Genomic DNA, 55,747 nt, shown 5'->3' on the forward strand with positions numbered 1-55,747 from the left:
TGCGCACAGCCACACCCGCTCTCCTGCGCCGCCTCCTGTTCCAGATCCCCGCACGCCTCGTCCGGCGTGCCCGCAAACGCCTGATCCGGCTATGCGCCGACCATCCCCATACCGCCGACCTGATCACGGCCTGGAACAAGATTCGAGCCTTGTCCGCCCCCTCCTGACCGTGGCCCATCCGTCCCGACGAGGAGAAAGGCCCCGCCTACCGGCCCGCCAGGGGAGACCGAGGGCCTAACCCGGCGACCACCGGGCCTTCTGCATGCCCGAACCCGGAACTCTGCACCCAGCACCCTGATCAACACGACCCCAGGAAGGCTTGATCATGATCGTGAAAGATCTGGGCCGGTGACCGAGTTATGCGCCGAGATGCCGGAGAGTGCCGCGATCACCGCCCTGGCCGAGCGACTCACTCGTCAAAAGCTGCTGTTGCCTGCTGCCTATAGGCCGCCGGCATGGAGTCGGCGCCTCTTGGGACTCGCCATATCGCTCGCCGGTGCTGCTGCGGTGATCTCCATCCTCACCGGACATCTGTTGGGTGCAGTACTCGCAGTCGTCGCAGTGGGTATTGGCGTGGCCGCATGGCGTCGGGGTGTCAGGCTAAATAAGGCCCCCCTGACCGATGCCGGGCATTATGTCCTGGCCAACACGCTGACACGCAATCGGCAAGGGGAGATTCCGGGAATGGCCGATGTATCTGTGGCCATGATAGGAAGCTCGGGCTTGATCAACCCTGAAGTTCGACGAGGACTTCAAATAGCGGAAGCATTTCCTGTGGGTAACGCAGAGGATTCATGGACCTGGAAGCCTACTCAAACACCGCCGAAGGATTACGCGGGTGGAAGTGGTGATCAATTTGGCGGGCTCCCGCCAGGGGCGGGACTGATCTGAACTCGATTGAGACCGTCGATGCTGTACCGTAGCGAAACACGGAAACGGGACGGCACAACTTCTCATCCCCCGCCGTCACAGCCCGATCAGGGCGAGGAACTTTCACTTCGTAACCGGCTCCGTTCGCGAGCAGGTGTTCGCGGTTGCTCGGCTTGGCCCGCCCGGCATGGCTACGTCTGCCCGACGAGGAGAATGCGCCACGAAGCGCTTCGTCATATATCCAACTCAGTTGGAAGAAGCGCGAAGGGGCGTCCTCACCCGAGGGCATCCCGCGCCGGACTGCTTCCTACGGCCCGAAGTGCTCGACGGCCTGGCCCAGCTACGCGCGTCCGGGTGGCGAGTCCAAGCTGGCCCCTTGGTCCTGAAGGTCTCCGAACGCATGCGCGCCTCGACTGGCGTAGAAGGCGGACAGGCCGCAGAGCAAGATCTGTGACTGGGAACCGTTCGCGCGGCCTGGGGAACACGTCCCCCTGCTCCAGGTCAGCCACGGTGACGAGCGGGCCATCACAGATCCGCTCTAGTAGGTCGGCCTGCTCAGGTTCCAGCTCCACGCAGAGGGTGAGCACATGGAGGAGCCGAAGGAGCTCGGTAGTGAAAGCGGTATCGGGTGGTGCTGACCGGCGCCGGGTTGAACAGTTTCGCCTCGTCGCCGCCGAGTAGCTCGTCCGGAAGCTGACCAGGCCCGTCCGCGCATCGTCCTCTCCGCGCGCGGGCGGGCCTGTCTCATGTTCAGGTCGGGTGGATGCTCTGCCTGTGGATCACTGCGCCTGACGCACCCTGACGTTGGACTCCGTCATCAGCAGATCCGTGGCCAACTCGACGGCTACCTCCACCCCAGTCCCTTTGGGAGCACCCGGCCTGGTCAGGAAAGGTTCAGCCACAGTGCACGTTGTTGAGCGAGGTGGTCTTCGCGGCCACTACTGATCCGCTCACGTTAATACACGTGCCAGGCGCCGAGACGTACACCGGGCCAGCGTAGTACTGGTAATAGTCGGCATCGACGTCGTACCCCGTGCCGTTGGCTCTCGATATCGAGACGCCCTTCCAGGTCGTGGTGCCGTAGTTGGAACCGTAACCGTAGGCCAAGGCGCAGTTCTTTCCGGTGCTGGAGCTGTAGTACACCTCCAGCGTGCCTGTGCGGGTCCCGGTCTTGGGGATGGCGTAGACGCCGACCCGGGAGTAGCTGCTGCCGCAGGGTCCGGCCGCGCTGGCCGGGGCGGCGCCCACCACCACCAGCGTGGTGGAGGCCAGGGCCGCGCCGGCCAGGAGGGTCGCCAGCTTACGTGTACGCACGAATATCCTTTCGATTATCATAGATATGATCATGAGTACCACCGGCCGACGGTCACCACCCACGAGTTGTACTCGATGTGACGGTTCCCACATATTGCGCCGTTGGTGATGACGACGATCCAGATCTGCAGGTAGGCGGTGGCGTATTCGACGCGGACGGCACGGTCGTCGTGCTCCGGCTGCGAGACGACGTCTGGCCAGGCGTTCCAAGCGAAGGTCGCCCAGCACATCCACGCGTGACCCGCACACGCCAGCGCCCCGGCCTGCACGAAGCGAACCGGAGCGCCGCGGGGCGGAGCTACTGGGTCGTCATCACTGAGTCGAACCAACGGCTGCTTGTCGAGGACGCCACCCCAAGCGACCTCGAGATCAGCCCGAACGGCCGGAGGCTGGCCTACCACAGCCGGAGCAAGCGCAAGGTCGTCGTGTATGACCTTCCGTCGGGGAAGATCAGCACGATATCGAAAGCCGATGCGTCGGACTACCGACTGTATTTTTCTCCGGACGGTCGCCGCCTCGCGTTCACTTCCGAGGACAAACTGTATGTCTGGGACGGCAAGCGGCGGCGTGTCCCGGGCTTTGGGCCGGAGTCGATACTGAACGGCTGGTTAGCGAGCGGGCAGGCCTTGCTGGTTGATGACTGGGAGGGTGCTCGGGCGGTCGATCTCAGTGGCAGCGTCTTGTTCAGCACAGAGGACTTGGGCTACTTGGGCCCGTTGCTCGACGGGAAGACGTGGATCGACGTCGACTATGACGAGAATCGCTTCACGCGGTACGGCCGGCGCACAGGTCGCCGGAGCATGCGGCTGCCCACGACCGCGAGGCTCCAAAGGGTCGAGTGTTGGACCAGTGCGGACACCTTCGTGATCAGTACCTACGGCTACGGGCCCAGCAACTACTACCGGATTGACATCGAGACCGGGGAAGCCGAGCCTCTGCCTGCTCTGGTCCCGGAAGACCTGAAAGAGGTGCGGTTCCCCGGGTGTGCGTGGTGATCGACAAACCCGGGGCCGACAGTGGCGTGCGGGCGCTGGCCCGGTCCTATACAGCAACATCCCCTTACGCAATCGTCCCAGGATGAGCAAGGGCCCTAAGCGATTCCGTGTTGGCCTGCAAGCCGTACGCCGCCACTGGCCCTGACCGAGGACGGCTTCGCCGCCCCTGCGCGCCTGATCGGCTGACTCCGCCCACGTGGTCAGCCGAACGCTCGCGCTCCTTACTCACCGCAGATCGGCGACAGCCGGCGCGTCCGGTTCAGCGGTATATAGCGAGGAATCCCGGGCGTTCACGCCCGGGAGGAATCGCTTCCCTCGCCTCGCCCGGACGCTAGTCCGGGCGTTTCTGGTTCTCGATGTACTCCTTGATGATCGACAGTGGACCGTCGCCGCAGGACGCCGCGAAGTGCGACGGTGACCAGAAATGGCCGCCTCCGGTACTTGGTGGGGAAGACCGAATGCGCGTGGAGGCTGTAGACCGGTAGACCACACTGCGACGTCTGCGGATATCCGGATTCGGTTTCCATCAACCAACCGATAATGTGTTCGATGTGAAGCTGGTGATGCAGGTGAGGCTCCGGCCGACGCCCGAGCAGGCGGAGGCGCTGGAGGCGACCCTGCACGCCTGCAACGACGCCGCGAACTTCGCCTCGATGACCGCGTTCACGACCGGAGACCGGCGCGAGTACGCGCTGCGCAAGCACACCTATCGCGAGATGAAAGCGCGCGGGTTGGGGGCGCAGGCCGCCCAGCATGTGATCAAGAAGGTCGCCGACGCCTACACCACACTGAAAGCCAACATCCGGGCCGGGAACCTGGGGCCGGGAGGCTCTGCGCGCCGTGCGCGGGCCGAGAGTAAACCGATCGTCTTCCGCGCCGGTGCCGCGCAGTCGTTCGATGACCGCTGCCTGTCCTGGCAGATCGACGCGCGCATGGTGTCGATCTGGACCACGACCGGCCGGTTGAAGAACGTCGCGTTCACCGGGTCGGCCGACCAGCTCAAGACGCTCGCCTTGTACCGGAAGGGCGAATCCGACCTGGTCTGCCGGGATGGCATGTGGTTCCTGTACGCGACCTGTGAGATCCCCGATGTTCCGGTCGCCGAACCGGACGGGTTTGTGGGGGTGGATCTGGGCATTGCCAACATTGCCACCACCAGTGACGGTGCCCGCCACTGCGGTAAGGGCCTGAACGCGGTCCGCCACCGCAACCGGGAGCTACGCCGCCGGTTGCAGGTTAAGGCCAGCAGGTCCGCCAAACGGCTGCTGAAGAAGCGCCGCCGCAAGGAGGCGCGGTTCGCCGCCGACACTAATCACCGCATCGCCAAACGCATCGTGACCGAGGCAGAACGCACCGGACGCGGCATCGCCCTGGAAGATCTGGGCGGGATCCGTGACCGGGTACGGCTCCGCAAGCCCCAGCGGGTCACGTTGCACTCGTGGAGTTTCCACCAGTTGGGGAGCTTCATCGCCTACAAGGCGGCCCAGCGCGGGGTCGCCGTGATCCATGTGGATCCGGCCTACACCTCCCAGACCTGCTCGGCCTGCGGGCATGTGGACAAGAGGAACCGGCCCGACCAGAAAACCTTCTCCTGTACGTCGTGCGGCTTCGCTGAGCACGCCGACGTCAACGCAGCCCGCAACATCGCCTCGCGCGGTGTCACGGGCTGGGCAGTGAGTCACGCTGCCGACGACGCGGCCTGACCCGTACCTGCCAGGTACGGCGAGGAGCCGCAAGCTCGGCCCTTCAGGGCCGAGAAGCTGACTCAGCTAATCCAGCGCACCGGCTGTCCGGTTAGGCGGGAGATGGCGTCAAAATCGGCGTCTGCATGCAACACGGTGAGCTTGTGATGCCGAGCCGTCACCGCCATGAGCAGATCGACCGGAGAGGCACATTGGTGCCATCCCCTGTCAGCGAGCTCGCGCTGCAGCCGGCTTGTCTCGTCCCAAGCCGATTCGGGGATGAAGTGGTACGGAAAGGTCTCCTGGAGCAGGCTGTCGGCTTCGTAGAAGGCCGGTCGGCCGCCGACTGCTCTGAGGTACTCCTGCCTGATCGGCTCGCAGATGCCGACAAGCCCGGCGGAAACCGTGTGATCCCATTCCGCACCCACCTGACCGCGGTAGAAGCGGACCAAGGCACTGGTATCGATGAGATAGAGCTCTGTCACGCCACAGCCTGTTGTGTGCCATCACCCTTCTCGATGGCCGAGAAATCGATCTCTCCCTCAGCAACCATCTCGCGCATACGAGCTATGGCGGCTGCACGTCTGCGTCGGTCGACGATCTCTCGTAGAGCGGCGTTGACCGTGTCTTTCTTGGAAGAAGTGCCGAGCAGTTTCGCGGCCTCGGCCAGGGCCTCGTCATCGAGGTCGATCAGGGTCTTGGTCATGGACACCACCTCGCTCGTATATATAAATTCAGATTAGTATATCAGCAGATGCTGGCCGGCGAGAGTTCCAGCGGCAGGATCTCTGCGACCTGACGGGTTCCAGCCCGTCTTGGCCGGTTGCCGGTTGCCTGGGCGTACGGGCTAGCCTGATCATCTCTCCGAACAGCTCATAGAGGAGCTTTGAAGATGAGCGATGACGGCAACACTGACGGCAGCGTCGGCTACCAGTAGCGCACTCTGGGCACCACCGACCACCTTCCACGCACAAGTGAGCACCGGCGATCTGGGTGACTGCTACAGCTGAAAAGCGGAAGGTCGGCAGTTCGACCCTGCCCCTGACCACATCATCTGAACAGCAAGAACGCCCCGAGCCGATCATGGCCCGGGGCTTTTTGATCTTCAAAGCTCGGAGGGCGGCCCAACGCTCCGGCGACCGGCCTCACCCACGACCTTGATGGCTTGTCCGCACAGGTGATCCGGGAATCCTCGTGGAGCAGGGAACGGCTCGGTGTGGACAAGCTGGACCTGCTGTACGCACACGCGTACCTCGAGGATTCCAAGGTGCCGCTGGAGGAGACCGTCGAGGCTTTCGCGGGTTTGGTCGAGGACGGCACCGTGGGTCACCTCGGGGCGAGTAACCATTGGGCGTGGCGACTCGAGCGGGCCAGGAACCTGGCGGCCGCGGCCGGGCTCCCGATTATGAGGTCCTGCAATATCACCATTCCTACCTGCGACCGCGAACCGATCTGCCGACTCTGCGGTCCACGGACGGCAACCTCGGCGCGTCCAGCTGATGTTGCCCCGCTCGGCCGGTTCGGCACAGAGGCAATTCCCCCTGCCCCGCAGGCGGTCGGACTCGGGCGAGCATGGCGACCGATGAGATCTTCTCTCGGCTCGACCTGGACGGTGACGGCCACCTCGCCCGCGACGAGTTCCGCACCCACTGGACAGAGTTCTGGGCAGGCGATGACCCGAACGCTCCCGGGCTGCGGATTCCCCGGCCCTCTCCGACCGTGACCTTCGTCGCGGCGATCTCCTCCCCGTTGAGTGGTTTCAGAGTCGCTCAGCGCTTTGTCCAATGCATCCCAAATATGAGACTTGTCAGGTTTCTTTCTTGGTTCACCTTCGCTACACGCGAGCGCAGCAGATCGTTTCACCTGCTGTGGTCTTTGTGATGCGGCAGTCGCCACTCCAGAACCACCTGAAACGGCAGAAACATGACGCGCACCAGCGCACCACGAACACACACCTGGCCCGGTGCGATCACGGCGATCGCACTCGCAGCCGGCGCACTGGTCTGTGCACCGGCTTCGCCGGCCTCGGCGGCCGGCGAGGATCGGCCGACGTACCTCAACAGGTCCCTGTACACCGGCGAGTTCCACGCGCACACCTCCGTGAGTGACGGCGCCAAACTGCCGCCGGACGCCTACAAGCACGTCCATGACGAGACCGACGCCGACTTCTTCGCGGTGTCCGAGCACGACGTCATGTGGGACATCCGCAACGGCGACGACTTCATCGAGAACTGGCGGGACGCCGACTCCGCCGAGTGGCGCTACCTCCACGAGAGCGCCGCGAAGTTCAATGCCGAGCAGGACGGCCTGGTCGCGGTCCCCGCGGTCGAGAACACCTGGTACGACGGCACCGGCCACATCAACGTGTTCAACAGCGACTGGCACGTGACGGCGCGGGCGACCGAGAAGGGCAGCGTCGACGGGTACGGCAACGTGTTCGGCACCGGCGACATGAAGTACGACTACTTCACGTTCCTGGCCCGCCTGAAGCAGGACCCGGACGTGATCGGCCAGTTCAACCACCCGTCCACCACGAGCAAGGGCGACTTCTTCGGCTTCAAGGGCCTTGACCCGGCCGCCGACGACCGGATGGCGCTCATCGAGGTCAAGTCCACCGATGCGGTGAACGAGTTCCAGAAGGCGCTGGACGCCGGCTGGCACCTGGCCCCGGTGTGGAACGGCGACGAGCACTCCGCGAACTGGGTGTCCGGGAACCCGTCGATCACCGGCGTGTGGGCCAAGGACCACTCCCTGGACGCCTTATACGCGGCGATGCGGGACCGCAGCCTCTACTCGACGGCCGACGTCAACGCGGTCCTCGCGTTCGGCGGCAACGGCAAGATCATGGGCACGGTCCTGCCGGGCGACACCACCAGCCTGGACGTCGAGCTCCGCCTCGCCGACCCGGACGCCAAGGACTCCTTCACCTCCGCGCGCCTCATCACCAACGGCGGCGCCGTCGCCCACGACTTCGGCAAGATCAGCGGCAACGACCTGACGCTGAAGACCAAGCTGGACGTCCGGGATGGCGACTTCTACTACGTCCGCGCCGACCAGGCCGACGGCAACTTCCTGGTCTCCGCCCCGATCTGGATCGGGAAGACCACCCGCGGCGCGAACTACGCCCCGCGGATCACCGTGTCAGGCGATTTCCCCGCCACCGCGCAGTACGGTGACACGGTCACCCTGCCGAAGGTGACGGCCACCGACGACTCCGGCACCCAGCCCACGATCACGTTCGAGGTGTTCGACTCCGCGGGCAAGGTCCCGGTCTCCGGCGGTGCCTTCCGGATCCGCTCGTACGACGACGCGTTCGTGGTCGTGAAGGCGACCGACAACCTCGGCAACACCAACGCCGAGATGCTCCGGATCCAGGTCTCCCAGGAGGCGCCGAACCCGGCGGGCGTCTTCCGCTTCGGCAGCAACGCGTCCGTGGGCGAGGTGCCCGGCGCCGCCGGCATCGCGGTCACCACCGACCGCGACGTCAAGCAGGTCTACGCACAGGTCCTGCCCGAGGGCTCGGACGACTGGTCCAAGGCCGATGTGCTGACCTCGACGAACGACCGCCCGTACGAGGTCAACACGGTCGGCAACGACGAGCCCGTCTACCAGCACTCCATCACTGGCCAGACGCTGCGCTCCCACGAGTTCCGGCTGACCGGGCTGAAGGTCGGCACGACGTACCGGTTCCGGTTCGGCGTGGCCCGCGACGGCCGTGCCCCCGCCCCTGCCGTCGAGTCGGCCTGGACCGGCGTACGGGGCAAGTTTCTCGCCGGCGGCGCCAAGGGGGAGCCGGTCTACATCCTGGGCGACATTCAGGTGCCCGACGGCAACGCCGACGCCCTCACCCTGCCGGTGCGGGTGCTCGACCGGCTGAAGGGCCAGACGCCGGGCGGCGGTACCGTGATTCAGGTCGGCGACCTCGTCGACCGCGGAGGACGGGGTGAGAAGTGGGCCGAGATCCACGGCTCCTTCCTGTCCGAACTCGACCTGCAATACGCGGGCGTGGTCGGCAACCACGAGACCTACGAGGACCTCGACTACGACGCGGTCGGCAAGCAGCCGAGTGCGATCTTCACCAACATGTTCGCGCTGCCGCGCAACGGCGTGATCGGCGAGAGCAACTACTCCTTCGACCGCGGTGACATCCACTTCTCGGTGCTGAACTCCAACGTGCGCCTCGACGAGCAGCTCAAGTGGCTGGTCGACGACGTGCGCGCCTCGCACGCGACGTGGAACGTCGTCGTCGGGCACTTCTCCTACTACGGCGGCCAGCACGCCGGCGACGGCGGCATGGACATCGACCGGGAGAAGGTCACGCGCGTGCTCGACCGGCTCGGCGTCGACCTGTACGTCGGCGGGCACGACCACGTCTACAAGCGGTCCACGATCTACGACGGGCGCTTGGCGAAGACCCCCGAGGAGGAGGCCGCAGGCACCGCGTTCGTGACCATGGGGTCGTCCGGCCCGAAGTTCTACGACAACCAGCGGTTCTGGTGGGACGACAAGGTCTTCGACGAGAACGTCCAGATGGGCGGTGTCCTGAAGGCGACCGACGCCGGCCTGCAGCTGTCGACGTACACGATGGACGGGCGCCTGGTCGACGAGGTGACCGTCGCCAAACCGCGCGGTTCCTGGAAGGTCTCCTCGGCCGAGATCGAGAACCGTGAGCTGAAAGGTGTGGGTCTCCTGTCCTCCTCGGGCAGCCTGGACAAGGTCACCGTCATGGCCGCGACGTACGACAACTCGCAGCAGCGGATGATCGACGTGCGTACCCTCGACGTCACCCTTGACCACCGCGGTCGCGAGCAGTACGTCCGCTTCGACACGCCGCTGCCGGTGGCGCCGAGCTCGACGGTCAAGCTGTTCACGTGGGACTCGCTGGCGTCCGGAAAGCCACTGCGGCCGGCCGTGACCCTGCGCGAGGGCCTGAGCGGTGAGGGCACCGAGAAGTCCCCGTACTTGATCGACTCGCCCGACGACCTGGCCAAGGTCGACAACGACCCGGCCAGTCACTACCGGCTCATCGCCGACCTGAACCTGACCGGGCTCGACCGTGCTCAGATCGGTCGTACGACCAACTTCACGGGCGTCTTCGACGGCGACGGGCACACCATCTCCGGGCTGGCCGCCCTGGCCGACCAGGGGCCGGGCCTGTTCGCTGACAACCACGGCACGATCGAGGACCTGGTGGTCCAGGGCGACGTCACCACCGACCGTTCCACCGCCGGCCTGGTCGCCGACCAGAACCACGGCACGATCCAGCGGGTCCGCGTCGACGGGTCGCTGACCGCGAACAGCTACGTTGGCGGCATCACCGGCCACCATTTCGGCACCGTCCACGACAGCATCTCCACGGCGAACGTACGCGCGACGACCCAGTACGCCGGCGGTGTCGTCGGCGTCTCCGTCGGTGGGTCGGTCACCGAGAACGTCCTCGCCACCGGTGCGGTCCTCGCGAGCGGCTCATCCGCGGGCGGTGTGGCCGCCTACGGCTACACCGACACCCAGGTGAGCCACGCGGTCGCGTTGAACGCGAACATCTCCGCGTCGAGCTACGCGCACGCCATCGTCGGTCGCGTCTACACCGGGCAGACCGCCACGCTCGAGGACAATCACGTCAGCCGTTCCGTGCCGATCAGCGGGCAGTCGCTGACCGACCCGCCCGCGGCCGACAACCAGAAGGGCAATGTCGTCGCCCCCTCGGAGATCCAGCGGCAGGCCTTCTACGCGGAGCGCGGCTGGGACTTCGAGACCGTCTGGCAGTGGGACGACGTCGCCAAGCGCCCGACCCTGCGGATGGCGACGGAGACGCTCGAGCCGGTCCCGGCACCCGAACTGCCGAAGGACGAGCGCGGCTTCTACGTCGTCGACAGCGTCGAGGACCTGATCCTGATGGGTAAGCACCCGTCCTACGACTACGTGCTCGCCGCCGACCTCGACCTGACCGGCACGCCGTTCACCAGCCCGCCGCAGCCGTTCATCGGCGAACTGGACGGCGCCGGCCACACCATCACGGGCCTGACCTCCACCACCGGTGGTCTGTTCGCCCAGATCTCCGGGCACGTCCACGACCTCGCGGTCCTCGACGCCAAGGTGAACACCACCACGGCTCGCGCTGGCATTCTGGCCAACAGCAGCACCGGCGCCATCGAGCGCGTGTGGGTCTCCGGGTCCGTGACCGCGGGCTCGCGTGCGGGCGGTCTCGTCGGTGACTCGCAGGGCATCGTGCGTGACGCCTACTCCACGGCGAACGTGCACGCGCTCGCCACCGAGGCGGGCGGCGTGATCGGCGTGGCCCTGGCCGGCTCCACCACGGAGCGGGTCTTCTCCACGGGCGCCGTCACAGCCGACGCCCGTAACGACGGTGGTGTGGTCGGCTACGGCTACACCGGCACCACCATCCGCGACTCGATCGCGCTCAACCCGACCGTCACCGCACCGTCCTGGGCGCACCGCTTCCTGGGCCGTGTGCTGGCGAACAACGTCGCCACGCTCAGTAACAACTGGGCGGCCGAGACCGTCGAGGCGAACTCGCAGGCCGAGACCGCGATCGGCCCGGCCACGCTCAACGGCGCCACCGCGACCCGAGACCAAACCGCCGACCAGGCCTTCTGGGCCGGCAAGCTCGGCTTCGACTTCGAGTCGGCCTGGCAGTGGGACGCCGACGGCCGGCGGCCCGTTCTGCGCGCGGTGCCGGAGGACGTCCCGGCCGTCGAGGAGCCGGCCCCCGCGGGCCCGGCCCTGAAACGCGACACCGACGGCTTCTACCTCGTGCAGAAGCCCGGCGACCTCAAGGAACTGGCCGCGTACCCGTCCGAGCGGTTCCGCCTCACCGTGGACCTCGACCTGACCGGCATCGCCCGCATCACCCCGGCCTTCACGGGTGAGCTCGACGGCGCCGGCCACAACTTGACCGGGTACGCCTCCGCCGATGGCGGTCTGTTCGCCTCCGTCACCGGTCACGTCCGAGACCTGACCCTCGCTGACGCCTCCGTGCAGACGACCGCGGGGAACGTGGGCCTGCTCGCCGACCGCCTCGACGGCACCCTCGAGCGCGTCGCCACCACCGGCGCGATCGTCGGCAACACCACCGTCGGCGGCATCGTCGGGTACAGCTGTGGCATCCTGCGCGACGCATGGTCCGCGGCCGGCGTCTCGACGAGCGGCGGCCGGTACGCCGGCGGCCTCATCGGCATCGCCGGCGGTGCCGCCCAGTGCGCCGCGACCACCGGCGGCAGCCTCACCGAGCGCACGTACGCGGCCGGCCCGGTCAACGCCGCCGGCAACCAGAGCGCCGGCGGTGTCAGCGGCTACGCCTACACCGGCACCACCATCCGTGACAACGTCGCCCTCAACCCGACGGTGACCGCGACCGGATGGGCGCACCGAATCGTCGCCCGCACCCTCAGCGGCGGCGCCCCGACCGTTGAGAACAACCTCGCCTCCGAGACCGTGGTCGCCTCGGTGCAGAACATCGGAGACACCGCGCCGGAGAGCTTCAACGGCACCACCATCACCACCGCGCAGGCCGCCGACCCGGCCACGTACACGTCGCTCAGGTGGGACCTGGAGAAGGTCTGGCAGTGGGACACCGGCCTCGGCCGACCGGTTCTGCGCGGCTCGACAACACCGGCCGCCAAGGCGACAGCGGCCGAACCCGCGGCTGCGAGGGAGACCGTCGCCGAGGCCGGAACGGTGCGGACCGTCGCATTCACCACCGCGGTCCCGCCGACGGCCGAGGCCACCGAGACCGGCGGCATCCACCACGAGGTGGTCGTAAACGACAACGGCACCGTCACGGTCACGGTGTCCGCCGGGACCGCCGCGGCGGCCAAGCAGTTGTCGTTCCTCCTGCTGAAGGCCGGCGCATCGACGTCGGCTCCGGCTGAGGACGACGTCGCCTACCTCGGAGAGGTCCGCCTCGACGAGCAGGGCAACGCCACGGTCACCGTGCTCCTGAACCGGTCGGACGGGACGACCCTCGCGCTCAACACCTCCGGTGACACGGGGCGCTACGTCGCTTCGCTCCTCCCGCAGGAGCCCGGGACCCCGCCGATGAGTGTGCTGCACGACACCGTCACCGCCACGGTCAAGGCGAAGGAGAACGCCCCTGCTCAGGCGACGATCACCCTGGTCTGCGCCGGCGCGGAGAAGTGCCAGGAGCAGGTCACCATCCGCCACGACGGCCACCCTCTTGACACCAAGAAGGTCACGCTCCAGCCCGGCAAGACCCGCGACCTGCAGCTCAACCTCCGCGACGAGGCCCGCGCCGCACTCCTCGCCGGCAGGTCTATCACCCTGGACGTCCAGATCGGCACGGCCTCGGCGGTCCAGGTGACCGTCACCCCGTGACGTATCCACCGGAGAGGCCCCGGCCTCTGCGGTGACTCCAGAACCTGTGGCGCCCGCAGCCTCGGCTGCGGGCGCCACAGGTCACCTCCCGCGTTGACTGATGGAGATGCGGTTCGTGCCGCCCCCGCTGCCGCCCCCGCTGCCGGCGTCCGACGGCAAAGCTGACGGCAACGTCGGCCACCCACGCCGTACGTCAGAAACCGCCGAGCACTCTCCAGCCCCAGGTCAGCAAGGGCGAGGTGGGCGACTGCCACAGCTGAAAAGCGGAAGGTCGACAGTTCGACCCTGCCCCTGACCACATCATCTGAACAGCAAGAACGCCCCGAAGCATGGGAGCAGGAGAAGCGCCCCGGAAGAGCCCCATCACGGCGGCGGCCGATTCGCGCTGCGCGGGCTAGCATCGGGCCATGCCCTTGACCGCGAAGGACGTCGACCGGTTCGAGGCCTTCAGGCCGCGCTTGGAGGCCATCGCCTACCGCCTCCTCGGCTCCGCCGGGGAGGCCGAGGACGCCGTGCAGGAGACGTTCCTGCGCTGGCAGGCCGCCGACGTCGACCGCATCGAGGTCCCCGAGGCCTGGCTGACGAAGGTCCTCACCAACCTGTGCCTCAACCAGCTCACCTCCGCGCGGGCGCGCCGCGAGACCTATGTGGGCCAATGGCTTCCCGAGCCGCTGCTCGCCGGGGACCCGATGCTCGGCCCGGCCGACACCGCCGAGCAGCGCGAATCGGTCTCGTACGCGGTCCTCACCCTCATGGAGCGCCTCTCCCCCAACGAGCGGGCGGTGTACGTGCTGCGGGAGGCCTTCGACTACCCGCATCGGGAGATCGCCGAGATCCTCGACATCACCGAGGCCGCCAGCCAGCAGATCTTCCACCGTGCCAAGAAGCACGTCGCGGACGGCAAGGCCCGCACCGAGGTCGACGAGGCCGCCGCCCGGCGGATCGTCGAGGAGTTCCTGGCGGCCGCCACCAGCGGCCGGATCGATCCGCTCGTGCGTCTGCTCACCGAGGACGCCATCGCGATCGGCGACGGTGGCGGGAAGGTCCCGGCCCGCGCCAAGGCGTTCGAGGGTGCCGTCGCGGTGGCGAAGTTCCTGTGGGGCCTGCTCAAACCCGGCGCGGCCAAGCGCGCCTTGGTCGGCGGCTCGGCCGAGGTCTACGCCTGGACCGCCAACGGCGAACCCGCCGTCGTGGCCGCCGTGGACGGCCGGGTCGTCGGCGTCATGTGCCTGGAGGTCACCGCCGAGGGCGTCGCCGCGTCCCGCATCCAGGTCAACCCCGACAAGCTCGAGCGCGCGACCGCGCACTGGGCGGCCGCCGACCACGGGGAGCCGCTGTTCAACGCCTTCTGAGCGCTATGTGAGGTGCTTCACATCGCGTTCCTGTCAGGAAACGGCGGGCCGCCCGGTTCAAGGGGCGAACCCGCGCACGACAGGAGCAAGGAAATGCGGCACCGCATCATCGTCCTCGGAGCCGGATACGCCGGAGCCTTCGCCGCCGGCCGCCTCGCCAGGCGGCTCCGCCGCGAGGATGTCGCGATCACCCTCGTCAACGCCGAGCCCGACTTCGTCGAACGCGTCCGCATGCACCAGCTGGCGGCCGGCCAGGACCTCAAGCCCCGGCCGTTCAGCGGGATGTTCGCGGGAACCGGCGTCGAACTGAGGCTCGCGAAGGTCACCGGCGTCGACGTCGACCGCAAGACCGTCGCCGTCATCGACGCGAACGGCGCCGAAGAACTCGCCTACGACACGCTCGTCTACGCCCTCGGCAGCGGCTGGAACGCCCAAGGCGTCCCCGGGACCACCGAGCACGCCTATGAGATCGCCGGCCGCCCCGGCGCACTCCGGCTGCGCGAGCGCCTGGCCCGCCTCGACGCCGGGCAGACCGTGGTCGTCGTCGGCGGCGGCCTCACCGGCCTGGAGGCCGCGACCGAGATCGCTGAGACCCGCCCGGACCTCGACGTCGCCCTCGCCGCCCGCGGCGGCCTCGGCGACTGGCTCTCGCCCAAGGGTCGCGGGCATCTGCGGAAGGTCGTCGGCAGGCTCGGGATCACCGTGTACGAGCACGCCGCCGTCACCGGCGTCGAAGCCGACCGCGTCGCCACAGCCGACGGCAAGGCCATCCCGGCCGCGGTCACCGTGTGGGCCACCGGCTTCGCGGTCCACCCGATCGCGAAGGCGACCACCCTGGAGGTCACCGGCGCCGGCCAGATCGTGGTCGACGGGACCATGCGCTCGGTCTCGCACCCGGACGTGTACGCCGTCGGCGACGCGGCCATGGTGATGGGCCCCGGGGACAAGCCGCTGCGGATGTCGTGCGCCTCGGGCACCCCGGTCGCGTGGCAGGCCGCCGACGCGATCGCGGCGCGCCTGACCGGCGGGAAGCTCCCGAATGTGCCGATCCGCTACTTCGCCCAGTGCGTCTCGCTGGGCCGCAAGGAGGGGTTGATCCAGTACGTCACCGCCGACGACCGCACCGTGCAGGCGGTCCATACTGGACGACTCGCCGCCGTCTACAAGGAGCTGGTCTGCAAGGGCGCCGCCTGGGGCGTCGCCAACCCGACGTTCGGGCTGCCGACCCGGCGCCGCCGCGTCACGCGGGAGCGGGCCGCGGCGGGCTCGGCCGTCAACGCGCCGGCGTAAAGCACGAAGCGAAGCGGGCGCCCTTGACGCGAGGGCGCCCGCTTCGCTGTCGGTCTACGGCGACGATCGCCGGGTGGGGTGGCCAGCAGTGGGCTACCCGCATTGCGGGGGTCGGACGTTCATCTCGGCAGCGGGCCCCTCCAGTTCTTCTTGGCGACCTCCGTGGCCTGCTTCGTGTACTGCGACTTACCGAGCTCGGCCAAGGCCGAGGGCTTGGTCTGGCTGACGCCCAGGCACTTGGCGAACTGCTCGCCGAGCTGCGCGATCTGCTTGTCCTCGTCGAGCGCGACCACGGACTTGTCCAGCGTCGCTTCGAGCTTGGTGAGGTAGTCGTTGTACGAGGTGACGGTCATGCCGAGGTGCTGCTTGGCGGCCTTGGCGAAGCACCTGTCGTCGGCGGCGCGCCACTTCTTCAGCTCGTCCGCCGACATCGCCATCAGGTTCTCGTTGTTCGGGTTCTCCCCCCACACGGGGTTGACCACCGGGTCCTTCGGGAAGGCGACCATGGACCAGACGCCGAACCCGTACTTGGCCCGGTACGCGCGCAGCGCCTCATAGTCGCCCGCCAGCCGCTCGCGCTCTCCGGGCTCCGCGGAATCGTCACACGGACACTACGGTCACTACGCTTTCGAGCCCCTTGAAGTCGGCGTCGTTGCGCGTGTAGAGCGGCAGGCCTCGAGTGGATGCCACCGCTGCGATCATCAGATCCATCCTGCGAGGACGAGGGTCGCGATCGGCGGCGATCGTGAGGGCCACCAGGGTCCCGTAGCGGGCGGCGGCGTCGCCGTCGAAGGGAAGCGGTTCGAAATCGGTGACGGCTGCCCCTAGTTTCTCCATGCGTGCGGCTCTGGCTCCAGCGTCTTTGGCCATGGCGACGCCTTGGTGGAGTTCGGCAAGAGTGATAGCGGTGATCTCCGGGATGGTCGGCAACCGCGCTGGGTCGATCAGACCCAGATCGATGTAGGTGCAGGTGTCGAGCACCCCCGACTCGTCACGGTCCGGCATGGTGGCGCTCCCAGGGATCGTTGTCGTCGCCGACGCGGTCTTCCGTGCCGAAGAACTCATCGGCCTCTTGCCGCATGCGCTCGTAGTCCACGTGTGGTAGCCGACGATGGCGAGCGACCAATTCCTCCGCGGTCAGGCGTCGTCTGCGGGCCAGGGGCCGCAATTCGGCGACCTCGATGCCGTTGCGGGTGATGTGGTAGACCTCGCCCGCTTCCACCGCATCCATGACGGCAGCCGAGTTGTTGCGGAACTCGCGCTGCGTAATCGTCTTCATGCATCCAATGTAGCTTCTGGTGTCCCCAGGTGCTACGACGTTGTTCTTCGCCGGCGGATCCAACGTCGTCGACGGCAACCCCGACGGCACGGCTGCCCGGCCTGCTCGCAGGCCGCCGGGCAGCTTTCGCCGGCCCCCGGGTCGTGGTGCCGAAGGTCATGGAGTCGCACGGCCCCAAGGCCGGCGGCGGTCCGGATCTCTGCTCAGCTTCGTCGTAGGCCTGCGGGCGGCCTTAATAGGGCTGGAACAGATCACGCTGTCCAGGCCGGATCCCGACCGATGATGCCGAGCAGGCGGTCGAACAGCGGAGCGTCGTCCGACACTGCCACCGGCGGCCCGAAGACACCGCGTTTCCTGGCCACCTCCACCATCTGGTCAGTGAAGTGCAGCGCCCGCGAGACGGCCTCGGGGTCCGGCTCGTACTCCTGACCGGTGGCTCTGGCCAGGTCCCAGCCGTGCACGATCATGTCGACGAGGTACATGTGGGCCAGCGCGGTCATCGGCAGGCCCATGGCGGGGCTGGTCCCCTCCCATGCCTCGGGCCGCGACCAGGCGTCCAGCGTGCCCTCCGCTCGCTCGGGGAAGTCGCCCGTGTAAGGTCCCTGCTCGACGCTCGGTCCCTTGCGAGCCAGTGACTCGAACATCTCCGCCACCCACTCGAGGTGGTTGATCAGGTCCTTGACGTCGAACTTCGCGCATGGCGTCGAGAACCCGAGCTGCTCCTGCCGAACCGCGCGCACCAATCCTGTGGTCCGTTCGGTGGCGCGCGTCATGAGCGGCATCATGTCTTCCATGGCAGCCATCGTGCCCCGCCTGCCCGAGGCGCGGCTTGTAGAAACGCGACAGCGTGGCTGGGTCAATCCATACGCGGGGCTCAACGCCTTCGATTTCGTCCGACAGGCGCCATCATCCGAAATTTCGGCGTATGTGGAGCACTTCTGGGTCGTCACATGGGCTGACCTCGCTGAGCCGTACGAACAGCGCATCGTCTCGCACCCCACCGTGAACATGACGATCGCCCAGGACTTTCACCGGATCGCGGGAGTGATCAAGGGCGGGTTCTCCTACACGATGCGGGGCAGCGGCCGCGTGCTCGGCACGCGCTTCCGCCCTGGCGGCTTCCGGCCGTTCCTCGGCGGTCCGGTGTCCCAGCTGACCGGCCGCTTCGTGGAGATCAGCGAGATGTACAGCGCAGCTGGCGCGACCCTGGTCGAGCAAGTCCTGACCGAGTCCAATCCCCGGGCCGCCATCGCACTCACCGAGACGTTCCTGCTGAGTCTGGGGCCAAATCAGGATCCGCTAGCGGAAGAGGTCGCGGCATTGGTGGCGATGGCGGAGAGCGACGTGTCCGTGACCAGGGTCGACGAGCTGGCCGCCAGATCGGGGCGGTCGGTGCGCTCGCTGCAGCGGCTGTTCCGGGACTATGTCGGCATCGGCCCCAAGTGGGTGATTCGCCGCTTCCGCCTGCACGAGGCCGCGGAGCGGGTTTACCAGGGCCTTGACCTCGCCACGCTGGCCGCCGAGCTTGGCTACACCGATCAGGCCCACCTGACCCGCGACTTCACCGCCGCGGTTGGCATGCCGCCCGCGGCCTACGCCCGGCTCAGAAGCCAGGCCTGATCCAAACGTTCACTGGGAGTCCGTCTCCGGCGGGGTTCGCCGGTGAGTCGCGTGACTCCCAGCCGGTGCGCCGTGCCGGGGCCAGGGTGAGGCGTCCGTACGACCTCGCCGGTCGCGGCATTAGGTCGTGTCTGACGGCTACCGGTCAGAGGTCTCCCGTTCGCGAAGCGGCTGCTCGACAGCCTCCTGGACGCGGAGCTTGGTCTGACGGCGGCGGCGGGAGGCCAGAGCCGCGATGACGAGCCCGCAAAGGACGATGAGGAAAAGCAGCAGTGCCCAGGGGATGGTCCAGGCGTGCGTGGTGCTCTCAACGTTGGCGAGCGGGGCGACCGAGCCCGCCGCGTCGGTGAGCAGCGGCATGAGGGTGACCGTCCCCGTCAGTCTCAGCGCGGGAACCACTCCGTGTATCGGCACGGAGACCTTCCAGGTGTCGCCTGGGAGCAACTCGGGCGAATCGTCGATGTGCCCCGCGTCCCCGCTCAGGCGCCCGAGGGGGCCGGATATGGACACCGTCTGCCGAGCGGTGAGGATGGCGTTGCCCGTGTTGTGGATCGTGTACGTGACGGTGGCATCACCCTTTCCCAAGGGGTTGGGCGTGCCCGAGTAGCGCACGTGCAGGTCCTCTACCGAGAGGCTCGGCTTGAGCTCTCCCCCCACGCGCAGGCGGATCCGGATGCCGAGACGGTGGTCCCCTTCGCTCCCGTCCGCTTCGCCGGCCTGCGCCGGCGAGGTGACGATGCCGCCCATGTATTCGCCGGGCGCGGCGCTGTCCGGAAGGGCGACGGTGAACGGCACCTCGACCGATGTGCCGGGCGGGACCGTCACGTCGGACCGGTCCGTGTGGACCCACGCACCCACCCCGGTCGACTTCGCGTCCTTCGCGGCCAGGTCGAGCCGGCCCTGCTCGGTGGTGAACCCGTCAGCGGCGTACACGGCCAGGTGCAGCGGCGTCGTGCCGTGGTTGACGACCACGAGGCCATCGTCCAACTGCCCGCCCGGGTCGAGGGTGTAGCGGTAGTTCTGGCGGCCGGACCCGAAGTCATTGGAGGCCGTCCTGACCGCCCAGGAGACCTCGCCGTCCGCCGCCGCGGCGGGTGCCGTTCCCACTCCGAGGAAGCCGAGCACGGCGAGCAGCACCACGACGGTGGCCTGGGCGAGGGATCCGGCTGCTGTGGTCGTACGCGGTCTGGGCAGGTGCATCTGATGGTCCTCGGGCAGTTCTGGGAGCGGCGGGATGGAAGGCATGCGGTGGCGTGGAGGACCTGTGGTGGCGTGGAGGACCTGTGGTGGGGTGGGCACCGTCGGTGCCCACCCCACGAGGTTGAGCGGGCCGGATCAGCTCAGCGCGGTGAGCGTGAGGAGCCCGGCACCACTCTCAGTCGTCTACTGAAGCCAGCCGGAGTCAGCCGCGGCCGACGTGTTCTCGTTGGCCTTGCCCTCGTTCGTGTGGATCACGACCTTGTCGACGCTGGAGCCGACCCCCGGAGCAGCGTCGGCACCGTTGTTCGGGCCGCACCACTTCACCTTGCCGAGCTCCACCGCGGCGTTGGGGGCGGCGCAGGTGCCGCTGCGGATGTTCTCGACGACGAGCTTGTTGCCGCGCACCTGGACCCGCACGTAGGTGCGGACGTGCTCCTGGTTCTCGACCGAGTTGGCCCAGTGGCTCTTGGGGTTCAGCGGGTCGGGACCGTAGTTCGGGTCCTTGTTCGGGTCCGGAGCGGTGAGGTCGTAGTACTTCGAACCCGACGCGGAGTTCGCCGTCACGTAGATGACGCCACCCGGACCCTTGGACACCTCGGCGGCGCCGGGCTGCTCGTCCGTGTTCGCCTTCTGACCGTTCTTGATCACGTAGCTGCGCGAGTAGCTGTGGTCGTGACCCTGCAGGACCAGGTCGATGCCGAGGTTCGAGAAGGCGGTCGGGAAGTCCTGACGGCGCTTCTTGTTGTCGGAGTCGTTCGCGTGGCTGGCCGGCGAGTAGATCGCGTGGTGGTAGATGAGCACCGTGTGCTTGGCGTCGGCGCCCTGCTCCTTGACGACCTTGGTGATGTAGTCGATGTGCGCGGCGTCGGCGTCGTTGGCGTAGGCGTTGCTGTTGATGTCGATGAACAGGACGTTCTTGTACTTGAACCAGTAGTTACCGCCCGACCGGGTCGTCGCGCTGCCGTTGTAGTACGGCGCGGAACGGTCGGTGTTCGGCGTCCAGAAGTGCTGTTCGTACGCCTTGCCGCCGACGTCGTGGTTACCGATGGTGGCGGCCCACGGGTACTGGCGCAGCTTGGCGGGCGCGAGGAACGCGTCCCACTGCGACTCGGTGTTGGCGGTCTCGACCTGGTCACCGCCCGAGACCAGCAGCTCGGCCTTCGGGTTGGCGGCGAGCGCGACGTCCAGGGTGTCGAGCCACCCGGCGCCGTCCTTCGCCGTGCTGCCGGACGAGCCGATCTGCGGGTCGCCGAAGAACAGGAAGTCGAGGTTGTTGCCGTTGAAGTCCTGGGTCGTGAAGGAGTACGTCGGGGACCACTGGCCCTCGGCGCCGACACGGTAGGAGTACGAGGTGTTCTGCTTCAGGCTGTCGATCGTGGCGTGGGCGTTGTAGCCGCCGTTGACGCTGTTGGCGGCGACCGTGGCCGGGAAGGTGACGGCGCTTGCGGGGAACTGGCCGTCGACGAGCTTGGACGTCGGCGCGACCTGGACCACCTGCGCGGTGTCGGCCGAGGAGTACCACGACACGACGCGCTGCGTTTCGTTGGTGCCCACGCCGAGGACGATGCCGGTGAGCGTCGTGCTGTCAGCGTGGGCCGCGGACGCCAGGCCGCCGCCGAACACCGCGGTGACACCGATGGCCGCCGCGGTGGCGCCCATGGCCATCCGGCGCAGAACAGACCCCGGGCCTTGTGGCCCCTTGTCGAGCTTCATGTGTTTCCATCCATTTGGGGGAGTTGGGGAGATTTGCACGCTTTCGAAAAGCCGTGTCGTGGAGGTGAACGTGGGGTGGGCAGGCTGTTGCGCTCGCCGGAAGTTGTGACGTGATCTCAGATTTCAAGAACGCGTTGCACGAACCACACCAGGCCCATCACGGACACACCCGTCGCGATGGCACCCGTCGCCCACAGTCCCGCGGCCGGTCGGCGGTGGCGCAGCAGGGCGAGCAGCGGGAAGACGACGATGATGATCGCCAGCTGGACGACCTCGATGCCCACGTTGAAGACGAGCAGCGACCACAGAAGCGTCCACGACCAGGCCTGGTCGATTCCCAGGGCCGCGGCGAAGCCGAGACCGTGCACGAGGCCGAAGCAGAAGACCACCGCGAGCCGGGTCCAGCCCGCGCGGTCCAGGGCGAGGTGACCGTGACCGACCGTCTCGAGATCTGTGGCGTGCGATCGGCGTCGCCAGATCCGCCACAGATGCCAGCCGGCCACGACCGAGATCGAGAGGGCGATCACCGGCTCGACGAGCGACGCGGGCACCTCCACGAGGCCGAGAGCGGCGAGGATGAAGGTCACCGAGTGGGCCAGCGTGAAGGTCGTCGCCGCCAGCACGATCTCGCGCAGGCGGCGTGATCCCGCGATGAGCGCCAGCAGGAACAGGATGTGGTCGATTCCGTCGAGCAGGTGCTCGGCTCCGAGCCGGAAGAACTGCCAGAACCGCTCGATCCAGGACTGTTGCGTGGAGAACGACCGATGCTGAGCGTCGAGGGCGGTGCTTCCGGACTGCAGGTCGAGGTCGTAGGTGACGATCGTCTTGCTGTCGCGTACATAGCCCTCGGAACCCGGGAACAGCCCGCTGCGTACGTCGTGCGCTTCAGCGGACTCCGGGCACCGGTAGTCGAGGACCAGCAGCGCGTATGGGACGCCCTCGCGTCGCCCGATCGTGAAGTCGCCGTCCCGGGCCGGGGCGCACGCGCTACCTCCGGCCGTGACGCCGAACCGTTCGGTCACGTACGCGACGACCGAGTCGGCGTGGGTGTTGAGTGTGGCGGCCTGCTCCGCGGCGTCACCGGACTCGAACGCCGCGGTGCCCGCGCGGAAGAGCTGATCGTTCTTCTCGTTGTCGGCGGCGGAGACGACGAGCAGGTCGTACTCCAGTTGCAGCTCGGTGCGGACGTGCCCGGCCTCGGTCGAGGTGAGGTCGGCGTACACGGTCGAGGTGAACCCGTGGGCGAGAGCGGGCGCGGCACTGAGCAGGACGGCCACGGCTACGGCGGCGATGACGGCACCGGCACGACGCCGTGCGGCGGGGGACATATGACTCCTTTTGCGGTTTGGTGTACGAAATCTGCTCGACTCGGATGAACGAGTGGCCTCTCGCACGCGAACTCGCGACGAACCAAACCCGGCGGAGGCGGCCTCAGCTCCGAAGGCCGCAAACAATGAGGTAGGAAGTAGGCGCACTTCCCGCCATCCCGGAGGACGATCTCAATGCGCCCTCGACTTCTGCCTGCCGGCACACTGGCCGCTGCAGTCGCGACCGCTCTACTGGTCAGCGGATGCGGCTCCGGTGACGACTGGTCCCGGCCGCACGCGAAGCCCAGCGCCGTCGGCACCCCCGGCCCGGGGTTCTTCCCGGCCGCGTCGCCCGCCCCGGAGGCGACGATCACGCCGCGACCCGGCTCGTGGAACGGGGTTCGCCCGTCGGAGGGCTACCGAGTGGTGCTGCTCACCGCGGGGGACGACCCCCAGACCAAGACGCTGGTGAACGCCGTGACGGAGTGGGCCGAGGAGGAGCGCGTCAGCCTCAAGACCCTCACGGCCACGGAGCCGGACCAGTTCATCCCGCGCATCAGCAGCGCGATCGAGATGAAGCCCGACCTCATCATCAGCGCCGGCAACGACCTCATCGACCCCCTGGCCATGGTCAGTCCCAACCACCTCGACCAGCAGTTCCTCGTGGTCGGCGCCGAACTGGCCGAGCCCACGGGGAACGTCACCGCCACCGACTGGACCGGTGCGTCGTTCCGCGGCGAGGGGCTCGGCATGTCGTCGACGTACGACCCCGCCACCTTCACCCCCGAGCGTGCCGGGCGCGCCGTCCGGGCCGGTGCCGCGGCGGTGCTCAACGGCTTGACCGGCCTGGTGATCTGGATCGACTAGACCGGGCCGCCGCCGTCCGCCGCCTCGTGATCCGGGAACGCTTCGACCCTGGTCGCGGACGGCTGCGGCCACCATGGGCGCTCGGCGACATCCGTCGCTGTCTGAGCCCGGAAGGGCGATGTGCCCCCTCGCCTGGTGGTCAGGACGACATGCAGGTGTCCCCTTCCGTACGGACGTTCGGGTAACCGGGGTAGGCCCACTGGCATACGTTCGTCATGGTGACCGCTCTCATTCCACTAGGGCCATAGCACGAGTAGTTGCCTACGCCGCCCACGCCGCCGAAGTATCCCTGACTCTGGCAGTAGGCGTTCACGTCGCTTTGCGACACGGTCCCGAGCACCTTCGGACCTGAAGGAGTCGGCTCTCGTCCGTTTGACGATGGCTGCTCCTGTCCGCTTGACGGCGTCCGCTTTCCCGCGTCTGACGGCGGCTCCACTGATGGCGACACCTTTCCCGCGTCTGGTCGTGGCCGCTCCACTGATGGTGAGGGTGGCTTCTCGGACGCCGAGGGCTTCGTGCCCTTCGGCGCATCGTCTGAGCGTCGACCTCGAAGGTCCACTGCCCCGCGTCGTAGCTGCCCGCGTACTCCGGCCCGGGTTCGCGCAGCGTCAGCCGTACGGCCTGCGGTGTGGCGCCGAGGAGGTGCTCCAGGCACCAGTCGATCACCAGGTTGCCCAGCGCCTTGCCGGGGGCGGAGTTGGTGAGCGTGGTGACGGCGAAGCCGCGCTCGGGCACCAGGACGAACGAGGACAACTGCAGGTTGCCGATGTTGCCGCCGTGCGTGACCAGCCGCACGCCCGCCTGCTCGTCCAGCAGCCACGGCAGCCCGATGCCGGTCCACGGCACGCCGAGCGGGACGTGCTCCCTCTGCATCAGCTCCCTGGTGGCGGCGCCGACCGGCTCCTCGCCGCTCGCGCCCAGGTGGAAGGCGGCATAGCGGAGCTGGTCGCGCACCGACGACACGAGCCCGCCCTCGGCCATGCGGAACTCGGGCAGCTGCTTGGGCGACCGGCTCGTCAGTAGGATCCCGGGCGGGGATCGCCTTCAGGCGCGGGAGCGCGACTGAGCACAGCGAAGTGCCGATCGAGGCCATGGAAGCACGGCGCAGCTCCTCGGCGGCATCAACCGAACGGTGGATTTTCGGGTCAGCAGCATTCGCGGACGAGTATGGCCGGCAGATCGATTCGCCCCGAGCGCAGGCGAAAGATGCTTGAGTCATGGCAGTCATCGAAGTCACAGACCTCCGCAAGCGGTACGCGGACCTGACGGTTCTGGACGGGGTGTCGTTCTCCGTGGAGGAGGGCGAGATCTTCGGCATCCTCGGGCCGAACGGCACCGGCAAGACCACCACCGTGGAGTGCGTGGAGGGACTGCGGCGGCCCGACGGCGGGTCGATCAAGGTGCTCGGGCTCGACCCGGTCAAGGACGGGCGCAAGCTGCGCGAGCAGATCGGGGTGCAGCTCCAGCACACGCAGTTGCCGGAGAACATCAAGGTGTGGGAGGCGCTCGACCTGTATGCCTCCTTCTATGCCAAGCCGCGCAATTGGCGTGAGCTGCTGGAGGAGTGGGGGCTGGCGGACAAGCGCAATGCCCGCTTCGGGAAGTTGTCCGGTGGCCAGAAGCAACGGCTGTTCATCGCGCTGGCGCTGGTGGGCAATCCGCGGGTGGCGTTCCTCGACGAGTTGACCGCGGGGCTCGACCCGCAGGCTCGCCGTACCACCTGGGAGCTGATCAAGCGGGTCCGGGCGAGTGGCGTGACGGTGGTGTTGGTCAGCCACTTCATGGATGAGGTGGAGGAGCTCTGCGACCGCGTCGCCGTCTTCGACCGCGGCACGATCGTCGCGATCGACACCCCGGCCGGGCTGGTCGACGGGATCGACGCCGAGCACCAGATGCGGTTCACGCTGATGGCGGGGGACATGGTCGAGCTGGGTGGACTGCCCGGGGTGACCGGCGTGACCAGGACGGGGAGCCGGGTGGTCGTCACGGGCAGGGGTGATTTCGCCACGGCGGTCACTGCTGAGCTCGCCCGCCACCACGTCCTGGTCAGCGATCTGCGCATCGACAAGCGCACCCTCGACGACGCGTTCGTCGCCCTGACCGGCCGTTCGTTCGACGCGACCCACTAACGGAGAAGAACCATGACCAAGCTCACCGTCGTCGAACTGAAGCTGCTGACCCGGGAACCCGGGGCGATTTTCTCGCTGCTCATCCCGTTGTTCATCCTGGTGGTCTTCGGCAGCTCGATCGAGCCGGGCGACACCGTGCTCCTGCCGATGGCGCTGGCGATCGCCGTGGGGCTCGTGGGTCTGTACATGCTGCCCACCACCATGGCCACCTATCGCGAGCGAGGCATCCTGCGCAGGCTCTCCACCACGCCGGTACGCCCGGGAAACCTGCTGGTGGTGCAGCTGATCCTGCAGCTCGTCCTCGCGCTGACCGCATGCGGCCTGCTGCTGGCCGTCGGGGGCACCGTTCTCGGCGCCCACCTGCCGACCCGGGTGCTGTCCGGTGTGCTGACCTTTCTGCTCGGCACGGCGGCAATGTTCGCTGTCGGCCTGCTCATCGCGGCCCTCGCTCCGAACGGCCGGGCCGCCAACGGGATCGGCGTCCTGCTGTACTTCCCGATGGCCTACCTCGCCGGACTTATGCAGCCGACGGATCAGATGCCCGATATCTTGGCCCGCATTGGGGAGTACACCCCTCTGGGCGCTTTCCGGCAGAGCATGCAGGATGTCTGGGCGGGCGGCGCTCCCAGCCCTCTGTTGCTCGGTGTGATGGCCGCATACGCCGTGGTGATCAGCATCGCCGCGGCCAGGTTCTTCCGCTGGGAGTGAGTGAGGTATGACCGGGCGGCTCGACCGATGGGAGCAGCTCCTGGAGCGCCAGATGGCGGCTGCGCCGTACGTCTTGCTGGCGACCTCCACGGTGCTCTCCCTGCTCACCGACGGCAGGTCGTGGGTCATGCTCGGCCTGGCCGCGCTCGCCGCCGCCTGGATCTGGCTGGTGCCGCGAGGCGCGGTCTACGTGGCCGGGCTGGTGGTGCTGATCGGAGCTCTTTGCACGCAGGGGATGTGGTTCGCGGGCTTCTTCGGCTTCACCGGATACCTCCACTCCTGGCAGTACCTGAAGGGGAAGTGGCGGTTCGCCGCGGTGACCGCCACGGCGGCGATCAGCGTCGCGACCTACAACGGCGGGTTGCCCGATCCCACCCCGTCCGGAATCCTCACCTATCTGTTCTTCACCGGCGCCATCGTGGCCGGGGTCAGCCTGTTCAGCTTCGTCGGTGAGATCACGGCCGAGCGGAGCGCCGAACGCAAGCAGATGGTGACGCAGCTCGAGGCGACCATGAGCGAGAACGCGGGACTGCACGCCCAACTGCTGGTCCAGGCCCGCGAGGCGGGCGTTCTCGACGAACGGCAGCGCATGGCGGCGGAGATCCACGACACGCTCGCCCAGGGGCTGACCGGCATCATCACCCAGCTCCAGGCGGCGCAGCGGACCGAGGACTGGCGGCGTCATGTGGACAACGCGGTACAGCTGGCGCGGGAAAGCCTGGCCGAGGCCCGGCGTTCCGTACACGCGGTGGGACCCGGCCAGCTGGAGGCGGCGCCGCTGCATGAGGCACTGAGGGACGTCGTCACCCAGTGGGGTGAGCTCAACGGGGTACGTGCGGATTTCACCGCCACTGGTACGGTCCGTCCCATGCATCCGGAGGTCGAGGAGACGCTGCTCCGCACCGCGCAGGAGGCCTTGTCCAACGCGGCCAAGCACGCCGGTGCGTCCCGTGTCGGGCTGACCCTGTCGTACATGGAGGACGTGGTCACTCTGGACGTGCGCGACGACGGCGTCGGGTTCGACCCCGAGCGCGTCCGCGACGGCGGCGGCTTCGGCCTGACCTCGATGCGCAAGCGGGTGAGCCGGCTGACGGGCACGCTGGAGATCGAGTCGGAACCCGGTGCCGGCACCGCGATCTCCGCGAGCGTTCCGGCGGTGGCACGTGGCTGAGACCCCGATCCGGCTGCTGATCGTCGACGACCATCCCATCGTCCGGGACGGCATCCGCGGCATGTTCGTCGGAGACCCGGACTTCGAGGTGCTCGGCGAGGCCGGAGACGGCGCCCAGGCCGTTGAACTCGCGCGGGCGCTGAACCCCGACGTGATCCTCATGGACCTCCGCATGCCCAGGATGGACGGCGTCGCGGCCATCAAGGAACTCGTCAGGCTGGGCATCGCGGCCCGCGTCCTCGTCCTCACCACCTACGACACCGACAGAGACGTCCTGCCCGCCATCGAGGCCGGAGCCACCGGCTACCTCCTCAAGGACACCGGCCGCGACGAGCTCATCCGTGCCGTCCGTACGGCGGCGCGGGGCGAAGCCGTGCTGTCCCCGTCGGTCGCCACCCGCCTGCTCGGCCAGGTCCGCGCGCCCGCCGACCCGCTGAGCGCCCGGGAACTGGAGATCCTCCACCTCATCGCCGAGGGCGCCACCAACCGCGAAGCCGCCGCGCGCCTGTTCATCAGCGAGGCCACGGTGAAGAGCCACGTGCTGCACATCTACACGAAGCTCGGCGTCAACGACCGCGCGGCCGCCGTCGCCGTCGCCTTCCGACGCGGCCTGCTCACTTTGGAGAACGGCTGACGGGCTATCCGGGACGCGTGAGGCTCGTGGAGACGGCGGGCGCCGCCGGATCACGTTGAGGATCACTAGACCTGGAAGAAGATCGTCGAGATCTCCTCGTGAACCCCGGCCTGACGACCGTCGAGACGTAGACCTGCGATGATCGCTCGCTCCTGGTCGTTGGTCGCTGTCGCCTGGCGGGCGACATCGGGAGGACCAGAAGGGACGATTGTGGCCAGGTCGCCGGTTTTCGTGAACTTCGGCGCCACATCCGCCGTCTCAACATTGGGCAGTACCGGCTCCAAATACAAGCCCATCAGCTGGGACACATCCGGCAGGACCAAAGACATTTGGATCCAGGCATGCAAGTGGTCGCCTGTGAGCGGCAAAAAGGTCTGCGACTATGAATGGCACTGACATCGGCGGGGTGAGCCCAGGTGCCGGGCCGTACGGCCCGGCCACGACGGGCGGTTTATCGGCACACCCCGGGGAGGTCGCACACCTTCTTCGCCATCTTCTTCGCGTCGCCGGCGAGCGTCTTCCTCAGTAGTGCCCGATCGCGGAGGATTCGGCCATCGCCGCGGTCGGCGAAGTCGGAGTAGAAGAACACGGCGCTTCCCCGTCGCGCCACCGCCCACATCGTGGGGGGCATGGTTTCATCGAGCTTGCCCTTCGTGTAGGCGTGGCCGGTGACGAATACGGCCTCGTCCCCGACCGACAACCGCGTGGCGGAGGACCGGTATGAGCCACGCGAGCAGCGCTTCAGCTCGGCCCGTAGCTTGGCGAGGACCGCCTTGGCCGACGTGGCGTTCCGGTAGAGGACAAGCTGTTCGCCGCTGGAGGAGGGAGCGCTGGTCCCGTGCGTGATGGTACGCATCGCGACCCGGCCGTCGCGGGGCTTCGCTTTCGTGGAGCAGGGGTTGAGTTCGAGCTGGAGGGACGGCTTGTCGCTGATCTCCCACCATTCCTCGTCATCCAACGGCGGAGGGATGACCTTCCTCGCCTTCGCCTCGGTCAGCAGGAACCCCTTGGGGATCTCGGCGGCGCTCGCGTGGGCCACGCCGGTTCCGCCCAGTGCCGATCCGAATACCAATGCCGTCGCTATAACGTGTTTGATCACAACTGTGAGATGCGCGATCTTCCCGACAAGTTCGCTAGGACCGTGATCTTCTCCACATCCCGAACAGGAAGCGGGTCGGGCGGGTGCGGCGCACCACCAGTTCGTACGCGGCGACCGTCAGGGCGAGCGAGGCCGCCACGATCGTGACGTACTTGACCGGCATCGTGGCGTCCCACCGGACGACCCCGTACGCGATGGCGACGAGGATCGGCTGGTGGAGGATGTACAGCGGCAGCACGGCCGCGGCCAGGTAGCCGTACAGCCGCCTGCCGAGGCCGGCCCGCGGCGCCGGAGGCGGCCCTCCGGGGTTGCCCCCAGGTGCGGCCGAAGGAAGCGGGGACTCGGGGTTCCGCGCGGTGCGGCGGCGGTCGAGCAGGCCCAGGATCGCGACCAGGCAGCACCAGCCGGCCGCGCCGTACAGCGCGCGGACCGCGATCGCGAGCGCGGTCATGTCGGTGAAGGGGTTCGCGCCGGGAGCCTCGCCCGCGATCAGGAAGCCCGGCATGCCGATCGCCAGCAGAATCAGGGCGGACACGACGGCCAGGATCGCGTCGCGGCGCATCGCGGTCCGGAACTGTTCGTCGGAGGCGAGCACGAACCCGTACAGGAAGAACAGCAGGTAGGCCCAGCGGCTCCATCCGGCGAACGGTTCCTCCATGCCCGCCAGGGCGGTGATCAGCGCGACGGGGACCGCCGGAAGCGCGAGGATCGCTCCGCGGGTTCGCATGGCGGCGGACAGCCGTTCGCGGATCCGGCGGCCGGGCTCGCGCGGCAGCCAGCGGACCAGCGGGGCGAGCAGGAGCGCGTACGCGAGCAGCATCACCACGAACCACAGATGGCCGGGCTCGAAGTGCTCGCCCTGCACGATGAAGGGGAACTCCGACAGGTCCAGCCGTACGTCGAAGAAGCGTGGCAGGAAGCGCGGATACGACTCCTGGTAGGCGGGATCCGCCCGCAGCCGCAGCCACTGCGGCACCGGTAGAAGGGCGACGGTCGCGAAGATCAGGGGCACGCCGAGCCGCAGCAGCCGTTCCATCGCGAACCCGGCGGGCCCGCGACGGCGGAGGGAGTGCCACGAGCCGAGACCGGCGATGAGGAAGAGCATCGGCATCGCCCACACCACGGCCAGGCCCGCCACGACCGTGGTCGCCTCGGTGGTCTGGGCGTTCTTGACGTAGTAGGCGTTGCGCGTGTCGAACACCAGCGCCGCGTGGAAGAACACCAGCCCGACCACCACGAGCGCGCGGATGGCGTCCAGCTCCGGCCGTCGTGTCTGCGGCGGATCGCGGCGCGCCGTCGTCATCCTGCCTCCGCCGGGTCCGTGACAGCCGGGTAGCCGTCGTGCGTGACAGGGTCAGTTTGCTGCCATTTGCGGCACGCCGCCAGAACTCGGCGAGCATGCCGGGACGCGGGTGCGGATTGATTGTGGCGCGTTCTCACCAACCTTTTCCTGACCGCCGACGTCTCTTACGGGTATGCGATTCGCGATCTATCGGAACACAGCCATGGCCGGGCCCGGTCGTTCCCGGGTGCCGGTTCTCCTTCATCTCGACGGCGGTACGGGCTGCCGGGCGGCGGGGGTGGCGCGTTGCGCGTCCATCTAGGCGTCGCGGCCAGGCGTGCCGGTGTCCCGCTACCGTCCGAGGCCCTCGCCGCGGCCCGCGAGGCCATAACGCGGGCCTTCCCGGTGCCCGCCGAGACCGTCGTCGCGGGCGAATGGCAGTCCGCGCGCGGCGACATCTCGCTGCTTTCCTGGTCCAACGAACCGGAAGACCACGGGCTGCCGGTGACGGTGCACGGCGATGGCCGGGTGGCGGGCGTCACGGGACATCTCAGCAGGCCACCGGACGCCGACACGCTGCTCGCGGCCTCGCGGCTGGGCGAGACGGCCGGCCGTACCGGCGGCTGCTTCTCGGTCCTGCGGGCCGGCGACGACGATCTGGCCGCGGCGACGGGCAGCACGGGAGCCTGCCCGATCTTCTACGCGGAAACTCCGGAGGTCCACGTCGTCGGCACCCGTGCCCTGCTGGTCCACCTGGTCGCGCAGGCCGCCCGGACCGGCTCGGCTCGGCCCGAGATCGTCTGGAACCTGCTGGCGCTTGAGTCGATGGTGCGGATGGGGTACTTCCTCTCCGATGAGACCCCGTTCGAGGGTGTGACGGTGCTGCCGCCCGGCGGCGAGATCAGGATCGCCGGGGGGCGTCGCATCGTCACCGTCGTCCCGCTGCCGGTGGCGCGTCCCATGCCGACATCCAGGCGCGACATCCGCTCCCAGGTCGGCGAGCTGGCCGACGCGCTGCTCTCGTCGGTCGAGCCGCTGCTCGGGACGGCGGAGCCAGTACGGCTCTCGCTCACCGGAGGACGGGACAGCCGGCTGCTCGCCGCTTTGCTGCACGGCGCCGGCATCCCCTTCGTCGCCACGACGAGCGGGAACGACGGCGACCCGGACGTGGAGCTCGCGCGGCGCGTCGCCGCGGCGCTGGGCGTCGAGCATCGCGTCCACCGGCCGAAACGGTCCCCGGACGGCGGGAGCGTCGTCGTCCCGCATCCGCTGGTTCGCGCGCACAACGTCCGGTACGCCTGCGAGGGCATGCTGTCGGCGTACGAGAACGTGCCGGGACAGGCGCGCTTCGATCCGGCGCCGCGCATGTCGGGGCACGGCGGGGAGATCCTGCGCGCCGGGTTCCTGCACAACCAGGAGGACCCCGGCCACAAGGCGGTGAGGCGCCGGATGGAGGGCTTCTACGCGAAGAACGCGGACCTGCTGACCGAGCGGGCCAGGGAGCACACCCGGGCGCTGGCCGCCCCCTGGCTGGCCCGGTGCGACGAGAACCCGGCCGAGGCGCTCGACCACTTCTACGTCACGTATCGCGTCGGGCGGTGGCACGCCGCCTCGCGCGCCTCGCTGCTGCGCACGAGTCGGCCGATCCCGCCGTTCCTGGACAACCGTGTCGTCCGCACCGCGCTCAGCATGGACCCGCTGTGGCGGCGTTCCGAGGATGTCGTCCACCGGGTGATCGACCACTTCGCGCCGGAGCTGCGCGGCATCCCGATCGAGGGCCGGCCGTGGCGTTTCGAGGTGGAGCGTTCCGACCACGGCTTCGTGAACCGGATCCTGCGCCGGCGCGCACGGACCCGGCCTCCCGTCGCCGGCACTGCCGGCACAGCCGGGGGAGCAGGCGGCGGGAAGCCGTGGAACTGGCGGTTGACGCCCTCCGAGGAGCTGGCCGGCCTGCTGCGCGAGGGTGTCGCCGCCGCGGGTGAGGCGCGGGTACGCGAGAGCCTGGCGAGTCTCGTCGAGGGCGACGAACTCGGCCGGTTCCTCGCGATCCTCCCGCGGCGGCGGATGGACGTGGTCTGGAACCTGTACACGGTCGCGACCATGATGGCCGACGGGTTCTCGGACCCCTCGCCTCCGGGGCTCGCGCCGCTGCGGATCCCCCGTCCGGGCTGAGCGCGCCCCGCCGGCCACGACGGTCAGGAGCGGCCGGCGTCGTCCCCGTCGAGTTGGTCGATGAAGGCGAGAACCCGGGCGCTGACCCGCTCCGGGAACTCGCCGTTGAGGGCGTGGGAGGCGTCGGGCCACAGTTCGACCACCCCTCGGGCGAGCAGTCGGCGGGCGCGGTCCGCGGCCCGGCCCGGGTTGTGGATGATGCTACGTCCGGCGATCACGGCGAGGGTCGGCACGTCGACCGCGGCGACCTGTTCATCCGAGGGGTACGTCGGCGGGGGCAGGAAGGAGGTGAACTCGCGCATCCCCGCGGAGATCAGGTCGGCGACCGGCTCGTCGCCGGAGAGGTCGGCTCCGCCGGAGATCCAGCTCAGCAGCCGCAGCCGCCACGACTCGGGGAGCGGCCCCACCGATCCCAGCGAGACGGCGACCGCCTTCCAGGTGATCCGGCCGAACAGGCAGGCGGGGTCGAGCAGGCTCAGGGAGGCGATTTTCTCCGGAGCGTGTCTGGCGAGCTGAAAGGCGGTCCACCCGCCGATCGACACCCCGAGCAGGTGCGTCCGGTCGAGGCCGAGCCCGGTCAGGAGTTCCGCGAGCCAGACGCCCTGGTCGGCCGCGCTCGCGAACGGCTTGCTCTGCACCGAGAGGCCGGGCTCGCCGAGCAGGTCGACCGTGTAGACGGCGCGGCGCGAAGCGGTGAGACCGGCGAGGTTCGGCGCCCACATCGGGGTGGACGCGGTGCGTCCCGGCAGCAGGAGGAGCGGCCTTCCGGCGTCGGCGCCGTCCGCGCCGAAGCGGTAGACGCGCACGGTCCCGAAGCCGGTCGGCACGTCCTGGACCTCGTCGGGCGCCGGAAGGTCGGCCATGGCCCGGTCGTAGTTCCGCCGGTAGCGCGCGTAGGCCGACGCGTCCGGGAAGTGGCCGAGGCGCCGTCGGCGGAACTCGGCTCCGATGTTGGGCCGCACGAGGTCATTCACGTACGGGTCCTCCGTTCCCCGTTGGCAGTACGATCGTATTGTATCGATATCACGATACGGTCGTATTGCAAAAAGAGGGAGGGTAAGCCGTGCCCAAGCAGGTCGACCACGCGGCTCGGCGGGAGGAGATCGCCCAGGCGGCGCTGCGGCTGTGCGCGCGGGACGGCCTGGCCGGAGTGACCATCGGGCAGGTCGCGCAGGAGGCCGGTGTCTCCAAGGGGCTCGTGCAGCACTACTTCGCCGGGAAGGCCGATCTGCTGCGCGCCAGCGCCCACGTCCTGCGAGGAGAGATCGAGCGCCATATTCTCGAGGCCGTTCGGGACGCCCGCGGCCCGGCGGACACGCTGCGGCGCGTGCTGCTCGCGGTCGTCGAGCTGGGCGTGACCGCTCCGATCCCGCTGCTCGCCGGGCACGCGTTCCTGGCCAGGGCCGTCGCCGATCCGGAGATCCGCGACCTCTATCGTGCCGGCGGCGACGCCGTCCATCGCGAGATCGCCGCGCTGCTGGCGGCCTCCGCCCCGGCCCCGGACGTCGACCCCGGCGCGGAGGCGCACGCGCTGCTCGGTCTCGCGCGCGGCCTCTCCGACGGGGTGCTGCTCGGAGACCTCGGCGTGGGTGATGCGGCCGCGATCGTCGACCACCACCTCCGCCGGATCCTGCCGGGGGCCGCGATCGGCTCCGATTCGCCCTCCTGACCGCGGCCTTTCAGGTGACGATCGTCAGGCGTCGTGCGGGCGGGGGCGGCGGAAGCCGTACGTCTCGTGCCGCCGGACGAACCCGAGCGACGCGTACAGTCCGGCCGCGGCGGTGTTCTCGGCGTTGTGGTTGACGGTGACCGCGGTCATGCCGTCCGCCGCCATGCGTCGCATCGCGTACAGCATGGCGGCGCGGGCGAGGCCGCGGCGCTGGAAGTCGCGATGGGTGCCGACCGGCTCGAAGTGCCCGATCCCGTTCCGCTCGTCCGTCCAGTAGACGGTGAACGCGGCGATCCGCCCCTCGGGCGACTCGACGACGATCTCGCGGGCGGGGTCGTAGCCGGGCTTCTCCATGACCGCCGAGCGGTACAGGTCTCCCGTCCAGCTCTCCTCGAACGAGTTGTTGCGGGCCTCGGCGAGCCCGGCGGCGTCGTCCGGGCGGGCACCGCGCACGACGAACCCCGCAGGGAGCCGGGGCTCGGCGATCGGACCGCTCAGATCGCGCTCGTTGACGTGGTCCCAGACGCGGAAGTGGCTGAATCCGAGCCGGGTGAGCAGGTCGGCTCGCACGGTGTCGCAGTCGAAGAGGTCGGTCAGCACGAAGGGCTCGTCCTCGCCCATGAGGCGGCCCGTCGTCTCGTACGCGGTGCGGAGCATGTGTGACTCCGCCGCGGTCCCGCGCAGCGAGGGCGCGGTGAACACGTCGAAGGCCGCCCCGAAGCGCAGGTTGATCGCGAGCCCGGCGACGCCCGCCGCGTTCTCCCAGATGTGGACGAGCTCTCCGACCGGGCGACGCCCGCGGAGGTTCTCGTAGATGCGGTGCGGCAGCTCGCCGATGTGGTCGTATCCGCAGCGGCCCGCCTCGGCGATCCACTCGGCGAAGGTCCGCTGGAGGTGGGGCAGATCCGCGTCTGTGTAGGGACGCACGGTCAGGTCGGCGGCGATGGTCACCCGGTCATCATTCCGGGTGAAGTGCCATCGTTCATCCCATTTTTCCGGGGGCGGACGATCCGCCGACGCACCCGCCGACCCCTCTCGCCGCTCCGGCGCGGCGTAGGGGCTCGTCATGGTGTGCCGCCACGGTCACGCTTTCAGAGCGCAGGACACTCTTGACACCATTGCTTCCAATGGAGAGCATTGCTCTCGAAGTGGAGCGATGCGCTATTCGATGTCTCGATCGGAGAGGTCCATGACCACCCCCAGCTCTTCCCGTGCCCGTCTTGGCGCCGGTTCCCTCGCGGCGGCCGGTGTCCTGTTCCTCCTGTATCCGGTGGTACGTCCGTACTCGGACGAGACGACCCTGGCCGGAGCCCGGGCGATGGCCTCCTCCGCCTGGGTGGCGTCGCACCTGTTCGCCGTGGCGGGGTTCGTCCTGCTCACGCTGGGCCTGCTGGCGTTGCACCTCGTCCTCGACCGGCCCCTCACATTGCCCGCCGTCGTGGTCACGTGGATCGGTGCTGGGCTGACGCTCCCGTACTACGGAGCCGAGGTGTTCGGCCTGAACGTCATCGCCGCCCGCGCCCTCAAGGAGCAGGACGCGTCCCTGCTCTCGCTCGCCGACGACTTCCGGTTCGGCCCCGCGGCGGTCACGATGTTCGGGGCCGGGCTCCTGCTGCTCGGCGTCGGCGTGGTCCTCGCGGCCGTCGCCGTGTGGCGTTCGGGTGTGCTCTCGCGGTGGAGCGCCGTTCCGCTGGCCGTCGGGTTCGCCCTCTTCCTCCCGCAGTTCTTCGGCTCGCCGGCGCTCCGGATCGCGCACGGTGCCCTGATCGCGGTCGGCGCCCTGTGGGTGGCCGTGGAGTTGTGGCGGGCCCGCCGCGCCTGAGCGGGCGCCCGCCCCATCCGGAGACGTCGCGGAGTGACTGCACGGTGCGACGCGGGGCAGGTAGGCGGTCAGGGACAGCGGACCGGTGAGGGGAGACCGTCCATGGCCAGGCAGACCATCGCCGAGCAGTTCGTCGACATCCTCGGCCAGGCGGGCGTACGGCGGATCTACGGTGTCGTCGGGGACAGCCTCAACCCGGTCATCGACGCCATCCGCCGGGCTCCCGGCATGGACTGGGTGCAGGTGCGGCACGAGGAGACGGCCGCCTTCGCGGCGGGCGCCGAGGCGCAGCTCACCGGCGACCTGGCGGCGTGCGCGGGCAGTTGCGGCCCCGGCAACCTGCATCTGATCAACGGCCTGTACGACGCGCACCGCAGCATGGCGCCGGTGGTCGCACTCGCCGCGCAGATCCCCAGCAGCGAGATCGGCACCGCCTATTTCCAGGAGACCCATCCCGATCGGCTGTTCGCCGAATGCAGCCACTACTCGGAGCTGATCTCGCATCCTTCGCAGATGCCGCGGGTGCTGCAGACGGCGATCCAGCACGCGGTGGGCCGGTCGGGCGTCTCGGTGGTCAGCCTGCCCGGCGACATCGCGGCCCGGGAGGCGCCTCAGCGGGCGGCCGAGTTGGCACTGGTCACCCGCCGTCCCACGATCCGTCCGGCCGATGAGGAGATCGACACGCTCGCCGGGATGGTCGACGACGCCCGGCGGGTGACGCTGTTCTGCGGCAGCGGTACGGCGGGCGCCCACGATGAGGTCATGGCCTTCGCCGAACGGGTCAAGGCGCCGGTCGGCCACGCGCTGCGTGGCAAGGAGTGGATCCAGTACGACAATCCGTACGACGTGGGCATGTCAGGGCTGCTCGGCTACGGCGCGGCGTACGACGCCATGCACGAGGCGGACCTGCTGATCCTGCTCGGCACCGATTTTCCGTACAACGCCTTCTTGCCGGATGACGTGCGCATCGTGCAGGTAGACGTGCGGCCGGAGCATCTGGGACGGCGGTCGAAGCTGGACCTGGCGGTGTGGGGCGACGCCCGCGAGACGCTGCGTGCACTGATCCCGCGGGTCTCGGAGAAGACCGACCGCAGGTTCCTGGACCGGATGCTGAAGAAGCACGCGGATGCGCTGACGGGAGTCGTGGACGCCTACACCCGCGACGTGGACAAGCATGTCCCGATCCATCCGGAGTACGTCGCCTCGGTCCTCGATGAGGAGGCCGCCGACGACGCCGTTTTCACCGTGGACACCGGCATGTGCAACGTCTGGGCCGCGCGCTACCTCACCCCGAACGGCCGGCGGCGGGTGATCGGCTCCTTCAGTCACGGCTCGATGGCCAACGCGCTGCCCCAGGCGATCGGCGCGCAGTTCGCCTACCGCGGGCGCCAGGTCGTCTCGGTGTCCGGCGACGGCGGGTTCTCCATGCTCATGGGGGACTTCCTGTCCCTGGTCCAGCACCGGCTCCCCGTGAAGGTGGTGCTGTTCGACAACTCCTCGCTCAGCATGGTCGACCTGGAGATGATGGTCGCGGGCCTTCGGCCGTACGGCACGACCTACCAGCACACCGACTACGCCGCCATCGCCCGCGCGGCGGGGGCGCACGGTCTGCGGGTGGAGGATCCGCAGCGGGTCAGGGACGCGCTGCGTGAGGCGTTCCGCCATGACGGTCCGGCCCTCGTCGATCTCGTCACCGACCCGAACGCCCTCTCCCTGCCGCCGCGCATCACCGGGGAGCAGATCGCGGGGTTCGCGCTCTCGGCGGGAAAGATGGTGCTCGACGGCGGAGTCGGCCGGATGGTCCAGATGGCTCGCGCCAACCTCCGCAACATCCCACGCCCCTGACGGCGACCCTGGCAGTGTCTTTGGCGGCGTCTTTGGCAGTGTCTTTGGCAGCGCCGCGTGCGAGCCGCAGCCCGCTCCGCGCCACGCCGGAGACTGACGACTTTCATAGTCTTGACAATAAAAGTTGTCGGTGACACTGTTGGCCGCATGTTCGAAGTGGCGGTGATCGAGGACCCGGCGGCGGCCGAGGCCTCACTGGATCCGGTGCGCGCCCGGCTGCTCTCCGAGCTGGCCGAACACCGGTCGGCCACGATGCTGGCCGCCCGGGTCGGCCTGCCGCGCCAGAAGGTGAACTACCACCTCAAGGCGCTGGAGAAGCACGGGCTGGTCGAGCTCGTGGAGGAGCGCAGGAAGGGCAACGTCACCGAGCGCGTGCTGCGCGCCACGGCGGCGTCGTACATGATCTCGCCGGTCGCGCTCGCGGGCGTGCAGCCCGACCCATCCCGCTCACCCGACCGGCTGTCGGCACGCTGGCTGCTCGCCCTGGCCGCCCGGATGGTGGGGACGTCGGGGCTCTCATCACGGGCGCGGCGCGGGCGCGTAAGCGGGTCGCGACCTTCGCCCTGGACGGCGAGGTGCGGTTCGCCTCGGCGGCCGACCGCGCCGCGTTCGCGGAGGAGTTGGCGACCGCGGTCACCGCGCTGGTTTCCAAGTATCACGACGAGACGGCCGCGGGCGGACGCGATCACCGGGTGATCGTCGCCGTCCATCCGAGAGTGAAGGCCGCGCCTGGGTCGAAGACCGCGACGACGACCGAGGCAGAAATCAAGACAGAAACAGGGACGAACACAGAGACGAAGGAGTCCTGACATGCCGCACGAGTTCGAGGTACGCGAGGAAATCGCCCTGGAAGCGACTCCCGAGCAGGTGTGGGAGGCGATCGCCACCGGTCCGGGAGTCGACTCCTGGTTCATGGGGCGGAACGAGATCGAGTCCCGCGAAGGTGGCCGGACGCGCCAGGAGATGATGGGCTTCACCAGCGAGGGCACCGTCACCGCCTGGGAGCCCGGGAAGAAGTTCGCGTTCCGGTCCGACGAGAACCCCGACGGCACGTTCATGGCCTTCGAATACCTCATCGAGGGCCGCGACGGGGGCAGCACCGTGCTGCGGTTCGTGCACAGCGGCTTCCTCGGCGATGACTGGGAGGCGGAGTACGACGCCCTCAAGGTGGGCGACCGCATGTACCTGGAGAAGCTGGCCGTCTACCTCAGGCAATTCGTCGGCCGGGTCTCGGCGCACAACGTGTTCGCCGTCGGGCCGCAGGTCCCGGACGCGGAGCGGGTCTGGTCGGCGTTCAAGGACGTGCTCGGCCTGACCGGGGCGCAGGTCGCCGAAGGCGATCCGGTACGGCTCGCCGTGGAGGGCCTCGCCCCGGCCGAGGGCGTCGTCGAGTTCGTCAGGCAGCCCAGCTTCCTGGGCGTGCGCACGGACGAGGGGATCTACATGTTCATCCACGGCCACGAGGGCGCGGTCGTCGTGGAACAGCACGACTTCTCGGGCAGCGTCGACGGGAAGGAACTCGACGCGGCCTGGCAGGCCTGGCTCACCCGGTCTTTCGTCTGACCCCGGTCCGTACCCGCCGTCGGGACGGGGGCCGCCTCCGGCCTGCCGACCGTCAGGGATCCTCGGGACGTCGCAGCGGGTCGGCGGCTTCGCCTGCCACCCGCTCGCCGTCAGCCGACCACCTTGACGTCGTAGAAGCAGAAGTGGTCCCGGATCTGGGCGACATCGGGCTTCGGGTCCGGATATGCCCACACCAGGTCCGTCGCGTCCGGCCGCGACCAGTAGGACGCCTCGCCCTTGAAGGGGCAGTACGTGTGGGTCTCGGACGGGGTCAGGAGATCGGTGCGGACGTCCTCCGGAGGAAGGTAGTAGCGGACGGGCATTCCCGTCTCGCGCAGGAGGAGCGGGCGGCGGCTCTCCGCGAGGAGCACGCCGTCACGCTCGACGCGTACATGCTGGGTGCCCTGCTCGATGGTGATGCGGTGTCCCTCGGACACGGTGCCTCCTGGTTCGCTCGGCGGCGGTTCTTCTCGGTCAGGTACTTCTCGAAAGCATCACTGACAGCATCTCAAGTCGGAACCAGTCCTCATCGGGCGCCCGGTCTGCGAGCCATGGAACGAGGCGGACGGCCGTGCTCGAGTGACTCGGGATGCTGTCCGATCGGAACAGCGTGAGATCCCAGAAATTCGGTGACTCCTCCGCTCCCTGAAGGAGCGGCTTCTCGCTAAGCCGCTTCCGCAGCGTCGCGAAGGACAAGCCCTGCCCTGAGGATGTTGACAGCCGCGTTCACGTCGGCATGCGCGGTATGCCCACACGCCATACAGATGAACTCGGCCTGGGTGACGCGGTTCTCCTTCGCGCAGTGCCCGCAGCGGGCGCACGTGCGAGAAGTGTTGGCGGGGTTCACCGCGATCAGCTCTCGACCGGCGCTTTCAGCCTTGTGCGCGAGGACCGTCAGGAACACCCCCCAACCCGCGTCCAAGATGCTCCGGTTCAACCCGGACTTTTGTGCGACATTCCGACCAGGGGCTTGGATCGTGCCGGCGGCCGAGCGGGTCATGTTCGCGATCCGCAGATCCTCATGCACGATCACGCCGTAGTCACGGACCAACGCGAGCGCGGCCTTGTGCGCGCCATCCAGGCGCTGGCGGCGGACCTTCGCATGCACCACCGCGACACGGGCCACGGCCTTGCGTCGCCGCTTGGAGCCCCGCTTCTTGCGGGCGAGATCCCGCTGTGCCGCCGCAAGACGTCCGGCGGACGCCTGCAGGTGGCGCGGGTTGGCCAGGTGTTCCCCGTCGCTGGTCGTGACCAGCGACGCAACGCCCACATCCAGCCCGACGACCGCGCCGGTCGCAGGCAGAGCTTGCGCGGGCACGTCATCGCAGGACAGGATCACGTACCAGCGGTTGCCTTCCCGCTTGATACCGATCGTCTTCACCCTGCCGAGCACAGGGCGGTGCTGATGCACACGGACATGCCCGACCCCTTGAAAGCGGACGAACGTCGCGGTGGGGTGCTCCGGTTGAGAGTCCCACCGGCAGCCGTCACCGTCCTTCGGCCACTCCACAGTGTCGAACCAGCCCCGCCCCTTGAAGCGGGGGAACCCCGGCTTCTGCCCGGCCTTGACGCGGCGGAAGAACGCGGCGAACGCCTTCTCCAACCGGCGGAGCGTGGCCTGCTGGGAGGAGAACGACCACCGGCCCTGCCCGGCGGGGTCATCGGAGCGGATGTGCTTCAACTCCCCGGACTGGTCGCCGTAGCGCACGGCCACGCCCGCCTTGTGGTAGGCGGTACGGCGGTGCTCCAACGCCGCGTTGTACAACACCCGGTGATCTTCCAAGCACTGCGCGAGCGTCGCGGCCTGCTTGCCGGTGGGGCGCAGCAGGAACTTGTACGACCTACGCACCCCCACCTCCCACGTTCAGTAACGAGAACACCACGCTATCGGCAGCCACCGACAAAATCCGAAGGGAGGGAGCGCGGATTCCCCCGCCGGCTGAAGCAGGCAGTCCCCTCCGCGCGAATCTGATGGAATGTCACGAATCTCATGGTCGGAGAGGCTCGAATTCTTTAGATAAAGCGCCGTCCCGGCCCTGTACGGCGACGGCGAGTTCATCCGCGAGATCGAATCCGTTCGGCACGGGACGGATCATACGAAGATCAGGCGGCGCCTGGGCGGATAGCCGAGAGGAGAATACGGAGTTCGCTGATCCGGAGCAGCCGGCCGGCGAGGGGGTAGAGCACAGTCCCCGTGGCGCCCGCGACGAGCAGGACGACCAGGGAGCCGCTCCACCCCGGTCCGATTGTGGGGGCGAGGACGCGGGTGACCGCGGTGGCGGCGAGGCCTGCGCCGACCGCGGCGATCACCATCCGTGTGTGGGTGGAGAGCAGCCGGTGGCCGTCGACGCGTCCGAGCCGCGCCCTCAGGATGAGCGCCGCCACGACGAGGCCGATCGTGTTGGCGAGGGCGTATCCGGCGGCGAGGCCGACGAGCATGCCGGGATCTGGGGCGAGCGCCGCGGCCGCCCAGGCGGCGACGGCCGTGACGGCGGAGACGAGGACGCCGATCAGCGCCGGGGTGCGGGTGTCCTCCAGTGCGTAGAATCCGCGGATCATGATCTGGTAGCCGCAGAAGGGCACGAGCGCGAGCCCGTACGCCGAGAGGACGGAGCCGGTCAGCCCGACGGCGGACGGCGTCGCGTTCCCATGCGCGAACAGCACGGTGGTGATGTACGGGCCGAGAGTGATCAGCAATGCGGCGATCGGGAGCAGCGCGACGCCGGACAGGCGCAGGCTCTGGGAGAGTTCCGCGGTGACCTGGGCGAGGTCGCGTCGTGCGGCGGCCCGGCTCATCCTGGGCAGCACTCCCGTGATGAGGGACACCGTGATGATGGCGTACGGCAGTTGGAACAGCATGTAGGCGTTGGCGTAGACGCTGACCGCTCCGGCGCCGGCAGTCGAGGCGAGCCGGTTGACGAACAGCAGCGCCGCCTGGCTCGCGGCGACGGAGACGACCGCCCATCCGGCCATGCCCATGATTCGCCGGAGGCCGATGCCGCGGGGGTCGGCCCGCAGCCGAAGCCGGAACCCGGCTCGGCGGCCCGCCCAGGCGAGCAGGATCATCTGTGCGGCCACGCCCGCGCTGGTGCCGATGCACAGCAGGAGCGTCTGCGCCGAGGTCAACTCCTCGATGCGGTGGCCGCCCCCGATGGCGAGGTACGCGATCGCGGTGGCGATGACCACGAGGTTGTTGGCCACCGGCGCCCACATCGGGGCGGCCATGCGGCCGCGGGCGTTAAGTACGGCGGCCAGAGCCGTGCCGGCGCCGTAGAAGAGCACCTGCGGCAGGAAGAACCGGGTGAAAGTGATCGCCAGCCGCCGCTGGTCAGGAGTGAACCCGGGCGCGCACAGGTCCACGATCTGCGGCGCGAACAGCATCGTGACCGCGACTGTGACGCCCAGGCCGTAGACGATCAGCGAGAGCAGCCGCTGCGCGAACACCTCGTCGGTGTGCCGTACGAGAAGGGGGACCAGGACGCCGGCGAGCGCGCCGCCCAGCACCAGGTCGTAGATGGAGTTGGGCAGGGTGTTGGCCATGGTGTGCGCGTCGAGGAGGCGTGATCCGAGGCCGAGCGCCGCGACCAGGGCGAGGGTGCGGCCGAACCCGGTCACCCGGGAGACGAGCGTGGCCAGGGCCATCGCCCGCCCCGCCTTGGCGAGCCGCGGCTGTGGGCGCTCGTCCTGTGGTTCGTCCATCGGCTGTCCCTCCTGCGGCCGACCGGTGCGGCCGGGGTCGGCCAAGAGCAGTAGAGCACGCGGTACCGGAGCGCGCTGAGCGTTTCGCGGTGATTGGTGCAACCTGTCCGCCTCTGGACGGGGTGGCATGATCGACGGATGCGTAAGGCTCAGGCCGCGGACGTGGCGGCCGTCAGACGGTTGGTCCTCGACGCCTACCAGCCGTGGGCGGAGGTCATCGGCAGGCCGCCGATGCCGATGGAGGCGGACTACGAGGCCCTCGTCGCCGAGGGGCGGGTGCACGTGCGGGACGCGCCCGACGGGATCGAGGGGCTCATCGTGCTGATCCCGGAGGACGGCGTGCTGCTCGTCGACAACGTCGCCGTTCGGCCCGACCGGCAGGGCAGGGGAGTCGGCCGGAGCCTGCTGGCCTTCGCCGAGGAGGAGGCGCGGCGGCTCGGGCTCCCCGCGCTGCGCCTCATCACGAACGTCAAGATGACGCCGAACATCGCCCTGTACGCGTCGCTCGGCTACGCGGAGACCGGCCGCGACGAGCTGGACGGCCGCTTCGTCGTGCGGATGCGCAAGGAACTCGCGGACTAGCTAGGGCGCGTAGCGGATTGTGAGCAATCTGCGGGATTCGCCTGGATGGCGAAGCCTGATTCGATATGCCGTCTCGCGTGACGCGAGTCCCCGGCTGCTGGATCATGGCAGGCAGGCGGGCCGGTGCGGCCCACCTGTCGTCCGGTGAGCGCAGGCTCAGAGGCAGCTTGTCCGCTTCAGGGACGTGGACCAGGCCGGGAGTACGTCGGTGATCCGCAGACGGGTTATGGACCAGAGTTCACGCCCTAGCCCCGGCGCGAGCTCCTGGCCGCCCAGGAAGACGTAGGACGTCTTGTCGAAGATGAGGGATTCGTGGCCCCGGTGGTCCACCCGGGTCACGGCGATGCCCGATTTGCCAGTGGCGTCCTTGAGCTCTTCCATCTCGATGCCCGGCAGGGTCGCGGCGATCTCGAAGATGGCCGCCTGCAGCTTGGGCGGGACCGGCGTGCCGAGGAGGCTGACGACGGCGTGCCAGGTCTGGGTCGCGGCGTCCGCGTTGGGGAACATCTCGCTACCGCGTTCGGCCAGCTTGTGCCGGAGCTGCTCCTGGTCGGCCGGCCACCCACGGAGGTCGGCGTAGCTCACGTAGACGTAGGCGCGGCCGGGGCACCGGGTCAGGAGTTCCTTGTACTCGTTGCGGTCCTGGGGGATGGACTTCGACGGCTTGTGCCAGAGGAGTCCTGGGCGGGAGCCGTCGACGGACTCCCAGACCTCGCCATTTATGTGGCGCGGACCGACGTTGCGAACCCCGTTCTCGGCGCGCGTCTTCGCGATCCACTCATAGTGGAAGTACTGGTCGTCGCGGGGTTCCGGCCACGGGGTGGCGGTCGCGGTCGCGGCCTCGGCCGCCAGCCTCAGGACCTCGGCGGCGCTCGCGGGCGCGGAGGGGTTGAACGTCTGAACGGTGATCACTCCTACGGTCATCGCCGCGACCAGGCTGCCTGCGAGCATCAGACGCCGCAGGCCGATCGCCCGGGCCCGGGGCCGCCGCTTCGTGCGGGCTTCGGCCAGCAGGGCGGTACGGGCGGGGGCGAGGCGGTCCGCCGTGGGGTGCGGCTTGTCGGCGAACAGGTCGCGGAGTTCGGTCAGGTCGGTCAGTTCGTTCATGAGGCCTGCTCCATCGTGGGGTCGGTGCTGCCGAGGGCGTTGCGGACGATGGCCCGCGCGCGGTTGAGGCGGGAACGGACTGTTCCGATCGGGATGGACAGGGCGTCGGCGACCTCCTCGTAGGTGAGGTCGGCCCAGGCCACGAGTAAGAGGACGTCGCGGTCGCGGACCTTCAGTGAGGCGAGCGCCCGGGCGAGAGGGCGGCGTACGGCATGCGCGCTCGCCCGCTCAAGAGCTTGTTCCGCGGCGTCGTCGGCGTCGGGAAGCACGCTTATTTTCGAGTACGCCTTATAGCGGTGTAGCTCGGCGCGCTGATGCCGGCGGATGAAGTTGGTTGTGATGCCGTACAACCACGGGAGGGCCTCCGGACGGGCGGTGTCGTAGTCGCGGCGCTGCCTGAACGCGGCGAGGAACGTCTCGGAGACGACGTCGTCGACCGTGTCGTCGCCGAGCCGGCGGGCCACATAACGGTGGATGTGTCCTGCGTGCCTGTCGAACAGCAAGGCGAAATCCTCGGGATCTCGCCACGACCGTTCGATCAGGGCGGCGTCAGACAGGGTCGTACTGAGGGGCATGTGGTCGGGCCTTCCAAAGGAAGTAGTGTCGCCCGTCTTTCACACGAGTCAGGAAACGAGTTCACGGAACGCTGCCCGACCGCCCGGCAGGCTCGGGTGAAGGCGTCCTGGCCCCGGCAAGGTCGTCAGTGGGCCAGCCACGAAAAGCCTGCACCGGGCCCGTCCGGGGCGTCGCGAGCCTGCTCAACGCGCTCGCGCGACTGGCCTTCGCCTACCTGCTCCCCATCGACGCCGCTCCGGTGGCCATGCAGGCGTGCTGGCCGGTCATCGCCGTTCCGCTGCAGGCCAAGAAGATCCACGGACGCGACCCAGGCCATCCGCGCCATCTCCGAATACCAGGTGGTGACCTGGCGCATGAAGGCGCGAAGCGGGTGTGGGCCGGTCGGGGTGCCGCTTACCGGGCTCCGGCGAACGCCAGCCCCGCGGCGGAGGCGATCACCGTGGCGAGCACGACCATGACGAGGATCGTGCCGAGCGGGTTCCGGCGCCGGCTGGGATGCCCGGCGGCTTGGCGGGCCCGCTTCCGCTGGACGGTCACCACCGGCGAGGGCGGCGGGCGGTGTCTCACCACGGGGCGCGCGGGCGGCCTCGGCTGCTCCGGACGCGGAGTGGCCCGCACGGGAGGCGGGGGAGGCGGATCCGGTGTCTCCGTCGGCGAGGGCGGCACGACCGGCGGCGTCGGCGGAGGCGGTGGCGGCGTCTCGGGCGGCGTTTCCTGCGGTGGCTCAGGCGGCGTCGGCTCTGGCGCCGGTTCCGGTGGCGGTGCCGGTGTCGGGGGCGGCGGCTGGGGCGTGGAGCACTGGGAGCCGCAGCCGCAGGGAGAGGTCCCTATCCCGATCCCCAGCCCCAGCTCGATCACGGTGTGCAGCTCGACGCAGATCCCCAGCTCCACCCCGAGCGCCGGTCCGTCCGCGCCGGGGTCGGCCGCTCCCAGGTGTGCTCCGGCGCGGGCGGAGAGTCCGACATCGGCCGCGCCCACGTCGGCCCTGGCCTGGGCGGAGGCCTCGACTCCCGTGTCGGCATCGGTGGAGAGCCCGACATCGGCCCCGCCCACGTCCGCGTGCAGGCGGGTGTCGGCCGCGGACGCGGGGTCGGCGAGGACGGCCGATCCGACGAACGCGGAGCCCGCGAGCACGGAGGCCGCCACCGCCGACGCCGCCAGGGCGTTCGCCGTCGCTCCGGTCGCGTTGCGGACGCCCGCCCGGCCGTGCCGCCCCCTCATCGGCCCTGAGGGGTCAGCGCGGCCCGGGGCGTCTGCGGGATCTCGGTCGTCGGACGTTTTCCTGACTTTTCCGGCTTCTCCGGCGTCTCCGGGATCTGGGGGATCCGCTGGATCTCCTGGGCCGCCGCGCGCAGCGCTTCCGGCTTGACCGCCAGCCCTCCGCTGAACACGTGCGAGATGTCCCAGGCCAGGTACGTGCCGACACCGAGCAGCGCCGCCATCGTCACCAGCGGCACGATGGCCATGCCGCGGGGCCGCGCGCCCGCCAGGAACGGGAAGACGATGACAACGACACCGGTCAGGATCGTCAGAGCCATGACGCCCGCGGGAGGTGTGGTCCTGGCGTCCGCCGCCCGCTGATGCCGGGCGGCCGACAGGTTCGCGAGCGCGTCCAGGACCGCGCTCTTGGCGTCCCGCGCCTCGTCGCCGGTCACGCTGAGGCCCGTGACCTGGGAGCGCAGCCCATTGAGCAGGGCCGAGCCTTCGAGGCTGAGCCGCCCGTCCGCCATGAGCGGCCATTCCTTGTCGAGCACGAAGCCGAGGTAGCCGCGTAGCTGCGCCTGCACGGCCGAAGCGGCCGGAGCGGGCAGCGCCGTGGAGGCCCAGTAGGTCTGCACCGCCGCCTCGCCCTCGGCGTACGTGTTCTGGCGGGCGGCGTCGGCCGTCGTCCACGGCACGATGATCGCGATGGCGAACACCAGCAGGAACAGCGCCGACAGCATCGCTCCCGCGTGGCCGGTGGACGGACCGCCTGGATCCCGGTCGTCAGTGCCCCGGCCGAGCTTCCGGAAGAGGGAGGCGGCCAGGGCCACCGTGCCGATCGCCGAGGCCACGGCGAGTATGCAGACCAGCATGACCATCTCCCATTGCCGTGAATTGACCGAGGGGGGCCCCGGCACATTACCGGTCGCATGTCGTGACATGACTATCACAATGCGTAAGAGATGGAATGCTCTCGCGGGCACAGAGGCGGGAAGGGACCCCAGCAAATGCGCGGCCTCGCGCCGCCGGTTCCGGACCTACGACCCCTGGTCACCATTTCGGTCCGGCGCATAATCCTGAGGGCCGTCCGGTGTCGCCGGTGGGAGCGGTCGATAGCGCGAGCGCGCGTTCGGCTTCGCCGCCGGCTGTGAGGAGCGGTGCGGCCGTGCGCGGAAGCCGTACGGCGAGGCCCGCGAGAGAGCGTGGCAGGATCGAAAGCCGGTCCAAAACTTGATCGAGAACACCCATGCCCCCTTCCTCCGAGGCCTTTATGGACATCCCCCTCACCCTGACCCTCTCGTTCGGCATCCTCGTGATGATCATCGCGCTGGCTGTCGCGGCCAGACGACTCCTTGGCGTCAGGTTCGGCGCCATCCGCACCGCTCTGGCCGCTTTCATGGCGTTCTCCCTGGCCGGGCCGCTGCTGTCGCCCGTCATGATGTCGTTCGCGAGCACCGCAGAGAAAGACGACCCCGGGATCGGCCCGCTATGGGTGATGGTTCTCGCGGTCATGTGCGTCGTGCTGATTCCCATGGTCATCCTGGTGGTCGCCGAGGCGCTCGTGCCGCCGGGATCCATCCCCGGACCGATCGAGTTCGCCCGCTCGCTGCGCGGCCGGATCTCCAGGGCCCGCCGTTACTCCCAGATCACCCGCATTGCGTTCCGGCACGGCCTCGGGCCGTACCTGCGGGGGCGCGGTGCCCGTCTCGACGACCGGAGCGGCAGGGTACGGCTCGCGCGGGCACTGCGCGGCGCCCTCGAAGACGGAGGCGTCACGTTCGTGAAGCTCGGCCAGGTGCTGTCCACGCGCCGGGACCTGCTGCCCGCCGAATTCGTCGACGAGCTCGGCAAACTGCAGGACCACGTCGCGCCCGCGCCGTGGGAACAGATCGAGCAGGTCCTCGTCGCCGAACTCGGCGGCCCCGTGGACGAGATCTTCGCCGAGTTCACCCGCCGCCCGTTGGCCGCCGCCTCCATCGCCCAGGCATACACCGCCCGCCTGCACACCGGTGAGAGCGTCGTGGTCAAGGTCCAGCGCCCCGCCATCCGTGTCGTCGTCGCCCAGGACCTCGACATCGTCGCCAGGCTCGCCCACACCCTGGAGACGAGAACCCGCTGGGGCCGCGCGCTCGGCCTGCGCGACCTGGCCGAAGGCTTCGCCGTCGCCATCCGGGAAGAGCTGGACTTCAGGATCGAATCCGGGAACATGGCCGCCGTCGCCGTCGCCGACTCCGGCGGTGGCACCGTCACCTATCCGTCCCCGTACGCCGAGCTGTGCACGGAACGCGTCCTCGTCATGCAGCGCCTGACCGGCGGCCCGCTGTCCGGCGCCACCCGTGAGCAGGGCCCCGAACTGGCTCGTACGCTGCTCGACTGCCTGCTGCGGCAGATCCTGCTCGAAGGCGTCTTCCACGCCGACCCGCATCCCGGCAACATCATGCTGCTCACCGACGGCACGCTCGGCCTCCTCGACTTCGGCTCCGTCGGCCGTCTCGACGCTTCCGTACGCGCCGCACTGCAGCGCTTCCTGATCGCGATGAACCGCCAGGACCCGCTCGGTGTCACCGACGCGCTCTTGGATGTCGTCCCCAGGCCGGAAGAGATCGACGACGCGGCGCTGGAACGGGCGATGGGCCAGTTCATGGCCAGACATCTGGCTCCGGGTACGGGGAGCATGCTGATGTTCACCGACCTGTTCAGGATCGTCACCGAGTACGGTCTGTCCATCCCGCCCGAGGTCGCGGCCGTCTTTCGGGCGCTGGCCACGCTCGAAGGCACCCTCGTCACTCTCGCGCCCGGCTTCAACCTCATCGACGAGGCGCGTACGTTCGCCGGCGACTACCTGGCCGAACAGCTCGACACCACGTCGGTGAAGGACGCGGTCACCCATGAGATCGCCACATTGCTGCCGATGCTGCGGCGGCTGCCCCGGCGTATCGAGCGGATCGCCAGCGCGGCCGAGCACGGCCGCTTCTCCATGAACGTACGCCTGTTGGCGGACGAGCGGGATCGGCGGTTCATCACCGGGTTGCTGCATCAGGTACTGCTCACGGTGCTGGGAGCCACAGCCGGGCTCATGGGCGTCGTCCTGTTGGGGACGGACGGCGGTCCCCGGGTGATTCCGGGAGTCATCAGTCTGTACGAGCTCATCGGGTTCAATCTGCTCGTCATCAGCTCAATCCTGGTGCTGCGCGTTCTCATCGGGGTCTTCCGCCGGGACCGCGCGGCCTGACCGGAGTGGTAACAGGGGCCCCTCGCGTTCCCGCTCGGGGACTCGGGCTCACGTTCGGGCTCACGTTCGGGATTGCGCCGATGCGGATGTCCTCGGGTGGCACATCCGTTGCCGTGATGGACGTGCGAACTCACCGCCCGCCGGGGCAGGCCGCTGTGGGGTAGAGCCACCACGCGGATCCTGGCCGCGCTGCTGATCCTCACGAACACGGTTGGACGCGGGCGAACCTCCCCGGAACGACGAGGTCGACCTCGGGCAAGTGGCCGCGGAGGAGTCCCTGCGTCCGCGTCCCCGCCCGGAGGTTCAGGTCAGCCTGGCCATCGAGCCTGATGTGGTGGTCAACGGAACACACCACGCCGGTACGTGGCAGGGAAGACCGAATGCGCGTGGAGGCTGTAGACCACACCGCGACCTTGGCGGATGTCTGGTTTCGGTTTCCATCACGGCGACATGAACCAACCGATAGCGTGTTCGATGTGAAGCTGGTGGTGCAGGTGGGGCTCTGGCTGGCGCCCGAGCAGGCGGCGGCGCTGGAGGTGACGCAGCGGTGCCTGGCTCATCGCGAAACTCAGCGCACCAGCAACCCGCACGTGATGGTCACCAAGGGCACCAAGGCCGGCCGCCACCGCCTATGCCAGCCACGTCCTGGACGCCTGCGGCGTCCTGCCCCGGATGCTCCGCTCCACCCGCCTGGTCGACCTGGTCAACACCATCGACCCCAAACTCGTCGCGGCGACCTTCGGGGTGGACCCCGAGGGCGTCATGATCTATCTCGCCGACCATGTCCATGAGGGCCGCCTACTCGATCAGAACGAAATAGGATCATGATGCGATCTCCGCTTGCGGGCCGCGTGTTGGCCCCGGCACTGGTGACGTTGATCACTACCGTGTCAATCACCGTCCTCGCTCACGCGGGCTTCACCGGCCACGACACCGACGTCCTGGAAGGCCGCTTCACCTCGGCCTGAAATCCGTACTGAGCGGCCTGGCCGTCCGGTACCCCAACGCCCCGGTCCATCCAGAAAAGCGCCGTTTGGTCGCCCTGCCTGCGATGAGTTCCGGCGCTCCATCGGGTCTCCACTCCGGACGACCTCTACGACCAAGGAGGAGCTTATGGGCAAGGTCATCTACTGGATGAACACCTCGATCGACGGCTACATCGAGGATCCTGACGGTGGCATGAACTTTATGGACCCGGCCGAGGACTTTCAGGAGGCGGCGAACGACCATGTTCGCCGGACCGCGGCGTTCCTGTTCGGGCGGCGGCTGTATGAGGCGATGGAAAAGCCCTGGACGCAGGACCTCGGCAAGGAAGGCGCCCCGGCCGTCGAGCGGGAGTTCGCCCAGTTCTACAAGGAGACGCCGCGGTACGTCTTCTCCGACACCCTCCAGACCGTCCCCGAAGGGGTCACGATCGTCCGTCGTAAGGACGCCGTGTCCGTGGTGACGCGCCTCAAGCAGGAGATCGACGGCACCCTCCAGCTCGGCGGCCCCGAGCTAGCCGTCTCCCTGCTGGACCTGATCGACGAGTTCTGGGTGTACGCACTCCCCGTGATCGTCGGGGGCGGCAAGCCGTACCTGCCCGTGAGAGAAGCACTGCGTCTGCGCCTGGTCGAGCACCGTTCCTTCGCCTCAGGAATCATGTTCCGGCGCTACGTACGACCCTGACCGACCAGGAGCGGACCCCGCGCGGGCGCACCCACGAGGGGCCCAGTGGCCGTACGCCCGTGCGCGAGGCTAGACGAAGTGGCGCCCGCGTCACTGAACCCGTGACCTTTCGGGACCACCTTGCACAGGTTCGCGCGAACATGTGCGCTTTGCCGAACGGCTTGTTGGAGGTGACGATCAGCGAGGCGCGTTCATAGCGACTGGACACCAGCTGGAAGAACACGTTGGCAGCCTCGGGCTCGAACGGGATATAGCCCACCTCGTCCACGATAGGGACGGGGATACGGGCGAGCTTGACCAGCTCCTCCTGCAGCCGGCCCACGGCGTAGGCATCGGCCAGACGGGCGTCCCGCCCAGCCCGGCCAGCAGTGCACACATCCCGGCGAACAGGTCCCCGCCCGCCCGGGAGGGCAGCATGCACGCCATCAGCCAGCGCGAGTAGCCCAAGACCATGACCAGCACCGGCGGGGTCGCGATCTGCCCGGCCCCGACCGGCACCTGCGCCGGCGCAGAGAGACTCCGTCCGGAGGGGTCGTAACGATCACGAGATGTGGGCCAGATCCAGTTTTCACGCGTCGTCGACACAGGGCAGCAAGGTCACGATGTGTTGCTTGAGGAGCTCTAGCGGTTCCACTGACTGGCATGCCCTTGCCAGCACCATCCCGCCCTCCAGCGTCGCGAGTGCCAGTGTCGCCAGCCCTTTCGCGTTCGCGGGCTCGACGCCGTAGGAGACAAGGCCCTGTTCAAGCTCGTCCACCCACGACTCGTACGCCTCTCGGCATGCTTTCGACAGGGCATGTGAGGCCGGCACGGAATCCAGAGTGACAGTGGTGACCGGGAGTCCCTCCGAGAACCCCGACCTCTCCAGATGGGCAGCGAAATGTTCGGACATGCGGCTGATCCATTCCGCTGCCGTACGGCTGTCGCGCCGCGTCTGTCTGATCAACTCGATCGCGTCCCGGGTGGCGGCGTGCACCGCTTCGACTGCGATCTCCTCCTTGCCGCCAGGGAAGAGGAAGTAGGTCGACCCCCGGGGTGCACCGCTCTTCTCGAGGATCTGCGCGAGGCCGGTCCCGTGGTATCCCTGCCGGCACAGGAGAGCCCGCGCGCTCTCAACAATCTTGACCCGTGAGTCGGACTTCGCTCGTGCCATGTGTGTACTATAGCGAACGTCATATATATACCGACCGTCATACTTAGTTAGGAGACCCGGCATGGCAACGGTCTTCGTCACCGGCGGCTCTGGCTTCATCGGAGGCCGCCTCATTTCCCGCCTGGTCAGCGAGGGGCACTCGGTCAAGGCGCTCGCTCGCAGCGATCTGGCCGCGCGGAAGGTGACCACACTCGGAGCGCGCCCTGTGCGGGGGGATCTCGATGATCTGGGCAGCGCGGCGGAGGGCTGTGACTGGGCCTTTCACGCCGCTGCGCAAACCCCAGGAACGGCTGACCGGCAGGCCTTCATCCGCGCCAATGTCGAGGGCACCCGTAATGTCCTGGAAGCAACAAGAAAGGCCGGTGTCAGTCGCTTCATCCACGTCGGAACAGAAGCGGCTCTCCGCGCAGGCGACCCGCTCATCAACGTCGACGAAACCGCGCCCTTACGACCCGATTCGCGTTCGCCGTACGCGGCGACCAAGGCGATGGCGGAGCAACTCGTCCGTGATGCCGGAGGCATCGTCATCAGGCCGTGTCTTGTCTGGGGTCCGGGAGACACCACGGCGCTGCCCCAGTTCATGGCAGCGGTGCGAAGCGGGAAGTTCGCGTGGATCGACCACGGCTCGCGGCTCACTGAGACGACGCACGTCGACAACGTCGTTGAGGGCCTGGTCCGTGGCGCGGAAAAGGGCCGCTCAGGCGAGGCCTACTTTGTCACTGACGGCTCGCCTCTCGTTTTCCGGGAGTTTTTGACTGACCTGCTCGCCACGCAGAACCTCACGCCGCCTGCCCGCTCCATCCCCTACGGCGTGGCTTCGCGGATCACGAGCGTCCTGGAAAGGGTGTGGTTGAGGGGCACGCCCCCGCTGGACTACATGTCACTGTGGCTGACCGGGCTGGAGTGCACCATCGATATAACCAAGGCCCGCGCGGAGCTGGGCTACGCGCCCATCCGTACGCAGGCGGAGGGCTTGGCCGAACTCCGCACCCCCATTGCATGACGACCATCGTTCGGTTCTGTTCACGACCGTCGCCCCTCGGTCGGTCAACCAGAATTCGCCTCGCTGGACACTGGGGCCAACACGTCTCGGCATCGCGGATGAAAAGTGTGCTTTATCGGGAAAATGTTGATATCGGATCGCTGGGATTCGCATCCGACGTGGCCGCCGCATGCGGGGGAGAATGCGTTCGGCGCTGAGATGAGAAAGAATGCGTCCGGTGCGGAGATTCGCTCAGGCGACGACTCCGGGTGGCGCGGTCAAGGCGCCGGCTGTCGAATGGTCATCGATCCTCGCGTGAGCGGATTTCGCTTTGCGAATTCCGAAAGGAAGCCATGCGGAACAGACTTGTCCCGTCCAACCCTGTCGGCCGCGTCGGCTTCGTCGCCATTGGGGTGGCCGTGCTCCTCGCCGGTTGCGACTCCGGCAGAGCGCCGACGCAGCATGTCGGCACCGTATCGAGTGGCCTCCCGTTGACCCCCATCCCATCCCCTGCGTCCCCCGCCCCATCCCAGGCATTTCCCAGCCCATCTCAGGTCTCCCCGAGTCGGCCTGTGGCATCCAAGAGGACCAACCTTGCGGCGTGTGCCGACGCGGACTGCGAAGTAGAGGTCCGGCCGGGTGACCGGCTGAAGATCAACAGTCGATTCGGTGTCGATGCGATCACCGTCAATTCCGTGAGTACCGAAGAGGTCAGACTGCGAATCGAAGGCACATCGGGCGGGTTGGACGTCGAAGGGGAGAACACCAGTGTCCAAGGGTCCTGCACCAACGGGCGCTGTCGTGATGAGGGAGAAATGTCGCTGACCACGGACATGCCAGGCCGCATCAACAAAGTCCGGTTGCGTCTGGTGAAATCGGACTTCTCGCATGCCGTTCTGATGCTCACGCCGGCATAGATGCCAAAGGAAGGCGAGGCGCAGTTGGCCTTGGTTTCGCCGCGCGAGGCCTGCTTCGTGTTGCCGACATCGACGCAGCTACTCCCCAGTGGTCACCAACCGCTCGATATCGGCACAGAGGGGAGGCGCGGATGGCATGCTAGACGGACGGCGATCATAAGGAGACCAGCGGTGACCCACCCTCTCGGCACGCCGCCCGCGCCCCAGCGGACCCCTCTCGGCGCAGAGGAGAAGGTCCGGGCCGAAGCGGGCTTCGTTCCCCTCGTCGCCGAGCACCTCGCCGCCAGTGGTCGGTTCAGGGTGAGCGCCGACACCCCGGAGCTGGTGGAGCTGTTCCAGAGGGTCGCTCGCAGGGTGGGTGACATGCTGCAGCGGCCTGTGGTCAGCTATGCCAATGGCAGGTACATGGTGATCACCTTCGGCCAGGAGGAGGCCTCGTCCGTGGCCGTTGTCACTCAGTCGGATCGCTAGGCTCACGTGACTGGTACCGGTCACACCGCGGCGTGCGAGACAGGCAGCCCAAGCAACGAGCGCTTGACTTCGATCCAGGCCCGGAGTTCATCTGCCAGGACTGTGGAGGAGATAGAGCGTAGGCAGGGCTGGATGGCGTGAATCTGGTTGCGCAGGCGGCGGGATAACCGAACGTCGGCTGGATCGAGAGGCCGATCGGTGCAAAGGCGTGCGCCATTT

At 68.6% G+C, this 55,747-nt stretch carries 56 protein-coding genes and 1 pseudogene (1 of these 57 cut by a window edge); 28 read left to right on the top strand and 29 right to left on the bottom strand.

The genetic code is table 11. The annotated features are described in order from the left end of the window. The first annotated feature begins 348 nt into the window (after positions 1-348). Positions 349-891: a hypothetical protein gene (locus QSK17_RS10975; protein WP_285704532.1), complete on the top strand. Its 543-nt coding sequence runs from the start codon at positions 349-351 to the stop codon at positions 889-891. 873 nt (positions 892-1,764) lie between these two features. Here QSK17_RS10975 and QSK17_RS10980 read toward each other — a convergent pair. Further along, positions 1,765-2,184, bottom strand: a complete 420-nt coding sequence (locus tag QSK17_RS10980; protein ID WP_285704533.1) for a hypothetical protein — start codon at positions 2,182-2,184, stop codon at positions 1,765-1,767. Between the two features lie 29 nt (positions 2,185-2,213). Then, complete coding sequence (locus QSK17_RS10985) at positions 2,214-2,414, bottom strand: hypothetical protein (RefSeq protein ID WP_285704534.1); 201 nt, start codon at positions 2,412-2,414, stop codon at positions 2,214-2,216. Between the two features lie 6 nt (positions 2,415-2,420). Here QSK17_RS10985 and QSK17_RS10990 point away from each other — a divergent pair, with 6 nt between their 5' ends. Continuing rightward, positions 2,421-3,179 (top strand): TolB family protein, encoded by a 759-nt coding sequence (locus tag QSK17_RS10990; RefSeq protein WP_285704535.1) that lies wholly within the window; start codon positions 2,421-2,423, stop codon positions 3,177-3,179. Between the two features lie 331 nt (positions 3,180-3,510). On the opposite strand, the gene QSK17_RS36115 is transcribed toward QSK17_RS10990, so the two are convergent. After that, positions 3,511-3,669: a transposase gene (locus QSK17_RS36115; RefSeq protein ID WP_352231785.1), complete on the bottom strand. Its 159-nt coding sequence runs from the start codon at positions 3,667-3,669 to the stop codon at positions 3,511-3,513. Positions 3,670-3,730: 61 nt separating this feature from the next. Here QSK17_RS36115 and QSK17_RS11000 point away from each other — a divergent pair, with 61 nt between their 5' ends. Then, on the top strand, positions 3,731-4,882 hold the full coding sequence (locus QSK17_RS11000) for an RNA-guided endonuclease InsQ/TnpB family protein (RefSeq protein WP_285704536.1): 1,152 nt from the start codon (positions 3,731-3,733) through the stop codon (positions 4,880-4,882). Positions 4,883-4,944: 62 nt separating this feature from the next. Here the strand turns inward: QSK17_RS11000 and QSK17_RS11005 are convergent, their stop codons facing one another. Continuing rightward, positions 4,945-5,346, bottom strand: coding sequence for a PIN domain nuclease (locus QSK17_RS11005; protein ID WP_285704537.1), 402 nt, complete (start codon positions 5,344-5,346; stop codon positions 4,945-4,947). Next, positions 5,343-5,567, bottom strand: a complete 225-nt coding sequence (locus QSK17_RS11010; RefSeq protein WP_285704538.1) for a type II toxin-antitoxin system VapB family antitoxin — start codon at positions 5,565-5,567, stop codon at positions 5,343-5,345. Before QSK17_RS11010 ends, QSK17_RS11005 begins: the two co-directional genes overlap by 4 nt. A gap of 471 nt (positions 5,568-6,038) precedes the next feature. On the opposite strand from QSK17_RS11010, the pseudogene QSK17_RS36120 reads away from it, so the two are divergent. From QSK17_RS36120 to QSK17_RS11030, 5 genes and pseudogenes are all read left to right on the top strand, one after another. After that, a pseudogene (locus tag QSK17_RS36120) lies at positions 6,039-6,233 on the top strand (aldo/keto reductase); the annotation flags it as partial. A gap of 200 nt (positions 6,234-6,433) precedes the next feature. Then, positions 6,434-6,742 (top strand): EF-hand domain-containing protein, encoded by a 309-nt coding sequence (locus QSK17_RS11015; protein ID WP_285704539.1) that lies wholly within the window; start codon positions 6,434-6,436, stop codon positions 6,740-6,742. 42 nt (positions 6,743-6,784) lie between these two features. Beyond that, the gene (locus QSK17_RS11020; RefSeq protein ID WP_285704540.1) at positions 6,785-13,216 is read left to right on the top strand and encodes a metallophosphoesterase; all 6,432 of its coding nucleotides are present in this window, start codon (positions 6,785-6,787) and stop codon (positions 13,214-13,216) included. Positions 13,217-13,623: 407 nt separating this feature from the next. Next, positions 13,624-14,568, top strand: coding sequence for an RNA polymerase sigma-70 factor (locus QSK17_RS11025; protein ID WP_285704541.1), 945 nt, complete (start codon positions 13,624-13,626; stop codon positions 14,566-14,568). 93 nt (positions 14,569-14,661) lie between these two features. Next, on the top strand, positions 14,662-15,858 hold the full coding sequence (locus QSK17_RS11030; RefSeq protein ID WP_285704542.1) for an NAD(P)/FAD-dependent oxidoreductase: 1,197 nt from the start codon (positions 14,662-14,664) through the stop codon (positions 15,856-15,858). A 119-nt stretch (positions 15,859-15,977) separates the two neighbouring features. On the opposite strand, the gene QSK17_RS11035 is transcribed toward QSK17_RS11030, so the two are convergent. From QSK17_RS11035 to QSK17_RS11050, 4 genes are all read right to left on the bottom strand, one after another. Next, positions 15,978-16,364 (bottom strand): hypothetical protein, encoded by a 387-nt coding sequence (locus QSK17_RS11035; protein ID WP_285704543.1) that lies wholly within the window; start codon positions 16,362-16,364, stop codon positions 15,978-15,980. Between the two features lie 94 nt (positions 16,365-16,458). Next, positions 16,459-16,863, bottom strand: a complete 405-nt coding sequence (locus QSK17_RS11040) for a type II toxin-antitoxin system VapC family toxin (protein WP_285704544.1) — start codon at positions 16,861-16,863, stop codon at positions 16,459-16,461. Further along, positions 16,850-17,137, bottom strand: a complete 288-nt coding sequence (locus tag QSK17_RS11045; RefSeq protein WP_285704545.1) for a type II toxin-antitoxin system Phd/YefM family antitoxin — start codon at positions 17,135-17,137, stop codon at positions 16,850-16,852. Before QSK17_RS11045 ends, QSK17_RS11040 begins: the two co-directional genes overlap by 14 nt. A gap of 251 nt (positions 17,138-17,388) precedes the next feature. After that, positions 17,389-17,910, bottom strand: coding sequence for a TIGR03086 family metal-binding protein (locus QSK17_RS11050; protein ID WP_285704546.1), 522 nt, complete (start codon positions 17,908-17,910; stop codon positions 17,389-17,391). Positions 17,911-17,929: 19 nt separating this feature from the next. Here QSK17_RS11050 and QSK17_RS11055 point away from each other — a divergent pair, with 19 nt between their 5' ends. Further along, positions 17,930-18,757 (top strand): helix-turn-helix domain-containing protein, encoded by an 828-nt coding sequence (locus tag QSK17_RS11055; RefSeq protein WP_285704547.1) that lies wholly within the window; start codon positions 17,930-17,932, stop codon positions 18,755-18,757. 138 nt (positions 18,758-18,895) lie between these two features. Here QSK17_RS11055 and QSK17_RS11060 read toward each other — a convergent pair whose 3' ends face one another. The 3 genes from QSK17_RS11060 to QSK17_RS11070 all read right to left on the bottom strand — a co-directional run bounded on the left by QSK17_RS11060 (position 18,896) and on the right by QSK17_RS11070 (position 22,998). Then, positions 18,896-19,957, bottom strand: coding sequence for a COG1470 family protein (locus QSK17_RS11060; RefSeq protein ID WP_285704548.1), 1,062 nt, complete (start codon positions 19,955-19,957; stop codon positions 18,896-18,898). 183 nt (positions 19,958-20,140) lie between these two features. Beyond that, positions 20,141-21,670, bottom strand: coding sequence for a purple acid phosphatase family protein (locus tag QSK17_RS11065; protein WP_285704549.1), 1,530 nt, complete (start codon positions 21,668-21,670; stop codon positions 20,141-20,143). Positions 21,671-21,786: 116 nt separating this feature from the next. Beyond that, a complete protein-coding gene (locus QSK17_RS11070) occupies positions 21,787-22,998 on the bottom strand; it encodes a HupE/UreJ family protein (RefSeq protein ID WP_285704550.1) in 1,212 nt (403 codons plus the stop codon). A 174-nt stretch (positions 22,999-23,172) separates the two neighbouring features. On the opposite strand from QSK17_RS11070, the gene QSK17_RS11075 reads away from it, so the two are divergent. Further along, entirely contained in the window at positions 23,173-23,844 is a 672-nt protein-coding gene (locus QSK17_RS11075; RefSeq protein WP_285704551.1) for a type 1 periplasmic-binding domain-containing protein, read from the top strand. A gap of 309 nt (positions 23,845-24,153) precedes the next feature. On the opposite strand, the gene QSK17_RS11080 is transcribed toward QSK17_RS11075, so the two are convergent. Further along, positions 24,154-24,870 (bottom strand): serine hydrolase, encoded by a 717-nt coding sequence (locus QSK17_RS11080; protein ID WP_352231791.1) that lies wholly within the window; start codon positions 24,868-24,870, stop codon positions 24,154-24,156. Positions 24,871-25,061: 191 nt separating this feature from the next. Between QSK17_RS11080 and QSK17_RS11085 the strand changes: the two genes are divergently transcribed. From QSK17_RS11085 to QSK17_RS11100, 4 genes are read left to right on the top strand one after another with little or no spacing between them, the layout of a single operon-like run. Beyond that, positions 25,062-25,973: an ABC transporter ATP-binding protein gene (locus tag QSK17_RS11085; RefSeq protein ID WP_285704552.1), complete on the top strand. Its 912-nt coding sequence runs from the start codon at positions 25,062-25,064 to the stop codon at positions 25,971-25,973. 12 nt (positions 25,974-25,985) lie between these two features. After that, entirely contained in the window at positions 25,986-26,681 is a 696-nt protein-coding gene (locus QSK17_RS11090; RefSeq protein ID WP_285704553.1) for an ABC transporter permease, read from the top strand. Positions 26,682-26,688: 7 nt separating this feature from the next. After that, positions 26,689-27,852 carry a sensor histidine kinase gene (locus tag QSK17_RS11095; RefSeq protein ID WP_285704554.1) on the top strand — a complete coding sequence of 388 codons (1,164 nt, stop codon included), beginning with the start codon at positions 26,689-26,691 and terminating at the stop codon, positions 27,850-27,852. After that, the gene (locus tag QSK17_RS11100) at positions 27,845-28,486 is read left to right on the top strand and encodes a response regulator (protein ID WP_285704555.1); all 642 of its coding nucleotides are present in this window, start codon (positions 27,845-27,847) and stop codon (positions 28,484-28,486) included. The genes QSK17_RS11095 and QSK17_RS11100 overlap by 8 nt, the downstream gene beginning before the upstream one ends. Positions 28,487-28,551: 65 nt before the next feature. Here QSK17_RS11100 and QSK17_RS11105 read toward each other — a convergent pair whose 3' ends face one another. From QSK17_RS11105 to QSK17_RS11115, 3 genes are all read right to left on the bottom strand, one after another. After that, entirely contained in the window at positions 28,552-28,815 is a 264-nt protein-coding gene (locus QSK17_RS11105) for a hypothetical protein (protein ID WP_285704556.1), read from the bottom strand. A 122-nt stretch (positions 28,816-28,937) separates the two neighbouring features. Next, positions 28,938-29,525 carry a hypothetical protein gene (locus QSK17_RS11110; protein WP_285704557.1) on the bottom strand — a complete coding sequence of 196 codons (588 nt, stop codon included), beginning with the start codon at positions 29,523-29,525 and terminating at the stop codon, positions 28,938-28,940. Positions 29,526-29,619: 94 nt separating this feature from the next. Further along, on the bottom strand, positions 29,620-30,888 hold the full coding sequence (locus QSK17_RS11115; protein WP_285704558.1) for an acyltransferase family protein: 1,269 nt from the start codon (positions 30,886-30,888) through the stop codon (positions 29,620-29,622). A gap of 285 nt (positions 30,889-31,173) precedes the next feature. Between QSK17_RS11115 and QSK17_RS11120 the strand changes: the two genes are divergently transcribed. Further along, complete coding sequence (locus QSK17_RS11120) at positions 31,174-33,039, top strand: asparagine synthase-related protein (RefSeq protein WP_285704559.1); 1,866 nt, start codon at positions 31,174-31,176, stop codon at positions 33,037-33,039. A 23-nt stretch (positions 33,040-33,062) separates the two neighbouring features. Here the strand turns inward: QSK17_RS11120 and QSK17_RS11125 are convergent, their stop codons facing one another. Further along, positions 33,063-34,013, bottom strand: coding sequence for an alpha/beta fold hydrolase (locus QSK17_RS11125; RefSeq protein WP_285704560.1), 951 nt, complete (start codon positions 34,011-34,013; stop codon positions 33,063-33,065). A gap of 89 nt (positions 34,014-34,102) precedes the next feature. Between QSK17_RS11125 and QSK17_RS11130 the strand changes: the two genes are divergently transcribed. Then, positions 34,103-34,708 (top strand): TetR/AcrR family transcriptional regulator, encoded by a 606-nt coding sequence (locus tag QSK17_RS11130; RefSeq protein ID WP_285704561.1) that lies wholly within the window; start codon positions 34,103-34,105, stop codon positions 34,706-34,708. Positions 34,709-34,732: 24 nt separating this feature from the next. Here QSK17_RS11130 and QSK17_RS11135 read toward each other — a convergent pair whose 3' ends face one another. After that, positions 34,733-35,659 (bottom strand): GNAT family N-acetyltransferase, encoded by a 927-nt coding sequence (locus tag QSK17_RS11135; protein ID WP_285704562.1) that lies wholly within the window; start codon positions 35,657-35,659, stop codon positions 34,733-34,735. A 238-nt stretch (positions 35,660-35,897) separates the two neighbouring features. Between QSK17_RS11135 and QSK17_RS11140 the strand changes: the two genes are divergently transcribed. The 4 genes from QSK17_RS11140 to QSK17_RS11155 all read left to right on the top strand — a co-directional run bounded on the left by QSK17_RS11140 (position 35,898) and on the right by QSK17_RS11155 (position 39,938). Continuing rightward, positions 35,898-36,530: a hypothetical protein gene (locus QSK17_RS11140; RefSeq protein ID WP_285704563.1), complete on the top strand. Its 633-nt coding sequence runs from the start codon at positions 35,898-35,900 to the stop codon at positions 36,528-36,530. A 102-nt stretch (positions 36,531-36,632) separates the two neighbouring features. Next, a complete protein-coding gene (locus QSK17_RS11145; protein WP_285704564.1) occupies positions 36,633-38,375 on the top strand; it encodes a pyruvate dehydrogenase in 1,743 nt (580 codons plus the stop codon). Between the two features lie 147 nt (positions 38,376-38,522). Then, positions 38,523-39,071: a winged helix-turn-helix domain-containing protein gene (locus QSK17_RS11150; protein ID WP_285704565.1), complete on the top strand. Its 549-nt coding sequence runs from the start codon at positions 38,523-38,525 to the stop codon at positions 39,069-39,071. Between the two features lie 114 nt (positions 39,072-39,185). Then, positions 39,186-39,938 (top strand): SRPBCC family protein, encoded by a 753-nt coding sequence (locus tag QSK17_RS11155; protein ID WP_285704566.1) that lies wholly within the window; start codon positions 39,186-39,188, stop codon positions 39,936-39,938. Positions 39,939-40,048: 110 nt separating this feature from the next. Here QSK17_RS11155 and QSK17_RS11160 read toward each other — a convergent pair whose 3' ends face one another. The 3 genes from QSK17_RS11160 to murJ all read right to left on the bottom strand — a co-directional run bounded on the left by QSK17_RS11160 (position 40,049) and on the right by murJ (position 43,637). Then, positions 40,049-40,375, bottom strand: a complete 327-nt coding sequence (locus QSK17_RS11160) for a DUF427 domain-containing protein (RefSeq protein WP_285704567.1) — start codon at positions 40,373-40,375, stop codon at positions 40,049-40,051. A gap of 227 nt (positions 40,376-40,602) precedes the next feature. Then, positions 40,603-41,787 carry an RNA-guided endonuclease InsQ/TnpB family protein gene (locus tag QSK17_RS11165; protein WP_285704568.1) on the bottom strand — a complete coding sequence of 395 codons (1,185 nt, stop codon included), beginning with the start codon at positions 41,785-41,787 and terminating at the stop codon, positions 40,603-40,605. A 254-nt stretch (positions 41,788-42,041) separates the two neighbouring features. Then, a complete protein-coding gene (gene murJ, locus QSK17_RS11170; protein WP_285704569.1) occupies positions 42,042-43,637 on the bottom strand; it encodes a murein biosynthesis integral membrane protein MurJ in 1,596 nt (531 codons plus the stop codon). A gap of 138 nt (positions 43,638-43,775) precedes the next feature. Here murJ and QSK17_RS11175 point away from each other — a divergent pair, with 138 nt between their 5' ends. Next, the gene (locus QSK17_RS11175; protein WP_285704570.1) at positions 43,776-44,219 is read left to right on the top strand and encodes a GNAT family N-acetyltransferase; all 444 of its coding nucleotides are present in this window, start codon (positions 43,776-43,778) and stop codon (positions 44,217-44,219) included. 156 nt (positions 44,220-44,375) lie between these two features. Here the strand turns inward: QSK17_RS11175 and QSK17_RS11180 are convergent, their stop codons facing one another. From QSK17_RS11180 to QSK17_RS11200, 5 genes are all read right to left on the bottom strand, one after another. After that, entirely contained in the window at positions 44,376-45,326 is a 951-nt protein-coding gene (locus QSK17_RS11180; protein ID WP_285704571.1) for a CU044_5270 family protein, read from the bottom strand. Then, the gene (locus QSK17_RS11185) at positions 45,323-45,901 is read right to left on the bottom strand and encodes an RNA polymerase sigma factor (RefSeq protein WP_285704572.1); all 579 of its coding nucleotides are present in this window, start codon (positions 45,899-45,901) and stop codon (positions 45,323-45,325) included. The genes QSK17_RS11180 and QSK17_RS11185 overlap by 4 nt, the downstream gene beginning before the upstream one ends. Positions 45,902-46,026: 125 nt before the next feature. After that, positions 46,027-46,257: a hypothetical protein gene (locus QSK17_RS11190; protein ID WP_285704573.1), complete on the bottom strand. Its 231-nt coding sequence runs from the start codon at positions 46,255-46,257 to the stop codon at positions 46,027-46,029. A gap of 38 nt (positions 46,258-46,295) precedes the next feature. Continuing rightward, positions 46,296-47,123, bottom strand: coding sequence for a hypothetical protein (locus QSK17_RS11195; RefSeq protein ID WP_285704574.1), 828 nt, complete (start codon positions 47,121-47,123; stop codon positions 46,296-46,298). After that, entirely contained in the window at positions 47,120-47,977 is an 858-nt protein-coding gene (locus QSK17_RS11200; RefSeq protein ID WP_285704575.1) for a bestrophin-like domain, read from the bottom strand. The genes QSK17_RS11195 and QSK17_RS11200 overlap by 4 nt, the downstream gene beginning before the upstream one ends. 374 nt (positions 47,978-48,351) lie before the next feature. Between QSK17_RS11200 and QSK17_RS11205 the strand changes: the two genes are divergently transcribed. The 4 genes from QSK17_RS11205 to QSK17_RS11220 all read left to right on the top strand — a co-directional run bounded on the left by QSK17_RS11205 (position 48,352) and on the right by QSK17_RS11220 (position 52,005). Next, positions 48,352-50,337, top strand: coding sequence for an ABC1 kinase family protein (locus tag QSK17_RS11205; protein WP_285704576.1), 1,986 nt, complete (start codon positions 48,352-48,354; stop codon positions 50,335-50,337). 672 nt (positions 50,338-51,009) lie between these two features. Beyond that, positions 51,010-51,165 (top strand): hypothetical protein, encoded by a 156-nt coding sequence (locus QSK17_RS11210; protein ID WP_285704577.1) that lies wholly within the window; start codon positions 51,010-51,012, stop codon positions 51,163-51,165. Continuing rightward, on the top strand, positions 51,165-51,305 hold the full coding sequence (locus QSK17_RS11215; protein ID WP_285704578.1) for a hypothetical protein: 141 nt from the start codon (positions 51,165-51,167) through the stop codon (positions 51,303-51,305). Before QSK17_RS11210 ends, QSK17_RS11215 begins: the two co-directional genes overlap by 1 nt. Positions 51,306-51,450: 145 nt before the next feature. Then, positions 51,451-52,005 carry a dihydrofolate reductase family protein gene (locus QSK17_RS11220; protein ID WP_285704579.1) on the top strand — a complete coding sequence of 185 codons (555 nt, stop codon included), beginning with the start codon at positions 51,451-51,453 and terminating at the stop codon, positions 52,003-52,005. Here QSK17_RS11220 and QSK17_RS36125 read toward each other — a convergent pair. Then, complete coding sequence (locus QSK17_RS36125; RefSeq protein WP_352231786.1) at positions 51,977-52,426, bottom strand: ATP-binding protein; 450 nt, start codon at positions 52,424-52,426, stop codon at positions 51,977-51,979. The genes QSK17_RS11220 and QSK17_RS36125 overlap by 29 nt on opposite strands. 147 nt (positions 52,427-52,573) lie before the next feature. Continuing rightward, a complete protein-coding gene (locus tag QSK17_RS11230; protein WP_285704580.1) occupies positions 52,574-53,158 on the bottom strand; it encodes a TetR/AcrR family transcriptional regulator in 585 nt (194 codons plus the stop codon). Between the two features lie 61 nt (positions 53,159-53,219). Here QSK17_RS11230 and QSK17_RS11235 point away from each other — a divergent pair, with 61 nt between their 5' ends. From QSK17_RS11235 to QSK17_RS11245, 3 genes are all read left to right on the top strand, one after another. Then, positions 53,220-54,161 (top strand): NAD-dependent epimerase/dehydratase family protein, encoded by a 942-nt coding sequence (locus tag QSK17_RS11235; RefSeq protein ID WP_285704581.1) that lies wholly within the window; start codon positions 53,220-53,222, stop codon positions 54,159-54,161. 551 nt (positions 54,162-54,712) lie between these two features. Continuing rightward, positions 54,713-55,057, top strand: a complete 345-nt coding sequence (locus tag QSK17_RS11240; RefSeq protein ID WP_285704582.1) for a hypothetical protein — start codon at positions 54,713-54,715, stop codon at positions 55,055-55,057. 171 nt (positions 55,058-55,228) lie between these two features. Further along, on the top strand, positions 55,229-55,528 hold the full coding sequence (locus tag QSK17_RS11245) for a hypothetical protein (protein ID WP_285704583.1): 300 nt from the start codon (positions 55,229-55,231) through the stop codon (positions 55,526-55,528). Positions 55,529-55,548: 20 nt separating this feature from the next. On the opposite strand, the gene QSK17_RS11250 is transcribed toward QSK17_RS11245, so the two are convergent. Further along, positions 55,549-55,747: the 3' end of a hypothetical protein gene (locus QSK17_RS11250; protein WP_285704584.1), read on the bottom strand. The gene runs 869 nt beyond the window's last position; the window shows 199 of its 1,068 coding nt (coding positions 870-1,068); its start codon lies beyond the right edge, outside the window; the stop codon is at positions 55,549-55,551.

This window comes from Microtetraspora sp. NBRC 16547 (assembly GCF_030268965.1).
Taxonomy (GTDB): Bacteria; Actinomycetota; Actinomycetes; order Streptosporangiales; family Streptosporangiaceae; genus Microtetraspora.

Coding starts and splice junctions, on each gene's coding strand:
- QSK17_RS11010 (WP_285704538.1), bottom strand. CDS start 5,567: ATGACCAAGACCCTGATCGACCTCGATGACGAGGCCCTGGCCGAGGCC.
- QSK17_RS11175 (WP_285704570.1), top strand. CDS start 43,776: ATGCGTAAGGCTCAGGCCGCGGACGTGGCGGCCGTCAGACGGTTGGTC.
- QSK17_RS11230 (WP_285704580.1), bottom strand. CDS start 53,158: ATGGCACGAGCGAAGTCCGACTCACGGGTCAAGATTGTTGAGAGCGCG.
- QSK17_RS11115 (WP_285704558.1), bottom strand. CDS start 30,888: ATGACGACGGCGCGCCGCGATCCGCCGCAGACACGACGGCCGGAGCTG.
- QSK17_RS11195 (WP_285704574.1), bottom strand. CDS start 47,123: ATGAGGGGGCGGCACGGCCGGGCGGGCGTCCGCAACGCGACCGGAGCG.
- QSK17_RS11180 (WP_285704571.1), bottom strand. CDS start 45,326: ATGAACGAACTGACCGACCTGACCGAACTCCGCGACCTGTTCGCCGAC.
- QSK17_RS11235 (WP_285704581.1), top strand. CDS start 53,220: ATGGCAACGGTCTTCGTCACCGGCGGCTCTGGCTTCATCGGAGGCCGC.
- QSK17_RS11215 (WP_285704578.1), top strand. CDS start 51,165: ATGCGATCTCCGCTTGCGGGCCGCGTGTTGGCCCCGGCACTGGTGACG.
- QSK17_RS11035 (WP_285704543.1), bottom strand. CDS start 16,364: ATGGTCGCCTTCCCGAAGGACCCGGTGGTCAACCCCGTGTGGGGGGAG.
- QSK17_RS11050 (WP_285704546.1), bottom strand. CDS start 17,910: ATGACGCGCGCCACCGAACGGACCACAGGATTGGTGCGCGCGGTTCGG.
- QSK17_RS11200 (WP_285704575.1), bottom strand. CDS start 47,977: ATGCTGGTCTGCATACTCGCCGTGGCCTCGGCGATCGGCACGGTGGCC.
- QSK17_RS11220 (WP_285704579.1), top strand. CDS start 51,451: ATGGGCAAGGTCATCTACTGGATGAACACCTCGATCGACGGCTACATC.
- QSK17_RS11015 (WP_285704539.1), top strand. CDS start 6,434: ATGGCGACCGATGAGATCTTCTCTCGGCTCGACCTGGACGGTGACGGC.
- QSK17_RS11020 (WP_285704540.1), top strand. CDS start 6,785: ATGACGCGCACCAGCGCACCACGAACACACACCTGGCCCGGTGCGATC.
- QSK17_RS11095 (WP_285704554.1), top strand. CDS start 26,689: ATGACCGGGCGGCTCGACCGATGGGAGCAGCTCCTGGAGCGCCAGATG.
- QSK17_RS11045 (WP_285704545.1), bottom strand. CDS start 17,137: ATGAAGACGATTACGCAGCGCGAGTTCCGCAACAACTCGGCTGCCGTC.
- QSK17_RS11030 (WP_285704542.1), top strand. CDS start 14,662: ATGCGGCACCGCATCATCGTCCTCGGAGCCGGATACGCCGGAGCCTTC.
- QSK17_RS11040 (WP_285704544.1), bottom strand. CDS start 16,863: ATGCCGGACCGTGACGAGTCGGGGGTGCTCGACACCTGCACCTACATC.
- QSK17_RS10985 (WP_285704534.1), bottom strand. CDS start 2,414: ATGTGCTGGGCGACCTTCGCTTGGAACGCCTGGCCAGACGTCGTCTCG.
- QSK17_RS11075 (WP_285704551.1), top strand. CDS start 23,173: ATGCGCCCTCGACTTCTGCCTGCCGGCACACTGGCCGCTGCAGTCGCG.
- QSK17_RS11190 (WP_285704573.1), bottom strand. CDS start 46,257: ATGCGCCAGGTCACCACCTGGTATTCGGAGATGGCGCGGATGGCCTGG.
- QSK17_RS11055 (WP_285704547.1), top strand. CDS start 17,930: ATGGCAGCCATCGTGCCCCGCCTGCCCGAGGCGCGGCTTGTAGAAACG.
- QSK17_RS11140 (WP_285704563.1), top strand. CDS start 35,898: ATGACCACCCCCAGCTCTTCCCGTGCCCGTCTTGGCGCCGGTTCCCTC.
- QSK17_RS11090 (WP_285704553.1), top strand. CDS start 25,986: ATGACCAAGCTCACCGTCGTCGAACTGAAGCTGCTGACCCGGGAACCC.
- QSK17_RS11145 (WP_285704564.1), top strand. CDS start 36,633: ATGGCCAGGCAGACCATCGCCGAGCAGTTCGTCGACATCCTCGGCCAG.
- QSK17_RS11025 (WP_285704541.1), top strand. CDS start 13,624: ATGCCCTTGACCGCGAAGGACGTCGACCGGTTCGAGGCCTTCAGGCCG.
- QSK17_RS11150 (WP_285704565.1), top strand. CDS start 38,523: ATGTTCGAAGTGGCGGTGATCGAGGACCCGGCGGCGGCCGAGGCCTCA.
- QSK17_RS11185 (WP_285704572.1), bottom strand. CDS start 45,901: ATGCCCCTCAGTACGACCCTGTCTGACGCCGCCCTGATCGAACGGTCG.
- QSK17_RS11210 (WP_285704577.1), top strand. CDS start 51,010: ATGCTCCGCTCCACCCGCCTGGTCGACCTGGTCAACACCATCGACCCC.
- QSK17_RS11065 (WP_285704549.1), bottom strand. CDS start 21,670: ATGAAGCTCGACAAGGGGCCACAAGGCCCGGGGTCTGTTCTGCGCCGG.
- QSK17_RS11105 (WP_285704556.1), bottom strand. CDS start 28,815: ATGTCTTTGGTCCTGCCGGATGTGTCCCAGCTGATGGGCTTGTATTTG.
- QSK17_RS11070 (WP_285704550.1), bottom strand. CDS start 22,998: ATGTCCCCCGCCGCACGGCGTCGTGCCGGTGCCGTCATCGCCGCCGTA.
- murJ (WP_285704569.1), bottom strand. CDS start 43,637: ATGGACGAACCACAGGACGAGCGCCCACAGCCGCGGCTCGCCAAGGCG.
- QSK17_RS11085 (WP_285704552.1), top strand. CDS start 25,062: ATGGCAGTCATCGAAGTCACAGACCTCCGCAAGCGGTACGCGGACCTG.
- QSK17_RS11205 (WP_285704576.1), top strand. CDS start 48,352: ATGCCCCCTTCCTCCGAGGCCTTTATGGACATCCCCCTCACCCTGACC.
- QSK17_RS11060 (WP_285704548.1), bottom strand. CDS start 19,957: ATGCACCTGCCCAGACCGCGTACGACCACAGCAGCCGGATCCCTCGCC.
- QSK17_RS11155 (WP_285704566.1), top strand. CDS start 39,186: ATGCCGCACGAGTTCGAGGTACGCGAGGAAATCGCCCTGGAAGCGACT.